The following is a 57,671-nucleotide window of genomic DNA, read 5'->3' as shown; positions in this document are numbered from 1 at the left end:
TAGACGATCGCAGTCGGGGGCGTGTCCTGGGTCAGGAGGCGCCGAGTGGCATCTGACCCGGCGCCCACGGAGAAATCGGTCTCGACGGTCTGCCCCTCCGGCAGGCCCGCCTCGCGCAGGGCGGCGGCGAAGGCCGCGCGCCGGCGGCTGCCGTGCAGCAGCGTCGAGCTGCCCGCGACGTGCGCGATGCGGCGGTGGCCGAGGGTGGCGAGGTGAGCGACGGATGCCATCACACCCGGTGTGTCGTCCACGGTCACCGCGGGGAAGGGGCTGGGCCCGTCGGGGCGTCCGAGCGTGACCGCCGGCAGACCCAGCTCGGCGAGGAGCGGGATGCGCGGGTCGCCGTGGCGGAGGTCGCTGAGGAAGACCCCGTCGACGCGCCCGTCGGCCACGAGTGAGCGGTAGGTCTTCAACTCGGTCTCCTCGTCGGGAACGACGCTGAGCACGAGGGCGCGACCTTCCGGGGCAAGGATGCTCTCGACGCCCGCGATGAAGGAGGGAAAGAACGGGTCGGAGGCAAGCACGTCCGGGTTGCGGGCGATCACGAGGCCGAGCGCGTAGGACCGCTGCGTGGAGAGCGACCGGGCGCGGAGGGACGGCTTCCAGCCCAGCTCCTTAGCGATCTGAAGGATGCGCACCCGGGTCTCGGGGGCGACTCCGGGCCGGTTGTTGAGGGCGAAGGAGACGAGGCCCTTGCTGACGCCGGCCCGCTTGGCGACCACCTCGATGGTGACCTTTGGGGGGTTCGCGACCGACTTCGCGGCGGACTTCGTGGTGGACTGAGCGGTGGGCTTCACGGTGGTGGTGGCAGGAATGTTCGCAGGCACGTTTCTGGGCCTCCTCATTGACAGCCGACCCAACCTGAACCGGTTTAGAAAGGCTATACCGGTTTAGTTTCCCCCGTCAAGGGGGCGGCTCCGATTACAGCCGGTCCGATTGAACCCAGGCCGGGGAAGGCCTAGATTGTGCGCAAATGGACTGGTTCGGGGCCGGAGAATACGAGATCGCGCGGCAGGTGCTGCAGCGCGGGGTGGCTGCCTGCTACCTGATCGCCTTCGTTTCGGCCGTCAACCAATTCCCCGCGCTGCTCGGCGACCATGGCCTGCTCCCGGTGGCCCGTTTTGTGGCCCGCGTGAGGTTCAGCGCGTCGCCGAGTATTTTCCACTGGCATTACTCCGACCGGATGCTGCGTTCCCTCGCCTGGTCCGGCGCCGCCGTGGCGGCCACGCTCGTGGCCGGCCTGCCGCAGCTCGGGCCGCCCTGGCTGCCGATGGTCGCTTTCCTCCTGCTCTTCGTGGGCTACCTGTCGATCGTCAACGTCGGCCAATCCTTCTACTCGTTCGGCTGGGAGAGTCTGCTGCTGGAGGCCGGTTTCGTGGTGGCCTTCCTCGGCTCCGAGCAGGTGGCCCCTCCGCTCTTCGTGATCCTGTTCTGCCGCTGGCTGCTCTTCCGGCTGGAATTCGGCGCCGGCCTGATTAAGATCCGCGGCGGCCGGGAGTGGCGAGACCTGACCGCCCTCTATTACCACCATGAAACGCAGCCGATGCCGAACCCGCTCAGTTGGTTCGCACACCATCTGCCCCCGTGGTTCCACCGCGGGGAGGTGATTGGCAACCACTTCGCGCAGCTGGTCGTGCCGTTCTTCCTCTTTGCGCCCCAGCCCGTCGCATCCGTCGCGGCCCTGATCGTGATCCTCAGCCAGTTCTGGCTGGTGCTCACCGGCAACTTCGCCTGGCTGAACTGGATCACCATCGTGCTGGCCTTCTCTGCCGTCGACGACGCCACGCTGCGCGCGGTGCTGCCGTGGCTGCCGGCCGGGGAGGCCGCACCGGATGGCCCGCTCTGGTTCGTGATCGTGGTCAGCCTGGCCACCTCCCTGCTCCTTGTGCTCAGCTACTGGCCGCTTCGCAACCTGGTCGCCCGCCGGCAACTGATGAATGCGAGCTTCAACCGGTACCACCTGGTGAACGCCTACGGTGCGTTCGGCACGGTCACCCGGCAGCGCCACGAGGTGGTCGTCGAGGGCAGCGACGCCGCCGACCCGACTGACGAGACGGGCTGGCGCGCCTACGAATTCCGCGGCAAGCCCGGCGACCCCGAGCACCGGCCCCGCCAGTTCGCGCCGTACCACCTGCGCCTGGACTGGCTGATGTGGTTCCTGGCGCTCGGCGACCCGGGCACCCGCTGGTTCGAGATGTTCCTGGCCCGCCTCCTCGAGGGCGACCGACCCACGCTGCGGATGGTGCGGGTCAACCCGTTCCCGCAGGCCCCGCCCCGCTACGTGCGCGCCCGGGTCTACCGCTACCGCTACTCCACTCCGGACGAACGCCGAGAGACCCGAGAGTGGTGGGTGCGCTCGGAGGTCGGCCTGCTCGTGGCCCCCATCACCCTGGCCTGGAGGTCCCGTGCCTGACGTCGACGTGGTTGGAGCCGGGCCCACGGGCCGGAGGCGGCGCTCGTCCTGGCCCGGACCGGGCTGAGCGTGCACGTCACCGAGCGGGAAAGCCGGCCCGCCGGCGCCCAGCGGACGGAGAAGCTGAGCATCGTCGACGGCATCTTGGAAGACGCCGGTTCCTTGGCTCTACCTGTGCTCGGCCTCCACCCCGCCGGGCCCGGCCGTGCGCGGCATGAACGGCAGGTAGGCCGCCACCCTGGTCGCGCCCGTCTGGCTGCGATTCCACCGTCGTTTCGGCGGAGAGCCAGAACGAGGGGTGAATGTCCGAACCGCACCGCCCGGCTGCACGGGCGGTGATCTGGCACATCCGGCGACACGCGAGCTCGGCCGGGCCTGACCCACGACTGAGCCGGGACGCCGCTACTCGTCGTCGGGGCCAGGCGGCAGCACCTCGGGCGCCCGAAGCTTGTCGATCTCGCGGCGTTCGCGCTTGGTGGGACGGCCGGCGCCGCGGTCCCGCATCGGGAGGAGCGCCACCTCCTCGCGCGGGGGCGGCGGGGGAGTCTGGTCGACGAAGCACTCCGCCGCGACTGGCGCGCTGACCCGTTTGACCATGATCTTCGACACGACCAGGATGCGGTCGAAACCGCTGATGCGCACCCGCACCTCGTCGCCGATCCGCACGGTCTGCGCGGACTTGGCCCGCTCGCCGTTCACCTTGACGTGACCGGCTCGGCAGGCGGCCGTGGCCTGGGAACGGGTCTTGAACATCCGCACGGCCCAGGTCCAGCTGTCGACACGGGCGGTGGTCAGAGGCTCCATCCCTCGACTCTACGGCGCGCAGGCCCGAACGGCCCGCACCCTAGAAAGGCCCGAGCTTCCCCCAGGCGATCAGCAGCATGGTCACCAGGAATCCGGTCAGGAAGTTGAGCCAGAGAAAACGCGTCCAGCCGGCGTTCGCGGTCTCGGACCGCTCGTCCGACACCGACCGGAACGGCCAGGCCGCCAGAATGTAGGGCACCGCGAGCACCGAGGCCAGCAGCCCGGGCCAGCCGGTCACAAGCATGAGCAGTCCGGCCAGGGCCCAGAATGCGATCGCGAGGCGCACGGTCCGCGCGGCGCCGAGCGCGGTCGCGATCGAGGCGATGCCGCCTTCCCGGTCGGGCACGACGTCCTGCACGGCGCCGAACGCGTGGCTGGCCATGCCCCAAAGGAAGAACGCGGCGAGCAGGGCAACCAGGCCGGGCGTCACGACGGCGCCGGCCACCACGAGACCGTAGACGGCGGGGCTGACGAAGTGGGTGCTCGAGGTGATCGAGTCCACCATCGGGCGCTCCTTGAACCGCAGTCCCGGAACGGAGTACGCGGCCACCGCGAACAGGCTCACGGCCAGAATGAACCATGACCACGGATGCTCCGCGCCGGCCAGGACGAGCATCGCCACCAGCATGGGCACAGCCGTCACGATTCCGGAGACGAGCACCGTGCGGTGAAGGACCGGGTCCAGCATGGCTCCCTCGACGCCGCCCTTGCGCGGGTTGCGCAGGTCGGACTCGTAGTCGAAGACGTCGTTGATTCCGTACATCAGCAGGTTGTACGGAATGAGGAAGAAGAGGGTGCCCACCAGCAGCAAGGCGTCCACCCGGCCGGTCGTCACCACATACGCGGCGGCAAACGGGAACGCCGTGTTGATCCAGCTCAGCGGCCGTGACGAGAGCAGCACCTGCCGGGTCTTCCAGAGCGGTGGGGTGCGAGTCTCAGTCATTCGGTTTTCTTTCCAGCAGAGCCCAGAGCGCGGGCAGCAGGAGCGCTGCCGCAACGGGATAGGCGAAGTCTTCGATCGGGGCCAGGCCGATCCGCAATCCAAAGATGCGGCTGGGATCGTAGTCGACCAGTCCGACCCCGATCATAATGCTGTCGAAAACGGCCGTGAGCACGAGCACGGCGGCCATGGCGATCCCGGCGGCACGGATGCTGTGCCGGGAGAGCCGGCCGCGGCGCACGGCCGTGAGGAACACAGCCGTGGCGAGCAGAAGGAAGACGGTGTTCAGGAGCAGGTAGGTCACCCGTCGCTCCCCTCGTCGACGCCGGCCCGTTCGGCCCGGGAGGCGAGCAGCAGGCGCGCCCCCTGCACGGCGTTCATGGTGAGGTAGCAGAGAAAGGTGAGGAAGAAGAACTCCTCCACGGGCAGCTCCGGGGCCAGCTGCAGACCGGTCATCAGGGTCGTCTCGCCCCGGTAGAAGATGCCCAGGCCGATTCCGAAGAGGTCCCAGACGAGGAAGTACACCAACCCGACGCCGAGCACGATGGCAGCTCGCACCGGGTTCCGCCAGAAGAACAGCCGGAAGCGACGGTCGAGCAGCACCATTGCCCCCAGGCTGAGAAGCAGGGTCAGCAGATACGCGAACGTCACAGCACTACCGGATTCACTGTGCTGCCGAAGTCACTGGGCTTCCGGCAGCGGCGCCCGCAGGGAGTCCGGCAGCGGTTCCGGAAGCGGTCCCGTGCTCGTGTCCGAGTTGATCCGCTTGAGGAGAATTTCAGCGCTGATCAAGCACATTGGAAGTCCGATGCCCGGGATGGTGGTTCCGCCGGCGTAGAACAGACCGTCGACCTTCGCGGAGGCGTTGGAGCCGCGCAGGAATGCGCTCTGCCGCAGGGTGTGCGCCGGGCCGAGGGCCCCACCGCGCCAGGAGTTGAGGTCGTCGGCGAAGTCGCCGGGTCCCACCGTGCGGCGCACCACGATCCGCTCCGCCAGGTCGGGAATGCCGGCCCAGTCGCTGAGCTGTTTGACGGTGTCATCCGCGATCTTCTCGATCGCGGCCGAGCCTTGGCCGTTGATCCCGCCGTGGCCGAGGCCCGGGTCGGCGGGGATCGGCACCAGCAGGAACATGTTCGTGTAGCCCTCAGGGGCGACTCCCGGGTCGGTGGCACTGGGCATACAGGCGTAGAAGGAGGCCGGCGAGGGCACGCTGGTCTTCTTGCCGAAGATACGGCCGAAGTTCTCGGCCCAGTCCCTGGTGAAGAACAGGCTGTGATGTTTCAGCTCGGGCAGGTCTCCCTTGATGCCGAGCATCACGAGCACGGCGCCCGGACCGGAGACGCGTTTCTGCCACCAGCGCTCGGGGTAGGTCTGCGCGGATGCCGGCAGCAGCTCGGTCTCCGTGTGGTGCAGGTCGGCGGCCGAGACGACCGTGTCGGCGTCGAGGGTGACACTGGTGCCGTCGCCCGTGCGATAGCTGACCCCGGCGACGGCGGTTGCGGCGCCCGGGGTGGTGTGGATCGCCGTCACAGTCGCCTCGGTGATCACGGTCACGCCCTGAGCTTTCGCGATGTCGGCGATGCTGTCGATCAGCCGAGTGAACCCACCCTGCGGGTAGAGCACGCCGTCGGCCATGTCGAGGTGGCTCATCAGGTGGTACATCGACGGGGTCTGGTCGGGCGAGGAGCCGAGAAACACGGCCGGGTAGCCGAGGATCTGGCGCAAACGGTGGTCCTTCACATAGCCGGCCACGAACTTGTCCAGCGGCTGCAGCAGCAGTCGGGCCAACCGACCGAGCCGCTTCAGGACATCCGGAACCAGCAGGGGTGTGAAGGAGGCGAAGCTTGTATACAGGAACCGTTTGACTGCCATGTCATACGTCTCTTTGGCCGAGACGAGGTAGCGGTCGAGGGCCGCGCCCGCACCGGGTTCGAGGCTTTCGAACAGACGGATGTTGTCGGCCCGCTCGGCCGCGATGTCCACCGGCTCCGTCGTGCCCTCGAAGAAGACCCGGTAGCCCGGGTCGAGGCGGGTCAGGTCGAGCTGTTCCGCGGAGGATGTGCCGAACAGCCGGTAGAAGTGGTCGAACACCTGCGGCATCAGGTACCAGGACGGCCCGGTCTCGAACCGGAAGCCGTCGACGTCCCAGAAGCCGGCCCGGCCGCCGAGGGTGGCCTGCGCCTCGAGCAGGGTGACCTGGTGGCCGTCCCGGGCCAGCAGCGCGGCGCTGGCCAGTCCGGCGATGCCGCCGCCGATGACAACGGTGTGCCTGGTCGGTGCGCTCATCGCTTCCACGCTCCCGGTCCGAACGATGCGGTGAGTGCAATCATGATTTTCTCCGGATCCGGCACCCGTACCCGGGCGCTCATCAGTTCTCGCGCGGGGGTGACTCGCAGCTTCGCCGACAAGCGGGCGAAGAGGTGGTGTGCAGCGGTGACCGCGCGGCGGCTCCCCACCGGGAGCATGGGCAACACGCGGGCCGCCGCGTCGAGGTCGGCGTCCATGTCGTCGAGGAGTTCGTTCTTCTGTGTTTCGGTCATGGTCAGCAGGTTCACACCGGGAAAGTAGTTGCGGCCGAGGGCGTCCCGGTCGGCGGCGAGGTCGCGCAGGAAGTTGACCTTCTGGAAGGCCGCGCCGAGGCTCCGGGCACCGGCCTCGAGAACCTGGAGCTCATCGGTCGTGCACCGCGTGTCCTGCACGAAGCAGCGCAGACACATCAGCCCGATCACCTCGGCCGAACCGTAGATGTACTCGGCCACTCCGGCCGCGTCGAACGGCGACGGGTCGAGGTCCCGGCGCATCGAGGCGAAGAAGGGTGTGGTCAGGCTGGTGTCGATTCCGGCTTCCCGGGCGGTCGCCGCGAAGGCGTGCACGACCAGATTGGTGCTGAAGCCCGACCCCATCGCCTGGCTGGTCTCCCGTTCGAGCGCGTCCAGCAGGTCGCGCTGGCCGTCCACGTTCACGCCGGCCTGGCTTGCGGCGCCGTCCACGATCTCATCGGCGACCCGGACCAGGGCGTAGATGGTGCGCACCTGGCTGCGCACGCGCGGCTCGAGGAGACGGGCCGCGAGGCCGAACGAGGTGGAATAGTGGCCGATGACCGTGGCGGAGCTGGCCCGGGCCGCGGCGTTGTACTTCGCGATGCCGGTGTGGTCTTCGGGGCTGTCACGTTTCATCGGCTGCGATTCACGGCGGTGCCTGCCAGGGTGGTGAGCAGCGCGCGCAGGGGCGCCGGTACGGCGGCCGTGTCGAGCGCGGCCACGGCGCGAGTGCAGTGGTCGGTGGCCAGCTCATCCGTTGCCTGCAGGGCACCGCAGTCACGAAGCAGGCCGCGCACGGTGTCCGCTTCCGCCTCGGTGAGGTCGGCCTTGCCGATGAAGGGGGCGATCTCTGGCCAGCCGCGGGTGGTGCCCGCGTGGGCGATCAGGGTCGTCTGCTTGCCTTCCCGCAGGTCGGTGAGCACGCTTTTGCCGGTCTTCTCCGGGTTGCCGAAGACCCCGAGAACGTCGTCGGTCAGCTGGAAGGCCACGCCGATCAGGCGGCCGTAGGCGCCGAGCACGTCGATCGCCTCGGCCGAGCCGCCGGCCAGGATGGCGCCGGCCTGCAGGGGAGCCTCGAACGAGTAGACCGCCGTCTTCTGCTCCAGGGTGGAGATGACCTGGGCCACCGTGAGCGGATGCTTCGACGCGGCGTTGGTGACGTCCGCCAGTTCCCCGGCAGCGGAGACGAACACCGCTCGATCGAGCAGGTCGAGCAGGCGGCCGCGCAGTTCGAGCTCGACCGGCAGCATCGCGAGGGCGCGGTGGGCCTCGCTCAGCGCCAGGTCGCCGGCCAGGATCGCGGCCGTCGCGGCCCACGCCCCGGCCTGGTCGCCGGCTCCGTGGGCGAGGGCGCGCTCGGTGAACTGCCCGGCGATGTTGGCCACGCCGCGGCGGGCGAGGTCGTGGTCGATCACGTCGTCGTGGATCACGAAGGCCGTGTGCAACAGTTCGAAGCTGACCGCGACCGGAGTGGCCAGTGTGAGGTCGGTGCCGCCGAGGCCGGTGAACGCAGCCAGCACCAGTGCGGGGCGCACACGCTTGCCGCCGCTGCTGGCCTGCTCGAGAGAGTCCCAGAGCGCGACATAATGTTCGCCGTAGTCGCTGGCACGCAGGCGGGCGGCGGCGAAAAAACGCTGCAACTCCGTCCCTACCCCGAGCGCCTGGATTTCATGCATCGAAACTGGTCAATTCCTGGAGCTGCAGCCCCAACCAGGGGCTGAACGCCCACGGGGCGTCCCGCACCGAGCGCTGCAGGGCGGCCGGCTCCACCCAGGCAAATTCCATGACCTCGTCCGGGTTGGGTACGGGTTCGCCGGTGGCGCGGGCCAGGTAGACGGGGCAGATCTCGTTCTCGACGATGCCGCTGCTGTCGACGGCGCGGTAGCGGAAGTCAGGCAGGGTGACCGTCAGGTGCGCAATCGAGAGTCCGAGCTCGAATAGCGCGCGCCGCTCGATGGCAGCGGGAAATTCCTCGCCCGGGAGCGGATGGCCGCAAAAGGAATTGGTCCAGACGCCCGGCCAGGTTCTCTTCGACAGGGCGCGTCGGGTGACGAGAACCTCGCCGGCCGGATTGAGCACGTGGCAGGAGAAAGCGAGGTGGAGCGCGGTGTCTGTGTCGTGCACACTGAGCTTCGGGGCCGTGCCGATTTCGCGGCCGGACTCGTCCAGCAGGACCACGAGTTCTTCGAGCACTTCGACCGGCCGCATTAGCCATCCCTTCGGGTGATTCAGTCAAGATACCGGAAAAATACCTAATCTGATTAGCCAAATGCGAGGCTAGCACGGGGCCCTGTCCGAACCGTCCATTGAGGGGCGTCGGGAGGCCCGCACGGCATCCGTCGGCCGCACGCTTAAACTCGTGGGGTGCCCACCCCCGCTGCAGACCATGTCAACGCCCTTCTCGCCTCGTACCAGGATTTTCCGCAAGTGGGCATCCTCTTCCGCGACCTCAACCCGGTGTTCGCCGACGCCGCCGCTTTTCGAGCGCTGATCGACGAGCTCGCCGGCCGGTTCCAGGGTGAATTCGACGCGGTGGCCGGCATTGAGGCCCGCGGCTTCCTGCTGGCCGCGGCGATCGGCTACGCGGCGGATGTCGCCGTGCTCGTCGTGCGCAAAGGTGGCAAGCTCCCCGGATCGGTGCTGAGCGAGGAGTACGACCTCGAGTACGGCTCGGCCTGCCTCGAGCTCGAGATCGGCCAGCTCGCGCCGGGTTCCCGCGTGCTGGTCGTCGACGACGTGCTGGCCACCGGCGGCACGATCGCCGCGACCGCCCGGCTCATCGAGCGCGCCGGCTACCGCCTGACCGGCGTCGGCGTCGTGCTGGAGCTGACCGAACTGGTCGGCCGAACGCGCCTCGGCGACGCTCCTGTGCACGCCATCGTCGCCCTCTAGCCCGCCCAGGTACCCACTCGGCGCGGCTCGCTCGTCGTGGCGCACCCTTCGAAAGCCGGCACACGTCCTACCGTGCGCCACCATCCAAAGCCTGCGCCGCGAGTCGAATGCAACTCAACACGGTGCGTATTCACGGGACCGTGGCGCATGCTTGAGCCATGAGCACAAACGGTGACGGGTGGGTGTACGGGCCCGACGGCCGCAAGTTTTGGGGTCTTTTCGGGGCGGCCGGCCTGCTCGTGCACCACGAGGAGCTGGGGGTGCTGCTGCAGCACCGCGCGCTTTGGAGCCACCAGGGTGACACCTGGGGGCTGCCCGGCGGGGCGCGCCACGAACACGAGAGTGCGCTCGAAGCGGCTCTGCGGGAGGCCCGCGAAGAGGCCGGCGTGCCCCCGGAGCTGGTCTCCGTGCAGTTCAGCTCCGTGCTCGACCTCGGTTTCTGGTCGTACACGACGGTCGTGGTGCGCGCCACGAAGCGCTTCGAACCCGTGATCAGCGACCAGGAGAGCATCGCGTTGCGCTGGGTACCGCGCCACGAGGTCGACGCGCTGCCGCTGCATCCGGGCTTCGCCACCAGCTGGCCGGCCCTACTCGCCCGCCTCTGAACCCGCACCGCCATTAAACCCGCACCACCTCGCCCGGTGACTTGTCCGGCCGCCAACCGCGCCAGACCGGGTGGCGCGCTCGCCCCGTGCTGGTCCATTCGGAGAATTCCACCTCGCCCACCAACACCGGGCGCACCCACCGCGCATCGCGGGCGCCGGCGGGCGGGATGCCGGTGAAGGGGTTGTCCACCGCAGCGATGGCATCCAGTCGCGCCCGCAGGTCCTCGAGGTCTGCGTCCCGGAACCCGGTGCCGACCCGGCCGATATAGGTCAGCGTGTCTCCGTTCGGAATCCCCAGGAGGAGGGAGCCCACGGTGTCGGCTCGGCGCCCGTTGCCCGGTCGCCACCCGCCGATCACCGCCTCCTGGGTGCGATGGTGCTTGATCTTGATCCACGATCGGGACCGCCGACCGGCCTCGTAGCGCCCGTCCCGGGTCTTGGCGACGATCCCCTCGAAGCCGAGCTCGCTGCTGGTCGCCACGGCCTGGGTGGAGTCGCCCGTGAAGACCGGCGGCACCTGCACCGCACCGGACCCGGTGACAATCTCCTCGAGCACGCGGCGCCGGGCCGTGTACGTCAGGTCGAGCAGCGGCTCCCCGTCACGTTCGAGCACGTCGAAAGCCAGAAACCGCACCGGGGTGGATGCCTCGGCCGCTTCGATCTGTCGGCGACCGGTCAGGCCCAGCCGCGTCTGCAGCAGCCCGAAGTTCGGCCGCCCGCCCGCGTCCATCGCGACGATCTCCCCGTCGAGCACCGCAAAGTCGGCCGAAACCGCTCCCGGCAACGCGCGCACCAGCTCGGGATACGCGTGCGTGATGTCGCTGCCGTTCCGGGTGAACAAGCGCACGTCCGGGCCTAGGCCGGCGGCTCCGAGATAGGCGAGCGCGCGGATGCCGTCCCACTTCATTTCGTAGGTCCACTCGTCGTCTTCGGACAGGTCGGCGATGGAACCGGGCGTGGCAAGCATGGGCCCGTATTGTGTGCGGCGTGCGGACCGGCCGCCCGTTTTGGCCGTCGCGCCCGCCTCGGTGCCCACGTCCCCGGCCCGCCGGGCCGGCCGTGTCTTCATCAGGTGGATCAGCCAGTTCCGGTCGGCCACGTCCGTGCCCTTCGTGCGGATCAGGGCAAAGCGCCGCGTGCCACCGAGCCTGCCGCCCGGTTCGCCGTGCAGCACGGCGATCACCTCGTCATCCCGCCACTTCTCCAGCTCGTAGCTGCCGTGGTCCCAGATGCTCATGGTGCCGGCCCCGTATTCGCCGGCCGGGATATCACCCTCGAACGTGGCGTATTCGAGCGGATGGTCCTCGGTGCGCACGGCGAGCCGATTCTTCGCCGGATCGGTCGGCACCCCGCGCGGCAACACCCACGACGTCAGCACCCCGTCGTGCTCGAGCCGAAAGTCGTAGTGCAGGTTGCGGGCGTGGTGCTCTTGAATGACGAATGACCGACCCCCGGATGCGTCCGGCGCACCGGTCGGCATCGGCTCCGAGGTGCGGGAAGCGTCTCGTTTGCCGAGGTAGACGGCCAGCGCACCGGCTCCCGCCCCGGCGCCTTTACCGGTCTCGTCACCGGCACCACCGGCATCCGTGGTGCCCCGGCCGGAATGTGCCTCGAGCAGCGCGGCCAGCGGGTCCCCGCTACGCTGCACCCGGTGCATCGCCTGCTTGTAGTCGATCTGTGCGAGCCCGGGGGAGGCCAGTTCCCGCCAGGTGCGCGGCATGGCCACCATCGGATGCAGCGTTCCGCGCAACGAATACGGGGTGATGGTCGTCTTGTGGGCGCTGTTCTGGCTCCAGTCCACGAACACCCGCCCCGGTCGATGAGCCTTCTTCATATCGCTGACGATGAGGTCCGGATGGTCGGCTTCGAGCGCGCGGGCCAGCTCGTGTGCGACCTGGGAGACCTGGTCCGAGGTGTGCGTGAGGTCCAGCGGTGCGTAGAGGTGGATGCCCTTCGACCCGCTGGTGACCGGCAGCGGGTCCAGGCCCATGTCCCGCAGGATGGCCCGGGCCAGACGGGCGACCTCCGCGCACTCGTCGAGGGTGACCCCGTCGCCGGGGTCCAGGTCGATCACCAGTCGGTCCGGGTTGCGCGGGCGTCCACCCCGGCCGAACTGCCACTGTGGAACGTGGATCTCCAGCGCCGAGATCTGGGCGAGCCAGGTCAGCGTCGCGAGGTCGTTGACCAGCGGGTACTCGCTCACGTGGTTCGAATGCTGGATCGGCCGGCGTTTCACCCAGCTCGGCGTCGCCTGGTCCAGGTTCTTCTGGAAGAACACGTGTCCGGGTGCGTCCCGGGTGCCCACACCGTGTACCCACCTCTTCCGGGTCGCCGGGCGGTTCGCGGTGTGCGGGATCATCACGTCGGCGATGAACGCGTAGTAGCCGAGAACGTCGGCCTTCGTGGTCCCCGACTCCGAGTAGAGCACCTTGTCGAGATGCGTGAGTGTGATCCGGTGTCCGCCGACGGTGACGACCTGGCGGGAGTCAGGGGAGGGCGGCCGCTCGTTCATAGCTCCAGCATGCTCTCGCGGCCACAGCGTGCCTAGCCCTCTCGGCGCACCGGGTGTGTACTGAAGTGATGAGATCGATCTGGAAGGGCGCGATCACCTTCGGGCTGGTCAATGTGCCCGTCAAGGTCTACAGCGCCACCGAAGACCACGACGTCGCCCTGCACCAGGTGCACGACGCCGATGGCGGGCGCATCCGTTACCAGCGCCGGTGCGAGCGCTGCGGACGGGTCGTCGACTATGCGCACATCGACAAGGCCTGGGACAGCGGCGACAAGACGGTTGTCATCACCGACGAGGATCTGCGCACGCTGCCGGCCGGGAGAAGCCGCGAGATCGAGGTCGTCGAGTTCGTGCCGAGCGACCAGCTCGACCCGATCATGTTCGAGCGCAGCTATTTTCTCGAACCCTCCGGCTCACCCAAGGCCTACGTTCTACTGCGGCGTGCGCTCGACGCCACCGACCGCACCGCGATCGTGCGGTTCGCGCTGCGGCAGAAGACCCGACTCGGTGCCCTCCGGGTGCGCGGGGACGTGCTGCTGCTGCAGTCGCTGCTGTGGGGCGACGAGGTGCGGGCCGTTGAATTCCCGATGCTCCAGGAGTCGGTGCGCATCTCCGCCCAGGAGCTCGAGCTTTCGGCCGCACTGGTCGACTCCTTCGCCGCCGAGTTCTCGCCGCAGGATTTTCGGGACGACTACCAGGACCAGCTCCGCGAACTGCTCGAGGCGAAGCTCGCCGCGGGCGAAGCCCTCGACACCGAGCTCACCTTCGGCCGCGAACCCCGGGAAGGCGAGGAAGGCGGGGGAGAGGTGCTCGACCTGATGGAGGCCCTCCGCCGCAGCGTGGAGCGCAGCCGCGGCCAGGCGAAGCCGGGCGCGTCGGATAAATCCGAGAAACGCGCCGACAAGGGGCATAAACGGGTGTCGGGAAACTGACGAGGCCGCATTCCGGTTCGGCCGCCGCGTCGGTAGACTCGATGATTGTGACAGGGGCAGAGGGAACCGGCGTCAGCTCAAAGGTGATCACCCTGCCCAATCTGCTCAGCATGCTGCGCCTTGCGCTGGTGCCGGTCTTTCTGGTCGTGTTGGTGCGGGGAGAGGATGCCTGGGCGCTCCTGGTGCTGATGGTCGCCAGCCTCACCGATTTCCTCGACGGCTACCTGGCCCGGAGGTTCGGCCAGATCACGCGGCTCGGCCAGCTGCTCGACCCGGCCGCCGACCGGCTGTACATCTTCGCCGCCCTCCTCGGACTGGCCTGGCGCGACCTAATGCCCTGGTGGATCGTCCTGGTCATCGTGGGACGGGACGTGTTCCTGCTCGGACTCGGCGTCATCCTCGCGAATTACGGATTCGGGCCTCTGCCCGTTCACCAGCTCGGCAAGGTCGCGACCTTCTGCCTCTTCTACGCCCTGCCGATGATCATGCTGGGAGAGGCCTTCCCCACGGTGTCCTGGTGGTCGCTCCCGGTGGGCTGGGCCTTTGGCATCTGGGGAGCGTTTCTTTACTGGTGGGCAGGCATAATCTACGCCGTCGAGACCGTCCGGGTGATTCGCATTCCGCGGGCAATTCAGCCCGTTCCATCCGATACGCTGGAGGACCAGGAGGTGTACGGTGAACGATTCCAAAAAGACGAATGAACCCCAGCGCAAGGCCGCGCCCGATAACTATTCCAATACCGACACGACGATGACGTTCGGGCAGGAATTCGCGGCCCAGCTGGCATCACTCGACGGTGACGTCACGGCCGAAGAACAGGAAGCCATCGCGGCTCTGCCCTCCGGCTCGGCGCTGCTCGTTGTCCGGCGCGGCCCGAACGCCGGCGCTCGTTTCCTGTTGGATGCGGACGTGACCACTGTGGGCCGTCACCCCAATGCGGACATCTTCCTCGACGACGTCACGGTATCTCGTCGGCACGCGGAGTTCCTGCGCCACGAATCCAAGTTCGAGGTGAAAGACCTGGTGTCCCTCAACGGCACGTATTTCGACGGGGTCCGCATCGACACCGCGCTGTTGCACGACGGCGCCGAAGTCCAGGTCGGTAAGTTCCGGCTGACGTTCTACGCCTCGCGGCACGACCTCAAGCTTCAGGCGAGCGAGTAGTGCCCGCGTCCGCAGCCCAGGCCAGAGCGCCGGGCGCGACGTCACTGCTCAGCATCGGACAGGTGCTTGCCCGGCTCACGCCGGAATTTCCGGAACTGACCCCGTCCAAACTTCGGTTTCTGGAGGAACAGAGACTGGTCGCGCCGGCGCGCACGGAGTCTGGCTACCGCAAATTCTGCGCCGGTGACCTGGACCGGCTGCGCCTGGTCCTCTCCATGCAGCGCGATCACTACCTCCCCCTCAAGGTCATCCGGGGCTACCTGGCCGACCTTGACGCGGGCCTCTCGCCGACCCTGCCCGGCGGGGTGACGCCGGGACCGTCGATGCTGTCGATCGCCCGCCGGCTGGACCGCGACGAACTGCTGCGCGAAGCAGGGGCCTCCGCGATGCTGCTGCACGACGCCGTTTCCGCATCGATCATCCTGCCGGCCGACTTCTACGGCGACGACGCGCTCAGCGTGCTGCGGGCCCTGGTCGAACTGCAGCGCAGCGGAATCGAGCCCCGCCACCTGCGCGGATTCCGTGGCGCGGCCGAACGCGAGCTCGGCCTGATCGAGAGTGCCCTCGTGCCGCTCTCCCGCCGTAAAGACGCATCGAGCCGGGCTAAGGCCGCCGAAATGGCGGTCGAGATCGCCGGCCAGCTCGAAGTGATCCGCGGCAGTCTAATCCGTTCTGCCCTGGGGCGCCTGACCAAGTAGTCGAGCCCGACACGCCAATTTACTCGACCGGATGTCGTTGATCAGGACGGTCCGCCTCGGTAGCGTGGATGCAGCGATCATCCGTATCGCAGACCCACCTCCGAGAGGCCATCGTATGAGCGAGCTGAATCAGCGTGACGATGCCTCGCGCTACGGACTCGGCCTTCTCTTCACCGACGGAATGCCCGAGCTCGACGACAACCTCGGCTACCGTGGCGCCGTGGCGGCCCGGGCCGCCGGAATCAGCTACCGTCAGCTCGACTACTGGGCCCGCACCGACCTGGTCCAGCCCACCGTGCGCGGTGCTGCCGGCTCGGGTTCCCAGCGTCTCTACGGCTTCCGGGACATCCTGGTTCTCAAACTGGTCAAGCGGCTCCTCGACACCGGCATCTCCCTGCAGCAGATCCGCACCGCGGTGAACCAACTGCGCGAGTCGGGGGTCAGCGACCTCGCCCAGACCACCTTGATGAGCGACGGCGCCAGCGTCTACCTGTGCACCTCCGACGATGAGGTCATCGACCTCGTCAGCCGCGGTCAGGGCGTGTTCGGCATCGCCGTGGGCAAGGTGCTACGCGAGGTCGAGACGAGCCTGGTCGAACTGGAGACCCTTCCGATCGACCCGTCGGACGAGCTGTCCCTTCGCCGGGGCAGCCGCAAGGTCTCTTAGCGGAGCGTTCACACGCAGTCGACACGATCGGCTAACGCTGTGCGGCTGACACTAACCGGTCAACCTATCCGGTCAACGTTGTCCGGCTGACGCTCCCTGGCTAGTGCTGTTCCGCGTACTCGCCGATGCGGGCCGTGCGCAGCACGCGTTCGAGCAACTGATCGAAGTAGCGCGCCATTTCCTGGGCGCTGTCGCCGGGCCAGGTGTGCAGCGGCTTCGCTGCGCCCTGCGCCTGCTGAAGCGAGGTGCGTTCCGGCAGTTGCGGGCTGAGTACGAGCGGGCCGAACATGTCGCGGAGTTCCTTGATCCGGAACTGGTGCTCGAGAGACGCCACGCGGGCACGGTTGACGATGATACCGAGCGGCTGCAGACGAGGGCTGAGTCCGCGGCGGATCTCTTCGATCGCGCGCAGCGCCCGGTCGGCCGCGGCCACGGAGAACAGGCCGGGTTCGGTGACCACGGCAACGCGGTCACTGGCCGCCCACGCGGTGCGGGTAAGGGCGTTCAGCGACGGAGCACAGTCGATCAGAACCAGGTCGTAGTCCTTTTCGACCGTGGAGAGTGCCTCTTCGAGCTTCCAGATGTCGCGGATGCTCGGGTGCGGCCCGTCGAAATTAATGGCCGACGGGCTGCCGATCATCACGTCGATGGTGCCGGGGCGGCCGCGCGTCCAGCCGCTGGGAACGATGGCGGCGCGAACGACCTTCTCCTTGGGAGAGGCGAGCACATCGGCGATGTTGAGGTGGCCGGTGACCTCGATGTCCATTCCGGTTGACACATCCGACTGCGGATCAATGTCCACCACCAGGGTTCGCACGCCGCGGGCGAAGGCAGCGGACGCCAGACCCAGGGTTACCGTGGTCTTGCCTACTCCTCCCTTGAGGGAGCTAACGCTTAGTACGTGCACAAGTAGATACGTTACCTTCACTAGTCTTGGAGAACCTAACCGTCAGCTGTGCGCGACGTCACGCTTGAAAGGTCTGCATGTTTACGAAAATTCTTGTTGCCAACCGCGGGGAAATCGCGATCCGGGCTTTTCGGGCGGCTTATGAGCTGGGTGCCAAAACCGTGGCGGTGTTCCCTTTCGAGGACCGCAATTCGCTGCACCGCCTGAAGGCCGACGAGGCGTACCAGATCGGCGAACCGGGACACCCGGTGCGCGCCTATCTCACGGTGAGCGAGATCATCCGGGTGGCCAGGGAGAGCGGAGCCGATGCCATCTACCCCGGTTACGGCTTCCTTTCGGAGAACCCCGAGCTGGCCCTCGCGGCCCGCCAGGCCGGCATCACCTTCATCGGCCCGGGCGAGCACGTGCTCGAGATGGCCGGCAACAAGGTCACCGCGAAGGAGCACGCCATCGCGGCGGGCGTTCCGGTGCTGGGGTCCAGCGCGCCCTCACGCGACGTCGACGAGCTGATCGCCGCGGCCGACGATATCGGGTTCCCGATCTTCGCCAAGGCCGTCGCCGGCGGCGGCGGCCGCGGCATGCGCCGGGTGGCTCAGCTGAGCGATCTCCGCGGCTCCCTTGAGGAAGCCATGCGCGAGGCCAACAGCGCGTTCGGCGACGCGACCATGTTCCTTGAGCAGGCCGTACTGCGGCCGCGTCACATCGAGGTCCAGATCCTGGCCGATGCTTCCGGCGAGACCGTGCACCTGTTCGAACGCGACTGCTCCGTGCAGCGCCGCCATCAGAAAGTCATCGAGATCGCTCCGGCGCCGAACCTCTCTGACGAGATCCGCCAGCGTCTGTACGCCGATGCGGTCGCCTTCGCCCGCTCGATCGGCTACGTGAACGCGGGCACGGTCGAGTTCCTGCTCGACACGGTCGGCGAACGCGCCGGCCAGCACGTGTTCATCGAGATGAATCCGCGCATCCAGGTCGAGCACACCGTGACCGAAGAGGTGACGGATGTCGACCTCGTGCAGTCCCAGATCCGCATCGCCGCGGGCCAGACGCTCCGTGAGCTCGAACTCACGCAGGACAAGATCGTGTTGCGCGGGGCGGCCCTGCAGTGCCGCATCACCACCGAGGACCCGACCATGGGATTCCGCCCGGACACGGGCAAGATCACCACCTATCGCTCGCCCGGCGGCGCCGGCATCCGGCTCGACGGCGGCACAATCAACCCCGGTGCCCAGATCAGCCCGCACTTCGACTCGATGCTCGCCAAGCTCACCTGCCGGGGCCGGGACTTCCCGTCCGCCGTGACCCGATCCAAGCGCGCCCTGGCCGAGTTCCGTATCCGTGGCGTGTCCACGAACATCTCGTTCCTGCAGGCCGTGCTCGACGACCCGGACTTCGCGTCCGGCAACCTGAGCACCTCCTTCATCGATGAGCGCCCGGAGCTGCTGCGCGGCCGCGCCTCCAAGGACCGCGGCACGAAGATCTTGAATTGGCTCGCCGACGTGACCGTCAACAAGCCCAACGGGGTGCCGCTGACCCTGCTGAACCCGGCCGAGAAGCTGCCGAAGCTCGATCTGTCCGAACCGGCTCCGGCCGGCTCCCGCCAACGGCTCCAGCTGCTCGGCCCGGCCGGCTTCGCCGCGGACCTGCGTGCCCAGACCGCCCTGGCCGTGACGGACACCACTTTCCGCGACGCCCACCAATCACTGTTGGCAACCCGGGTGCGCACCCGCGACCTCGTCGCCGTGGCCCCGTATGTGGCCCGGATGACCCCGGAGTTGCTGTCGATCGAGGCCTGGGGCGGCGCCACCTATGACGTGGCGCTGCGCTTCCTCGGCGAAGACCCCTGGGAACGACTGGCGTCGCTGCGAGAGGCCCTGCCGAACATCAACGTGCAGATGCTGCTTCGCGGCCGCAACACGGTCGGTTACACTCCGTACCCGACCGAGGTGACCGATGCGTTCGTGCGCGAGGCCGCCAAAACAGGCGTCGACATCTTCCGCATCTTCGACGCCCTCAACGACGTCTCGCAGATGCGCCCGGCCATCGACGCCGTGCTGGCGACGGGCTCCTCCATCGCCGAGGTCGCGCTCTGCTACACGGGCGATTTGCTCGACCCGGCCGAGAAGCTTTACACCCTGGACTACTACCTCCGGCTCGCGGAGCAGATCGTGGAGTCCGGCGCGCACATCCTCGCGATCAAGGACATGGCCGGCCTGCTGCGCCCCGCCGCGGCCGAGAAGCTCGTCACCGCCCTGCGGTCGCGCTTCGACCTCCCGGTGCACGTGCACACGCACGATACTCCGGGCGGCCAGCTCGCCACGCTGCTCGCGGCCAGCCGCGCCGGCGCCGACGCGGTCGACGTGGCCAGCGCCCCGATGGCCGGCACCACCAGCCAGCCGTCGGCGTCGTCCCTCGTCGCCGCGCTCGTCCACACCGAACGCGACACCGGCATATCCTTACAGGCCGTCTGCGACCTCGAGCCGTACTGGGAAGATGTACGCCGGGTCTACCATCCCTTCGAATCCGGTCTGCGCGCGCCCACCGGCCGCGTCTACAAGCACGAGATCCCCGGCGGCCAGCTGTCCAACCTGCGTACGCAAGCGGTCGCGCTCGGCCTCGCCGACGACTTCGAACTGATCGAGGACATGTACGCCGCGGCCAACGACATCCTCGGCCGGGTGCCGAAGGTGACGCCGTCCTCCAAGGTGGTCGGCGACCTCGCCCTCTACCTCGCCGCCGTGCGTGCCGACCCGGCCGACTTCGCTGAGAACCCGGGCAATTACGACGTGCCCGACTCCGTGATCGGCTTCATGGCGGGGGAGCTGGGCGACCTGCCCGGCGGCTGGCCCGAGCCCTTCCGCAGCAAGGTTCTCGCCGGGCGCAACGTCCGCGTCGGAATCACCGAGCTCACCCAGGAGGAACGCGCGGCCTTGGGCAGCGACGGCCTCACCTGCCGAATGATGCTGAACCAGCTGCTCTTCCCGGCGCCCACGCGCCAATTCGAGCAGATCCGGGAACTCTTCGGTGACCTGTCCGTGCTCGACACGGTGGACTACCTCAACGGTCTCCAGCAGGGCATTGAGCACGCGGTCGAGATCGACAAGGGCGTGCGCCTCTACGTCGGGCTTGAGGCCATCGGCGAGGCCGATGACAAGGGCATGCGCACCGTCATGACCACGCTGAACGGACAGCTCCGACCCGTGTTCGTGCGGGACCGCAACATCACGGTCAGCATCAAGGTCGCCGAAAAAGCGGATGCCAACCGGCCGGGCCAGATCGCCGCGCCGTTCTCCGGGGTGGTCACCCTCCAGGTCGAGGAGGGCGACACCGTCGAGGCCGGGCAGGCCGTCGCCTCGATCGAGGCCATGAAAATGGAGGCCGCGATCACCTCGCCCATCGCGGGAAACATCGAACGGGTGGCCGTGCCGCGAACCCAGCAGGTCGACGCGGGCGATCTGCTGGTGGTGGTGCGTCCACGCTAGGCTTGGTGCGATCTATCGACGAAGGGACTGATCTTTTTGTCAGATAAGCGCACAGGCGCCGAGGCGTCCGGTCCGGACGCCTCCATCGAGCCTCTCGCCGAGCCGGGAGACGAGTACCATAGCGAACTACCGCCGCACACGATCGTGAACCTGGCGGCGGCCCTGCCGGAGAACCTGAAACGCCCGGCTACGCACACGATCGAGATCAGCACCCCGGCCGTGGCGCGCGCCGATCGGTTGTCCGCAGCCGTCACGGGGGCGGTCCGCGCCCTCTCCGGTCCGGCCGTGAGCGACGCCGTTCCGCACACCCGCCGGGAGAGTCTGCGCCCCGCCGGCGGACCGGCCCCCGAGTCCGCCGCCATGCTCACGCCCGATCGGCTGCTGGCCGTCAACCGTCGCACCAAACCGCCGCCCCGCGGAGCCTGGAACAGTTTCGTCTACTCGGCGACCCTGCATCTGGTGAACCTCGGCGACTCGGCCACGGTGCGCGCCTCCAAACAACTCGACGCGCGCATCCGCAAGGATTTCGAGGGCGGCACCCGCTTCGTGCCGATCCTCACCCGCAAGGGCGGGGTCGGCAAGACGACCGTCACCGCACTGATCGGCATGGCCCTGGCCGATGCCCGCGAAGACCGCATCATCGCCGTCGACGCGAACCCCGACCGGGGCACCCTCTCCGAGCGGGTCACGAAACAGACCCGGTCCACCGTGCGCGACGTGGTCACGAAGGCCGCGTCCATCGGCGGCTATACCGATTTCTCGTCGCTGGTCTCCCGCGACGCGACCCGACTCGACATCCTCGCATCCGACACCGACCCGCTCCTCTCCGAGGCCTTCGACGAGAACGACTACAACGTCGTCGCCGACCTGGCGGCGCGGTACTACTCGATCATGCTCACGGACTGCGGCACCGGAATCGTGCACTCCGTCATGCGTGCCACGCTGCAGCGGGCCGATTCGATCGTCATCGTCTCCGGGGGCAGCATCGACGAGGCGCGGCTGGCGTCCGAAACGTTGACCTGGTTGGAAGCCAACGGCTACGGCGACCTGGTTCGCAACGCGGTCGTCGCGCTCAACACGGCGACACAGGGCACGAATCTGGTGAAGCTGGAAGAGATCGAATCGCATTTCCGCTCTCGGGTGCGGGAGATCGTGCGCATCCCCTGGGACCCGCAGCTCGCCGCGGGCAGCATCATCTCCTTCGACGATCTGAAGCCCATCACCCGGCTCGCGGCCCGCACCCTCGCGGCCGTCGTCGTGGAGGGTCTTCCGGCCGACCGCGGCGTCTAAACCGATCCGGTACCCCTGTACCCCCGCATCCATGACTTGGAGTCACCCTTGCCCGAGCGCCAGATCCGTCTCTTCGGAGACCCCGTCCTCAAAACCGTCTCCGACCCGATCGGCACGATCGACGCCCGGGTGCGGAGCCTGATCGAGGACTTGGTCGACAGTGTGCGACTGCCCGGCCGGGCCGGCGTCGCGGCCTCCCAGATCGGCGTGAATCTGCGCGCATTCAGTTTTAACGTCGATGGCGAGATCGGGTACATCCTCAACCCGGTCCTCGTGGAGGTCTCGGGGGAGCCCGAGCTCGTCGACGAGGGCTGCCTGTCGGTGCCGGGCCTCTGGTATCCCACGAAACGGTACCCGTTCGCCCGGGTGACCGGCATCGACCTCGACGGCACGGCGGTCGAACTCTCCGGGTCCGGGATCATGGCTCAGGCCCTGCAGCACGAGACCGACCACCTCGACGGTTTGCTCTACCTGGACCGCCTCGACAAGGAGAACCGGCGGGCCGCCATGAAAGAGGTCCGCGCGTCGAGCTGGTTCTGACCCCAGTCGTTCGGGTCCGAGGCCCTAAAGGGCCTCCGCCCCCCCCACGAATTCGACGGAGATTTTGCCGGAAACGTCCCCCAACGTGCAGAAACGGCAGTTCTACGGCAGAATCTCCGTCGAATTGGTTCGACGCTGGGCACGGCGCTGGGGCTCCCTTATCTACTGGTTCCGACCCAGGCGGCCGGACGACGCGAAACAGGTCCCGTCGCCACTGTGACGACGGGACCTGTTTTGGTCGTCGCGGGGAGTGCTAGCTGCTGACCGGGTTCGTCCCGGTCACCGGGGCGCCCAGGTACATCGCCTCGATCTGATCGGCGTAGTCCCGCAGGATGATGTCCCGTTTGATGCTCAGCTTCGGGGTCAGGTACCCGGCGGCTTCGGTCAGCTCGGTCGTCAGCACCGTGAACTTGCGGATCGACTCCGCCCGCGATACGTGGTCGTTGGCGTGGTCGATGGCGCGCTGCACCTCGGCGAGAACCTTCGCGTTGACGGATGCCTCGGCCAGCGTCATTCCCGCGTCCTCGCCGTTGTTGTTCAACCAGACCGCGAGCATGTCGGGGTCGAGCGTGACCAGGGCGGCGATGAACGGCTTGCGATCGCCGACGACGACCACCTGGCCGATCAGCGGGTTGGACCGGATCGGGTCTTCCAGCGCCGCCGGGGCGACGTTCTTGCCGCCGGCCGTGACGATGATCTCCTTCTTGCGCCCGGTGATGGTGAGGAAGCCGTCGCTGTCCATGGCGCCGATGTCACCGGTGCGGAGCCATCCGTCGTGGAAGGTGGCCGCGGTGGCCACGGGATTCTTCCAGTACTCCGTGAAGACGTTGACGCCTTTGACCTCGATTTCGCCGTCGTCCAGGACGCGCACCGAGACGCCGGGAAGCGGTGGGCCTACGGTGCCGATCTTGAACTTGGTGGCCAGACCCACGGTGGTCGGCGCGGTTGTCTCGGTAAGGCCGTAGCCCTCCAGGATCTTGATGCCGAGGCTGTGGTAGAAGTGACCCAGGTGCATGCCGAGTGGAGCCGAACCGGAGACGGCGTACTTCACGTTGCCACCCATGGCCGCGCGCAGCTTGCTGTAGACCAGACGGTCGAAGAGCGTGAACTTGAGCTTGAGCATCAGCGGAACGCTCTTGCCCTGATCGACCAGCATCGAGTGGTCGACGGCAACCTGGGCGGCCGTCTCGAAGATCTTGCCTCGGCCGGCGGCCAGCGCCTTCTGCTCGGCGGAGTTGTAGACCTTCTCGAACACCCGCGGCACTGCGAGCAGGAAAGTGGGTTTGAAGGTGCCGAGCGATTCGAGCAGCTTCCGGGTATCGGGCTGGTGACCGACGCGCACACCGGCGTGCACGCAGAGAACCGAGATGAATCGGGCGAAAACGTGCGCGGTGGTGATGAACAGCAGCGTGGAAGCGCCGTTCGCGTCGGTGAGCACCTCTTTCAGCGCCACCGCCGAGTTGCGCGACGTCTCGACGAAGTTGGAGTGGGTAAGCACGCAGCCCTTGGGACGGCCGGTGGAACCCGAGGTGTAGATCAGGGTGGCGATGTCCGAACCCACGGCCAGCGAGCGACGCCGCTCGATTTCGGCATCCGGCACGTCGACCCCGGAGGCCGCGAGCTTGTCGAGGTCACCGAGGTCGATCTGCCAGACCTTCTGCACGCTGCCGAGCTCGGGGTGCACCTCGTCGAAGCGGGAAAAGTGCTCGGCGGTCTCGACGATCACCGCCGCGGCGTCGGAGTCACCCAGGATCCACTGGATCTGGATGGGGGAGCTGGTCTCGTAAACGGGGACCAGCACGGCACCGGCGAACCAGGTGGCGAAGTCGATCAGCGTCCACTCATACCGGGTCTTGCACATCAAGCCGATTTTGTCTCCGGGCTGGATTCCTGCCGTGACGAGCCCCTTGGCCAGCGCGACGACCTGGGCATGAAACTCCGTGGTGGTGACGGGGGACCAAGCTCCGTTTCTCGGCAGTGAGAACAACACGGAGTCGGGCGTCGCCTTGAGGCGTTCGACCAGGAGATCGGTGACATTGGCTTGTGGGTCTGCGGGAACGATGGCGGGCAGATCGTACTGTTTCACGGTAGCTCCTCTGGTACCGGGCGGGCGATTTGCCTCACTCTATCCACGTCACTTCGTGGAAGCAGCCGTTTCGCCTGGCCGTGTCTTGGTTCACTACACTCTAGGGGGACGCACCGGCTTCGTTGTCTCGCCCCGCAGAGCGCCCCACTTTATCCATCGACGAAAGAAGTCCTCTGTGCACGCCATTGGTATCGACATCGGCGGCACCAAAATCGCCGCGGCCCTGGTCGACGAATCCGGAACGATCATCCGCTCGGATCGACGCCCGACCACCGCGAGCGATCCTCGCGGGATCGAAGACGCCGTCGTCGACATGATCACGGAGCTCTCGGGGGGCGAGGAGGTCGTCGCCGCCGGGATCGCCGCGGCCGGCTTCATCGACGCCGCCCAGTCCACCGTTTACTACGGGCCCAACGTCAACTGGCGCCACGAGCCGCTTCGGGCCACTCTCGAGGCGCGGCTCGACCTGCCCATCCTGATCGAGAACGACGCGAACGCCGCGGGCTGGGCGGAATTCACCTTCGGCGCCGGCCGGGGCTACACCGACATGGTCACCCTCACCATCGGCACCGGAGTGGGCGGAGCTATCGTCGCCGACAACCGTCTCTTCCGCGGTGGCTTCGGCTGTGCCGCCGAGCTCGGGCATCTGCGCGTGGTGCCCGGCGGTCGCCTCTGCGGCTGCGGCGCCCACGGCTGCATCGAACAGTACGGTTCGGGTCGCGCCCTGCTTCGAATTGCCACCGAGCTGGCGGATGCCGGCGGAATCGGCCTCGGCCTCGCGGCCGCCCGTGAGCGCAAAGGCAAGCTGACCGGCAAAGAGGTCGGCCGGCTGATCCAGGACGGTGACAACGGCGCCTTGGCCGCCCTGAGGCAGTTGGGCGGCTCGCTCGGGCAGGCCTGCGCAAGCCTGGCGGCCGTACTTGACCCGCAGATCTTCGTCTTCGGCGGGGGCGTCGCCGCTGCCGGTGAACTGCTGCTCGAGCCCATCCGCGCCGCATACCTCGAAAATCTGCCGGCCAGGGGCTTCCACCCGGAGGCCGAATTCGCCATCGCGCAGCTCGTCAACGACGCCGGTGTCGTCGGTGCGGCCGACCTGGCGCGGAAACACGTTTTCGCGCAGTAGGCTTTCCGGGTTACCGAGGGAGCAACGATGTTCTACTGGCTCATGAAAAACATTGTCATCGGCCCTCTGCTGCTGGCTATCTTTCGGCCCTGGGTGGTCGGGCTCGAGAACATCCCCAAAGAGGGCGGTGTGATCCTCGCGAGCAATCACCTGTCGTTCATCGACTCGGTGTTCCTGCCGTTGGTCGTTCCGCGTCGCGTCGTCTTCCTCGCAAAGAGTGAGTACTTCACGGGCAAGGGGCTCAAGGGCTGGGCGACACGCCAGTTCTTCAAGGCCACCGGCCAGCTGCCGATCGACCGGTCGGGTGGCAAGGCATCCGAGGATTCCCTCAACACCGGCCTGCGCGTCCTGGGTTCCGGCGGCGTGCTCGGCATCTACCCTGAGGGCACCCGCAGTCCCGACGCGAAGATGTACCGGGGCCGCACCGGCGTGGCGCGGATGGTGCTCGAGGCCGAGGTCCCGGTCATCCCTGTGGCCATGATCGACACTGAGAAGGCCATGCCGACGGGCACCCGCATCCCGAAGGTGCGCCGGATCGGCATCGTGATCGGCAAACCCCTCGACTTCAGCCGCTTCGACGGCATGGAGGGCGACCGGTTCGTGCTCCGGTCCGTGACCGACGAGCTGATGTACGAGCTGCAGGCCCTCAGCCGGCAGGAGTATGTGGACGTCTACGCGACCAGCGTGAAAGAAAAGCGGGCCAGCCTGACCCGATAGAATCAGACGGTTGCCCAGGGGCCGACAGACCCCGACCCGATAGCCCGGCCCGCAATATTTTTCTTGCCGGACCAGACAAAAAAGGAATAGTCCCGTGGTAGACCCCACCGAACCAGTCGTGCTCGCAGATCGATCTGTGGTTGCCGGCCTGGACTATTGGCGCACCCTCCCGATCAAGCAGCAGCCGACCTGGCCCGACGCGGATGCGGTTGCCGCGGCATCTGCCGAACTGTCCACGCAGCCGCCGCTCGTCTTCGCCGGCGAGGTCGACATCCTACGGAACCGGCTCGCCGAGGCCGCCGGCGGCCATGCCTTCCTGCTGCAGGGCGGGGACTGCGCCGAGACGTTCAGCGGCGCCACCGCGGAGCAGATCCGCGACCGGGTCAAGACCGTGCTGCAGATGGCCGTCGTGTTGACGTACGGCGCGTCGATGCCCGTGATCAAGATGGGCCGGATGGCCGGCCAGTTCGCCAAGCCACGCTCCAGCGATTTCGAGACCCGGGGTGGCGTCACCCTGCCGGCTTACCGCGGCGATATCGTCAACGGCTACGATTTCACACCCGAATCGCGCGAGGCCGACCCGGCCCGCCTGGTCAAGGGCTACCACACCGCCGCCTCCACCCTCAACCTGATCCGTGCCTTCACGCAGGGCGGTTTCGCCGACCTGCGCCAGGTGCACAGCTGGAACCAGGGCTTCGCCGCCAACCCGGCCAACCAGCGCTACGAGAAGGTGGCCAAGGAGATCGACCGCGCGATCAAGTTCATGATCGCGTGCGGCGCCGACTTTGAAGCCATGCGTCGGACGGAGTTCTACACCAGCCACGAGGGTCTGCTGATGGACTACGAGCGTCCGATGACCCGGATCGATTCCCGCACGGGCACGCCGTACAACACGTCCGCGCACTTCATCTGGATCGGGGAGCGCACCCGTGACCTTGACGGTGCGCACGTCGACTTCCTCTCCCGGGTGCGCAACCCGATCGGGGTCAAGCTCGGCCCGAGCACGTCAACCGACGACATGCTGCGCCTGGTCGACAAGCTCGACCCGAACCGCGAACCCGGTCGTCTCACGTTCATCACCCGGATGGGTGCGGGCAAGGTGCGCAGCGCCCTGCCGCCGCTGCTGGAGGCGATCAAGGCCAGTGAGGCCAAGCCGCTCTGGGTCACCGACCCGATGCACGGCAACGGTGTGACCACGCCCACCGGGTACAAGACCCGTCGTTTCGACGACGTCGTCGACGAGGTGCGCGGCTTCTTCGAGGCGCACCGCAGCGTCGGCACACACCCGGGCGGCGTTCACGTCGAACTTACCGGCGACGACGTCACGGAGTGCCTGGGTGGTTCCGAGCACATCGACGAGGCCGCGCTGGCGACCCGCTATGAGTCGCTCTGCGATCCGCGCCTGAATCACATGCAGTCGCTCGAGCTCGCCTTCCTGGTTGCCGAGGAGCTTGCCGCTCGCTAACCCGGCCCCGGGTGCCCGCTCCGGCATGGGAACCGCCGGGTACGGCCGGCCCGGCCGGGACGGCTGTCTAGCCGAACGGGTTCGTCGGCTTGAGGGTGATGGTGCTGTTCTTGGGCGCGGCGGTGCCGGCTTCGGGATTCGTCGATGCGACGCTCAGGAGCGGTGCGATGGCATCCGCGCCGAGATTGTAGCTCAGCTTGAATCCCAGGTCGGTGAGCACCTGCTTGCCTTCGTTCCACGGGAGGCCGACGACGTTGGGCACCGTGACGGGTGCCGGGCCGAGGGAGGTAGTGAGTGCATACGTGTCGCCGGTGCGCACGGGACCTTCGTTCACGGGGGCCGCGCTCACGACGTCTCCCTCGGCGATCGACTCACTGTAGACCTCGTCGCCGGGGGTGACGAGCAGCCCCTTCTCCGCCAGGATCGCGGTGGCGTCCTTGACGGATTCGCCGGACACGTCCGGTACGGGGCCGAGTGAGAGAACCAGATTGACTTTCATGCCCACGAAGTAGTCCCCACCCTGGGAGACGTCCCCGGCGTCGGATTCGCGGCTCGCGGAGATGACCAGGCCCGATTCCACGGTGTCGTCGAAGAGGGAATCGGTCGCCCCGATGCCTGCCTTCAGCTCCGTGACGGCGGAGGTCGCAGCATCGGCCGTCAATCCCGCCAGCACGGGCAGAACGATCGGCTGCGGGCCCTGGGATACACGCAGCGTCACCGTGCTGCCCTTCGCCACGCGGGTGCCCGAATCCGGGTTGGTGCTGGAGACGAGGCCGGCGGGGATGGTGCCGCTGAACTCGGTGCCGAGCGCCGCCTCCAGCCCGAGCCCGGTGAGCTGGGCGGTCGCGTCGTCGGGGGACACCGAGACGAGGGCGGGAATCGGGACCTCTGAGCCGGGGCCGTTGCCGAAGAACCAGCCGGTTCCGCCGGCAAGGGCTGCCAGCATGAGCACCAGCGCGAAGAGCCAGAAGCCGCGGAACTTGCGTGTGCGGGCCTTGTCGGCCAGGAGAATGGTGGTGGCGGGTGCCGAGGCAGAAGCCGCCGTGGCCACGCCGGCCACCGCCGGGGCGAGCGGGGCACCGCCGAGGATCTGGGTGTCCGCGTCGGCCACCGCTGCGGTCACGCCGCCGGGCAGCACCATGGTCGCGGATTGTCCGGTCGCCGGGGAGGTCGGGCGCACGAGCTTGTCGAGGTCGAGCAGTTGATCGAGCATGACACGTGCGTCCCGGGGGCGCTGCTCCGGGTCGCGGGCGGTGGCCCAGAGCACCAGTTCGTCGAGCTCGTGCGGAATCGCGGGTATCCGCGCGCTAGGCATGGGCACGTTGTCGTTCGCGTGCTGGTAGGCGATCTGCATGGGCGCTTCGCCGACATAGGGCTGCTCGCCGGTAAGCATCTCGTAGGTCATGATGCCGAGCGCGTAGATGTCGCTGCGGGCATCCGCGATGCCCCGCGTGACGAGTTCGGGGGAGAGGTAGGCGATCGTGCCGAGCAGGGCCTGCCCGGTGGCCGTGTTGTTGTTGACGGCCCGGGCGAGTCCGAAGTCGCCGATCTTGATGCGGCCGTCGTCGGCCAGGAGAACGTTCTCCGGCTTGAGATCGCGATGCACGATTCCTGCTTTGTGCGCGGCGGCGAGGCCCGAGAGCACCGCCTCGAGGATGTCCATCGTCTGCTCACTGGTGAGCCGGCCGTAGTCCTTGAGCAGGTCGCGCAGAGTGATGCCGGGCAGGTATTCCATGACCAGATAGGCCATATCGGCATCCTGGCCCTGGTCGTAGACGTTGACCACGTTCGGGTGCGCGAGCCGGGCGGCCGAGCGGGCCTCCTGCACGAACCGGGCCTTGAACGTGTTGTCGTCGGCGAGGTGCCCGTGCATGATCTTGATGGCGACCCGGCGTTCGAGGCGCAGGTCGGTCGCGAGGTACACGGTGGCCATGCCACCGCGGGCGATCCGTGAGCGCACCTGATAGCGGCCGTCTATCAGACGACCGACCATGGGATCGGCAGAGGTATCGCTCACTAGTCGAGTCTAGGGATTGCGAAGCCGTTCCCTGTGCCGGAACACTCGCAAGTCAGGGTTTTCAAGCCTGAGCGGATGCGAGCTGCAGGTCAGCCGAGATCGGCCAGCCAGGCCCGGGCCGATGTTTCCCACTTCGCGTAGTGGTTCGGGTGAGCCGAGATCTGCACGGTCTGCGCGGCCTCGGTCACGGTCATCGACTCCCAGCCGGGGATGTCGAGCAGTCCGCGCGTGATGCCGGGGTTGGGGTTCACGGGGCCGCCGAAGAAGGCGAGGCTGGCCCGCTCCGGGTCGAGCACCTGCTCGGGGGTTCCCCAGCCGAAACTGGGGCGTTGCTGGAAGAGGCCGAGGGAGTCGCGGTCGCCGTACTGCACGTTGCGCAGCCCGGATTCCTGGGCCGCGGCGGCCAGGGCGATCACGATTGCGGAGTCGCCGGCACCCGCGCGGCGACCGCTCGCGATAATGATTTCGGCGTACCGGCGCATGTCCTCGCTGAGCGGCGTGACCTCGCCGGGCGCTGCAGACGGCGCAGGGGCGGCCTCCTCGATGAGGATCGCCGATTCCATCGCCGGCGCCGCGGGAACGGAGCCGGACGGGATCGACAGGACCTGGCCGGGGTAGATGATGCTGGACCAGCCGAGGCCGTTGGCGTCGAGAACGGATTGCACCGAGACGCCCGCCGCGGCCGCGAGGGCTCCGATGGTCTCGCCGGCGGCGATCGTGTGCGTGCCGGAAGCATTCAGCGGGGCGAAGGCTGCGGCCGGCGCGGCCGAGACCAGCGCGGCACCGTCGCCCGGCGGCAGCACGACGGCCTGCCCGGGGAAGATGATGCTGCCCGCGTCGAGCCCGTTCACGCGGAGCAGGGCCTCGAGGGAGAGCCCGTGCGCGACGGCAACGCCGGAAAGCGTGTCCCCGCTCTGGATCAGGTACCGCGAGATCTCGGCGGCGACGGGCGCCGGAGCCGGAGCGGACGGCTGCGCCAGACCGGCCAGGGTCAGCATCTGGCCCGGGAAGATCACCGCGGACCAGCCAAGGCCGTTGAGGGCGAGCACGGATGCGGTGGAGAGACCGAATCGTCCGGCCACGCTGCTCACGGTGTCGCCTTCGACGACCTGGTACTGGGTCGGCGCCGCGACGGCGGCGATACTCTGCCGACCTGCGCCGGCGGGCACCGCGGTCGGCAGGATGCTCTTGCTCTTGAGCGGCTTCTTCGCGATGGTGGCGGCATCCGCCGGCGACGCCAGGTTCAGGCTGATCGCGATCGTGCTGATCACCACGAGCGGGACGGTGACCAGGATGCCCAGACCCCGTCGTTCGGTGGCGTGCCGGTGGTGGCCCGCACCGGGCGTCGAAGAATTCGCGTCGCTGGTGCTGCTGGCTGGACTGTTCCTGCTGGCTGGTGCCGACATTCCGCTCCCGTCGATTGCGTGCGACAGCGGTGCTGGCACAGCATTGCCCAGTCAATCAGGTTGGCCCCCATTCTGGGCATCAACACGCGCGTTTGCGCCATGAGAGTTTGTCCGCCCCGTCGAATCATGGGAGGCTTGAGGAGTGACCGAATCGTTCTCAGATCAAGAGTGGCTGTCCATCGCCGACCTCGTCCGGGTGCTCGGCGTCAGCCAGAGCCGCGTGCGTCAGCTGATCGACGACAAGCAGCTGCTCGCCATGCGCCGTGACAACGGCCCCTTGCAGATTCCCGCCGCGTTCATCAGGGACGGCGCCCCGCTGCCCGAGCTGCGCGGCACGCTGATCGTGCTCTCCGACGACGGCTTCAGTGACGAGCAGGCGATGCGCTGGCTCCTTGAGGTCGACGGCAGCCTCGGCGTTCCCCCGGTCCAGGCGCTGCTTGCCGGCCGTAAGGCCGAAGTGCGCCGGGTCGCCCAGGCGCTCGCCTGACTTTTCCGCGCTCCTAGAACGCCCGGCGGGTCACCGTCTCGGCCAGCTCCATCAGCCGCGTCGTGACCGCGCCGCTGATCGGTGATCCCTTGAGAGCTGCGAGGGCCTCGGCGACGTTCGAGTCGATGAGCGCCTCGATCCGATCGACGGCGCCGCTGTCGACGATGGCGCGCTGCAACATCCCGATCTGTGCTTCCGTCAGCAGCGGGTCGCCGAGGAGCGCGTCCAGGTTCTCGCGGGCCGTGTCCGTCAGGTTCTCGCGCGCCAGAGCGACCAGTACAGTGCGTTTGCCCTCGCGGAGGTCGTCACCGCTCGGTTTGCCGGTGACAGAGGCGTCGCCGAACACCCCGAGCAGGTCGTCCCGAAGTTGGAATGCGATGCCTAGCGGCAGTCCGAAGGCACGCAGGGCGTCGAGGTGGTCCGGGCCGGCGCCGGCCAGGGCTGCGCCGATCACAAGCGGCGCCTGCACGCTGTACTTGGCCGACTTGAAGACGATGACCCGCAGCGCCCGGTCGAAGAGTTCTGTTTCGGGCTGGGAGAACCAGGCGCGTTCTTCGAAGATGTCGAGGTACTGGCCCACAGTGACCTCGGTGCGCATCCGGTTGAATTCTATCCGTGCCCGGGCCGCGGCCGACGCGTCGGTGGCTGCCGCGAGCCCCTCGTCGAGCAGCTCATCGCTCCAGCCCAGCAAGAGGTCGCCGAGAAGGATTCCGGCGGCCCGGCCGAACGCGACCTGGCTGCCTGCCCATCCGCTTTGGCCGTGCATGCCCTCGAAGAGTTTGTGGGCGGAGGCCGCGCCGCGTCGGGTATCCGAATTATCGATGATGTCGTCGTGGACGAGTGCTGCCGCATGGAAGATTTCCAGGGCCGCCGCCGCGGAGATGACCGGCACCAGCGCGGTCAGGGCGTGGTCGGAATCCCCGTTCGCACCAGTGGATCCGCCTGTGCCGACGCTCTGCCAGCCCCAGTAGCAGAACAGCGCCCGGAAGCGTTTGCCACCGCTGAGAAACTGCCGTGAGAACTCCACCAGCGGCGTGAGATCGGAGCTGATGGTAGTCACAATTGGTAAACGGGTTTCGAGGAATTCGTCGATGCGAGAATGAACCAGATCGATCAGATGATTGCTTTGCGCCACTTGCCTAGCCTAGCCATCACGGCGGGGTTAGAATCGGTGAAGCACAGCGCGATCCCAAACAGGAGGAATGAGATGCCGCTTTCGGAACAAGAGCAGCGACTCCTCGAAGAAATGGAGCGCGGCCTCTACCACAATGACGCCGATTTCGTGGCGACCGTCGGAGGCAGCAGCCTCCGGCCCGACTACCGCTCGATTTCCATCGGGGTTCTGGCCGCGGTTGCCGGCATCGGTGCTCTCATCGCCGGCGTGGCCATCCAGCAGCTCTGGCTCGGTGTCCTCGGCTTCATCATCATGTTCGCCGGGGTGTTGTTCGCGACCACGCCCAGCAAGTCCGCCCGGCGGATGTCCGCATCCGCTCCGCGCTCCCGTCCGAACCAGCAGCAGCGGTCGTCTCAGCGCGGTTTCATGGATCGCATGAACGAACGCTGGGATCGTCGCCAGGACGGCCAGCAGTAACCTTCTCACCACCGCTCGACTGCACTTCCGCTCCACCGCACCTCGCAGACAGGGCCGATCATCCGATCGGCCCTTTTTTTGTGCCCACAAACGGTGCGAAATGAAACCCGGCCTTGAATTTCCCTCCACTCCGCTTTCCCCCGTTTTCATGCGGATCAGTAGGGTGAATTTCTCCAATATTTGCGCGTTTATTCTGTTTGGTGGATCAAAGTGGAGTAAAGTGGAGCAAGATCTGGACCGTGACCGGATGAGAGGGGGGATGAATGTTCTTTGGCACGTACGCCCCCAAGCTCGACGAAAAAGGCCGCATCATCCTTCCCGCAAAATTCCGGGACGAGCTGTCTCCCGGGATCGTCATGACCCGAGGCCAGGAGAACTGCCTCTACGTGTTCACGACCCGGGAGTTCGAGGCGTACTACGCGAAGATCTCCCAGGCGCCGCTCACGGACCAGAGCGGGCGCTCCTTCAGTCGCATGATGTTCTCCGGCGCGAGCGCAGAGCAGCCCGACAAGCAGAACCGGGTGACCATCCCCGCGAACCTGCGCGCCTGGGCCGGGCTCGACCGGGACCTCACCGTGATCGGCGCCGGCAACCGGGTAGAGATCTGGGACACCGCCGCCTGGGACGCGTACCTCTCCGAACAGGAAGAACCATTCGCGAACATCACGGAGGAGGTGATTCCGGGACTCATCTAGCTCCTGACGCCTGACTCCCAGCCGTTCTGCCTGACACACTTCCCCGGTGGCAGAGACGAATGGATGGGGATCAGGAATCAGGAACCACCCGGGACTATGGCCATCAACGATATCCACACCCCAGTTCTGCTCGACCGCTGCGTCGAGCTGCTCGCACCGGCACTGGAACGACCCGGCGCCGTGCTCGTCGACGCCACTCTCGGCATGGGCGGGCACGCCGAGGCGTTCCTGCAGCGGTTCCCCGGGCTCGTCCTGGTCGGACTCGACCGGGATCTCGACGCCCTCGCGATCGCCGAGGAGCGGCTGAAGCCGTTCCGCGACCGGGTTCACCTCGTGCACACCGTCTACGACGGTATTCAGGACGCGCTGGCCGGCCTCGGCATCCGCGAGGTGTCCGGCGTGCTCTTCGACCTCGGCGTGTCCTCGCTCCAGCTCGACCGGGTCGAGCGTGGTTTCTCCTACTCCAAGGACGCGCCGCTGGACATGCGCATGGACAACACCAGCGACCTGACGGCCGAGCGCATCGTGGCCACGTACAGCGAGCAGGAGCTGCGCCGGATCTTCCACGAGTACGGCGAGGAGAAGCTGGCGGCACGCTACGCCAAGGCCATCGTCGAGGCCAGGGAGACCACCCCGTTCGTGCGGTCGGCCCAGCTGGTCTCCGTGATCACCGCCGTCACACCGGTTGTTGTTCAGCGCGCCGGACACCCCGCGAAGCGGGTCTTCCAGGCGCTGCGCATCGAGGTCAACCAGGAACTCGCCGTGCTCGAGCGCGCCATTCCCTCAGCGCTCGATTCGGTCGCGGTCGGTGGGCGCATCGTCGTCATGGCCTACCAGTCCCTCGAGGACCGGATCGTGAAGAAGTCCCTGGCAAAGGCATCCGGCTCCACCGCCCCTGCCGGATTGCCGATCGAACTTCCCGAACACAAACCACTGTTCAAGCTTGTGATCCGAGGGGCCGAATTGGCCTCGGACGAAGAAAAGGCGAGAAACCCGCGCGCAACGCCGGTTCGCCTTCGCGCCGCCGAGCGACTGAGGAGAGCCGCATGAGTGACAACCTCGCACGCGCACCACGACCCAACTGGGAGAGCACCCCCGACACCGCTTCGGTGCCGGAGCCTCGCCACATCGAGATCGTCTCGCCGCGCAGCCAGCGTCACGCGCGTCCGAAGATCGTCTACGCACTCTCGGCCGTCACCGGCGTGGCTGCCATCGTGCTCGCTCAGCTGCTGCTGAGCGTCGGGATCTCCCAGTCCGCCTACGAGGTGTCCCGGCTGCAGGCCAGCCAGGTCGAACTCGGGCGCACGGCGGAGAGCGTCACCGAGGACCTCGTGCGGGTCTCGTCCCCGCAGAGCCTGGCCGCGAACGCGGAAGCACTCGGCATGGTCAGCAACTCCAACCCGGTGTACCTTCGCCTGTCCGACGCCGCCGTTCTCGGAGCGCCCGCCTCCGCCAGCGGAAGCTCGGCCGGTACGGCGAGCCTGGTGCCCAACTCGCTCCTCGTCGGCGTACCTTTGGTCACGGAACTGCCGCAGACCACCGGTCAGGGGGCCAGCCTCGGCGGTTCACCGGCCGAGGTCCCCGCGGCGGTCGCCCCGGTTGCCCCGGCAGCCGAACCCAACGCTCTGCCGACGCCCACGACCCGCTAGCCCGCCCCGATTCGCCCGTCTCGCGAGGGACGTCCCGCCCGCCTCCCGTTAGTTTCGTTCCCAGAACGCGCCCAACCCGCGGCCCCGGCCGCAGTAAGGAATCGCAGGTGGCGAGCAGCTCCCGGTCCAGCAGGCGGCGCAGTGCCGCGACGATCCTGATCCTGCTCGTGTTCGTGGCCGTGTTCGTGGTCAGGCTCGTCGACATCCAGGTCGTGCGCGCCGAGACGCTCAGCGCCGACTCGCTGGGCAACCGGTCGGTCGAGCAGCCCGTCTACGGAGCCCGCGGAGACATCGTCGACACGAACGGGGTCGTCCTGGCCGGCACGGTCATGCGGTACGACATCACCCTGTCTCCGCGGAACGCCGCGGAATTCGACCGCACCACCGACGATGGGGACGTGACCGTGACGGTCGCGCAGGCGGCCGCGGAGGTGGGCGCCCTCACCGGGCAGACCGGCGACGAGATCCTCCAGATCATCTCCGGCTCCCTGGCCGCCGACAAGGACTCCGACTACGCCGTCGTCGTGCGGGCCGTGGACGTCTCGGTGTTCCGGGCCATCGACAAGCTCGACATCCCGTGGATGTACGCCGAGAAGAACCCGGGCCGGGTCTACCCGGATGGCGCCGTGGCCGGCAACCTGGTCGGATTCGTCTCCTCCGGGGGAGAGGCTCAGGCCGGCATCGAGCTCGGGCAGGACGCCTGCCTCGCGAGCACCAACGGCACGGAGACCTATGAGAAGGGAGCGGATGGCGTGCGCCTGCCCCAGAGCACCGTCACCACGGTCCGGGCCAAGGACGGCGGCGACGTCGTCACGACCATCGACTCCGACCTGCAGTGGTTCGTGCAGCAGGTGCTGGCCGAACAGGCCGTCGCCACAGGCGCGGCCTGGGGCAACGTGGTGGTGCAGGAGGTGAAGACCGGGAAGCTCGTCGCGGTCGCCGACTACCCGTCGGTCGACCCCAACAACGTCAACGGCACCCCCGACGCTGAGGACCGCGGCTCCCGGGCCTTCACCGCCCCCTTCGAGCCCGGTTCTACGTACAAGGCGCTGACCACGGCATCCGTTCTCGACGCGGGGGCCGCCACCTCGCTGAGCCGGGTCGTCGCGCCCTACCGGTACCTGCCGCCCAACGGTGCCAACGTGAACGATAGCTCAAACCACGCCGACCTGAACCTCACCCTCACGGGCGTGATGATCGAGTCTTCGAACACGGGCATGTCGAAGTTCGGCGAGTTGATCAGTGACCAGCAGCGCTACGACTATATGAGTAAGTTCGGTGTGGGCTCGGCCTCGGAGTCCGGTTTCCTCGCCGAGGAATCCGGCACCCTGCGCCCCTTCGAAGATTGGGACAACCAGACCAAGTACGCGACCATGTTCGGTCAGGGGCTCACCACCACGGCCATCCAGGTCTCCAGTATCTACCAGACCCTGGCCAACAACGGCGTGCGGATGCCCGTGCAACTGGTCGCAGGCTGCCGCCACGCTGACGGCAGCATGACCGACGTGCCCGAAGCGGTCGGTACCCCGGTCGTGTCGGCCGCCGCCGCCCGGGAGACCGCAGACATCCTCGAGATGGTCTACCAGAAGGCCTGGCTGGCCAAGACGTGGGAGATTCCGGGCTACCGGGTGGGCGCGAAGACCGGGACGGCGCAGATGCCCGATGGTCGGGGTGGGTACACCAAGGGGTACCTGGTGTCGGTCTCCGGCTTCGCTCCGGGCGACGATCCGCAGTATGTCGTTTCGGTCAGCCTCGCCGACCCTGTTAAACTGAACTCTTCCGCGGCATCTGCTCCGATCTTTCAAGAGGTCATGAGTCAGGTGCTGAAGAAGTACCGGGCAGTCCCCTCGGGCGCCACCGCGCCTGCCCTTCCCGGTACCTGGTAAGAAAGCGAGCCCCGTGACCGAATTGGCACCCTCGGCTCTCCGTCCTCAGCATCCGGTCCCCAGATCGTTGTCGGGACTGGTCGATGAATTCGAACTGTATGTGCACGGCGATGTCGATGGCCTCGAGGTCACCGGCGTGAGCCTGAGCTCCCGAACCGTTCAGCCCGGAGACCTCTATGTCGGCGTTCCCGGGCGCGCGAGTCATGGCGCGTCCTACGCCGCCGGCGCCCGCGAGTCCGGTGCGGTCGCGATTTTGACCGATGAGGCCGGGGCGGTGCTGGCCGCCGACAGCGGCCTGCCGATCCTGGTGACCCCGGACGCGCGCGCCGCGCTCGGTGCCGTCGCCGCCTGGATCTACCGCACCGACGCCAATCCGGCCACGCTCTTCTCCGTCACCGGCACCAACGGCAAGACCAGCGTGGTCTATCTCCTCTTCGCCCTGCTCAACCAACTGGGCGTTGTGGCCGGCCTCACTTCGACCGCCGAGCGCCGCATCGGCGACCTCGCCGTGGTGAGCTCGCTGACGACCCCGGAGGCAACCGAGCTGCACGCCCTCCTCTCCCGCATGCGAGAGGCCGAGGTGCGCGCCGTTGCGATCGAGGTGTCCGCCCAGGCGCTGACCCGCCACCGCGTGGACGGGCTCGTCTTCGACGTCGCCGGGTTCACGAATCTGAGTCACGACCACCTCGACGACTACGCGGGCCTCGACGAGTACTTCCAGGCCAAACTCGAGCTGTTCCAGCCCGACCGCTCCCGGCGGGGCGTCATCACGGTCGACTCCGACTGGGGCCGCCGGATCGTCGACGAGTGCCGCATCCCCGTCACCACCCTGAGCAGCAACCCGGACGTCGCCGCCGACTGGCACATGTCCATCGTCTCCGAGAGCGCGCTGTACACCGAGTTCCTGCTCGAGGGCCCCGAAGGGCGCCGCCTGCAGACCCGGGTTCCCCTGGTCGGCTGGTTCATGGCCGCCAACGCCGCCCTGGCCATCCTGATGCTGGTCGAATCCGGCTACGACCTCGAGGCGATCGCCCATTCCCTCGATCGTGACGGCGGAATCGACGTCTACATCCCCGGGCGCGCTGAGCGCATCTCCGGGGACACGGGACCGCTCGTCTACATCGACTACGGGCACAGCCCGGACGCGTTCCTGAACACCCTCGCCGCCATCCGTAAGTTCACTCCCGGCCGACTGATCATGGTCTTCGGCGCCGACGGCGACCGCGACACCACGAAACGGGCGGACATGGGGGCGATCGCTGCCCGCGGGGCGGATGTCGTCGTGATCACCGACTTCCACCCTCGGTTCGAGGACCCCGCGGCCATTCGTGCCACTCTGCTCGCTGCCGCACGGGAGGCCGTGCCCGGCGGAGAGTTCCATGAGGTGCCCGACCCCCGGACGGCGTTCCGGACGGCGCTGTCCCTAGCGAAAGAAGGCGACGCGATCTTGTATGCGGGACCCGGCCATGAAAATTACCACGAGGTTGCCGGCGTGAAGATTCCGTACTCCGCCCGGGACGATTCCCGCCAGGCGCTGCGCGATGCGGGGTGGCTGTAGATGATCGCCCTGACCCTGGGCCAGATCGCCTTGGCCGTCGACGGCACGCTCCACCTGGACGGAACCTCTCGGAGCATCGACTCCGTGACCGACGGAATGGTGCACACCGACTCGCGCGACATCGTTCCCGGCTCCATCTTCGTGGCCAAGCCCGGTGCGGTGACTGACGGCCACCTCTTCGCCCCGGCCGCCGTCGAACGCGGCGCCACCCTGCTGATCGTCGAACGACACCTTGATCTCCCCGTGGCGCAGATCGTCGTGCCGGACGCCGTGCTCGCCCTCGGCGCCCTCGCCACCGACGTCGTGGCCCGCGTGCGGGAAGCCGGCAACCTCAAGATCGTCGCCGTCACCGGATCCAACGGCAAGACCACGACGAAGAACCTGCTCCGCGCCGTGCTCGAGCGCGTCGGCCCGACCGTCGCGGCCCGCGCATCTTTCAACAACGAGGTCGGCGCGCCGCTGACCATGCTCGAACTGACCCGCGACACCCGTTTCCTGGTGGCGGAGATGGGTGCGAGCGGCGTCGGAGAGATCGCCCGGCTCATCCGGATGGCCCGTCCCGACATCGGGATCGTGCTCAAGGTCGGCCTCGCCCATGCCGGCGAATTCGGAGGCATCGAAGCCACGGTCCGCGCGAAGACCGAAATGGTCACCGAGCTGCTGGCGACGGATGTCGCCGTGCTGAATACCGACGACCCGCGCGTCGCCGGTATGGCCGCCTCCACCCGGGCCCGGATCGTCTGGTTCGGCCAGTACGGCGAGGAGGGAGTGCGCGCGACCGCGGTGCACGCCTCCGCGTCCGGAACGACGTTCACGCTGCACCTGGCCTCGGGCCAGTCCCGCCCGGTGGCGTTTCAGGTGCTCGGCGAACACCATGTCATGAACGCTCTGGCCGCCGCCGCCGCCGCCGAGATCCTGGGAGTCGCGATCGACGACATCGTCTCCGCCCTCGAATCCGTGCAGACCGCCGAACGTTGGCGCATGCAGGTCATGGGCGGCCGGGACGGGGTGACCGTCATCAACGACGCCTACAACGCCAGCCCGGACTCCATGACGGCGGCGCTCAAGACCCTCGCTCAGATCGGTGTTCCCGGCCGGCGCACCATCGCGGTTCTCGGCGAGATGAGCGAGCTGGGCGAACTGGCTGGTGAGGAGCACGACCGCGTCGGGCTGCTCGCCGTGCGCCTCAACATCTCCCAGCTCATCGTGGTCGGGCGCGGCGCGCGGCGCATGCACATCAGCACCATCAACGAGGGATCCTGGGACGGGGAGTCTGCCTTCGTCGAGAATGCCGACGAGGCCTTCAACCTGCTCTGCGCCACAGTGCAACCGGGGGACACCGTGCTGGTGAAATCCTCCAATTCCGCCGGCCTGAGATTTTTGGGCGACCGTCTGGGAGAGTGGTTCTCGTGAGAGCACTTTTGATGGCCGGAGCCTTCTCCCTCGTCTTCACCCTGTCGCTGACGCCGCTGTTCATCCGGCTGTTCAAGAAGCTGGGCTGGGGACAGTTCATCCGCGACGACGGCCCGCAGAGCCACCACGCCAAGCGCGGCACGGCCACCATGGGTGGCATCATCATCATCCTCGGCGCCCTGGTCAGCTATTTCTCGGCGATGTGGCTGACCGGGTCCCCGGTCACGGCGTCGCCGCTGCTGGTGCTGTTCATGATGGTGGGCCTCGGCATGGTCGGCTTCGTCGACGACTTCCTGAAAACGCGGAACCAGCGCAGCCTCGGGCTCGGCGGCTGGGCCAAGATCACCGGCCAGGTTCTCGTGGCCGGCACGTTCGCCATCCTGGCCATCCAGTTTCCGAACGCCAACGGCGTCACGCCGGCGTCGACTAAAATCTCGTTCCTGCGAGATCTGCCGCTGGACTTCATGCAATTGGGCAGCATCATCGGCATCTCCCTGTTCGTGCTGTGGATCTGTCTGATCGTGACGGCCACGTCCAACGGCGTCAACGTCACCGACGGCCTCGACGGGCTCGCCACCGGGTCGTCGATCCTGTCGATCGGCGCGTTCATCGTGATCGGCTTCTGGCAGTCCAACCAGGCCCGCTTCGGGGGAGCGGACATCGCCGACCTCTACCGCGCCTACGACGTTCGGGACCCGCTCGACCTGGCCATCGTCTCCGCGGCCATCGTCGGCGGCCTGATCGGCTTCCTCTGGTGGAACACCTCGCCGGCCAAGATCTTCCTGGGCGACACCGGTTCGCTCGGCATCGGCGGCGCCCTCGCCGCCCTGGCCATCCTGAGCCGCACCGAACTGCTGCTCGTGCTGATCGGCGGCCTGTTCGTGATCGAGGCCGGATCGGTGATCGTGCAGCGCGCCTACTTCAAGGTGACCCGCGGCCAGCGCATCTTCCTGATGAGCCCCATCCATCACCACTTCGAGCTCAAGGGCTGGGCCGAGGTCACCGTGGTGGTGCGTTTCTGGATCATCGGCGGGCTGTTCGTGGCCGCCGGCGTCGGCACCTTCTACCTCGAATGGCTGGCCAGCTAGTGGCTGGTCGCCACGCCGATGAGGTCGGGCCCGCTGGGGCTGACGCCGCGCGCCTCGACGGGTTGACCAGCTGGCACTCCGACTGGTCCGGCCTCCGTGTCGCCGTGCTCGGTCTGGGCGTCACCGGCTTCGCAGCCGCCGACACCCTCGTCGAACTGGGCGCGGATGTGCTCGTCGTGGCGGGGGACGCTCCTGCCGACACCATCCGCCTGCTCGACGTGATCGGGGCGAGACTGGTGCAGGCCGCGCCGGGCGTCGTTCCGCATGAACTGACCCGGCACCGGCCGGAGGTTCTGATCGCCTCGCCCGGCTACCACCCCGACCACGCTCTGCTGCTCTGGGCCGCTCGGGCCGGGGTACCGGTCTGGGGAGACATCGAGCTGGCCTGGCGCCTGCGGGACAAGGTCGGGCCCGCGGCCGAGTGGATCCTCGTCACCGGCACCAACGGCAAGACCACCACCGTGCAGCTGACGGCCACCATGCTCGCCGCCGCCGGCCTGCGCGTCGCACCCTGCGGCAACATCGGTGTGCCCGTCCTCGACGCCGTGCGCGACCCGCAGGGCTGGGACGTGCTCGTGGTCGAACTCTCCAGCTACCAGCTTCACCACCTGCCCCGCACCGGTCCCGGCGCCCTCGTGCCGTTCTCCAGCGTCTGCCTCAACATCGCCGACGACCACCTCGACTGGCACGGTTCGGCCGAGGCGTACCGCGATGCGAAAGCCACCGTCTACGCCAATACCCAGGTGGCCTGCGTCTACAACAAGGCGGATGCCGCGACCATCCGTATGGTCGAGGACGCCGACGTGCAGGAGGGTGCCCGGGCCATCGGCTTCGGCCTCGGCGCCCCCGGGCCCAGCGACTTCGGCATCGTCGAGGGCATCCTCTGCGACCGCGCGTTCCACGAGGACCGGTTCGAGACCGCCATCGAGATCACCACCGCGCCGGAACTCCGGGCCCACGGGCTCAGCGCGCCGCACCTGCTCGCTGACATCCTCGCTGCCAGCGCTCTGGCCCGGTCCTTCGGCGTCGCGCCCGGCGTCATCCACGACGCCCTGGAGGGTTTCCGCCTCGACGCGCACCGGATCGAGATCGTTGCCGAGTTTGCCGGCATCCGCTGGATCGACGACTCGAAGGCCACCAACCCGCATGCGGCGGATGCTTCGCTCACCGCTTTCGAGACCGTCGTCTGGCTGGTCGGCGGCCTGCTCAAGGACGTCGATGTCGATGACCTGGTAGCCCGGCACGTCGGCCACCTGCGCGGGGCCGTGATCATCGGAGCCGACCGCTCCGTGTTACGGGACGCATTCGCGCGACACGCGCCGGAGCTGCCGGTGTTCGAGATCGACGCCGACGACACTGGTCGGGTGATGCCCGGGGCGGTCCGCCTCGCGGCCGGTCTCGCAGAAACCGGCGACGTCGTGCTGCTGGCCCCGGCCGCGGCGTCTATGGACCAGTTCACCGACTACGCCCAGCGGGGCCGGTTGTTCGCAGAAGCCGTACGGGACCACCTGGGAGGTGAGGCGGATGAAGACTCCGCCTCGAACCCCGGCGCCTAGGCAGGCCGCGCCCGTCGCCTCCACCCGAATTCATTTCGGCCGGGTGTTCAAGGCCGAGTCCGCGAGCTATTTCCTGCTGCTCGGCACGACCCTGTTCCTCGTCGTGTTCGGCCTGGTCATGGTGCTGTCGTCTTCCTCGGTCGACTCCTACCTGGAGAACACCGGCTTCTTCGGCACCGTCCTGCGCCAGGGGGGATTTGCGCTGATCGGCGTTCCGGTGATGCTGATGATCAGCCACCTGCCGCTGAAGTTCTGGCGGCGTGTGGCGTGGCCGTTGCTCATCGTCGCCTGTCTCCTGCAATGCCTGGTCGTGTTCACGCCGCTGGGCGTCGAGGTGGCCGGCAACACCAACTGGCTGTCGGTCGGCGGAGTCCAGTTCCAGCCCTCCGAGGCGATCAAACTCGCCCTCGTCGTCTGGCTGGGCATGATCCTGTCGCAGAAGGAGAAACGGCTCGACGACTGGCGCCACGTGTACATTCCGGTTTTCGGCGTGGGCGGCGGCGCCGTGCTGCTCGTGCTCATCGGCGGTGACCTCGGAACCGTCCTGATCATGGCCGGTATCCTCTTCGGAGCCCTGTTCTTCGCCGGCGTTCGACTGCGCCTCCTGGCAGTGCCTCTCGGCGCCGGGGTCGTGCTCGCGGTTCTGATGGCATTGACGAGCACGAACCGGATGACGCGCATCCTGAGCTTCATGGGAGCCGGCTGCGAAGAGCTCGACGGCCCCATCTCGGCACCCTGCTGGCAGCCGCTGCACGGCACCTGGGCACTCGCTAACGGCGGGATCTTCGGCGTCGGGCTCGGCAACTCCAAAGCCAAGTGGTCCTGGCTGCCCGCGGCCGACAACGACTACATCTTCGCCATCGTCGGCGAGGAACTCGGACTGATCGGGGCCATCGTCGTCCTATTCATGTTCATCCTGCTGGCCTTCGCGTTCCTGCGCATCATGCGCACCAGTACGAGCCTGCAGGCCCGCGTGTCGACGGCCGCCGTGCTCGTCTGGCTGATCGGCCAGGCCTTCGTCAACATCGGCGTGGTCCTGGGCGTGTTCCCGGTGCTGGGTGTTCCGCTCCCGTTGGTGTCCGCCGGCGGCACCGCCCTGCTCACGACCCTCGGTGCGATCGGCATCGTGCTCTCATTCACCCGGGGCGACCACGCGGAGCCGCCACGACGCACCGCCATGTCGACCGACACGTCAGGAGCCCGATAGTGACCACCTATCTGCTGGCCGGGGGCGGAACCGCCGGCCACGTGAACCCGTTGCTGGCCGTCGCCGACACCATCATGAGCCGGGAACCGGATGCGACAGTCATCGTTCTCGGCACCAGGGAGGGCCTCGAGGCCCGCCTGGTGCCGGCCCGCGGCTACGAGCTCGTCTTCGTTCCCCGACTGCCTTTCCCACGCCGGCCGAACCGACAGGCCCTCTCCTTTTTGCCACGGCTGAACCGTGCCATTGGCGACGTGGCCGATCTGATCCGGTTCCGCACGGTCGACGTCGTCGTCGGGTTCGGCGGCTACGTCTCGACCCCGGCCTACTTCGCGGCACGCCGGGCGGGGGTGCCGATCGTCATCCACGAGGCCAATTTCCGGGCCGGGCTGGCCAACCGGCTCGGCGCCTGGTTCACCCGCCATGTCGCGGTGGCCTTTCCCGGCACCCGGATCCGCCACCCGACCGTCGTCGGGATGCCGCTGCGATTCGAGATCGCCGAGCTTGACCGGGCTCAGGCGCGCCCGGAGGCCTTGGCGTTCTTCGGCCTCGACGCCGACCGCCCCACCCTGCTGGTCACCGGCGGATCCCTGGGCGCTCGGCGCCTGAACAACACCATCGCTTCCTCGGCTCCCGGTCTGATCAGGGCCGGCTGGCAGGTGCTGCACATCACCGGTGAGAAGTCGGAGGTGACAGACCCAGGTCTGCACCACTACCGCCTGATCTCCTACTGCGACCGGATGGACCTGGCGCTGTCCGCGGCGGACTTCGCGGTGTCCCGGGCCGGCGCCGGAACCGTGTGCGAACTCAGCGCCCTCGGCATCCCGGCCGTCTACGTGCCGTACCCCGTCGGCAACGGCGAGCAGCGCTTCAACGCGGCGGACGTCGTGGGCGCCGGCGGCGGGATCCTCGTCGACGATGCGGACTTCGTGCCGAACTGGGTGCAGCGCGAGCTCGTTCCCGTGCTCACCGACCGGGAGCGCGTGCGCCGGATGGGCGTCGCGGCGGCATCCGTCGGGGGACTCGACGGCTCGGTGCGAATGACCGACTTCATCCACGCCGCCCTCGCCTGATCACAGCGGCTAACGTTGTTCCAGCACCAGAACACCAGCACCGAACGCACACCAGCACCGAACGCACACCAGCATTCGTCTCCGACTGAGAAGAGCCAGCAACCGTGATCAAGCCCGACCTGAACCTCACCATTCCCCGTGACCTCGGCACGGTGCATTTCGTGGGCATCGGCGGCTCCGGGATGAGTGGGATCGCACGGTTGTTCCTCGCCGCCGGGCATACCGTGACCGGCTCGGATGTGCGCGAGTCCGACAACGTGCTCGCCCTGCGCGAGCTGGGAGCCCACATCGCGATCGGCCACGCCGCTGAGAATGTCGGCGAAGCCGACAGCCTCGTCGTCACGGGGGCACTCTGGCAGGACAACCCGGAATACGTGCTGGCGAACGAACGCGGCCTCCCCGTGCTGCACCGCTCCCAGGCGCTTGCCTGGCTGATCGAGAAGCACCGCCTCGTGGCCGTCGCGGGCGCCCACGGCAAGACCACCTCGACCGGCATGATCGTGACCGGCCTGCTCGGCCTGGGAACGCATCCCAGCTTCGTCAATGGCGGTGTGATCGAATCGCTCGGCGTGTCGGCCGGCGCGGGCACCGACGACCTCTTCGTGGTCGAAGCCGACGAGTCGGACGGCTCGTTCCTGCTCTACAACACGGCCGTCGCCCTGGTCACCAACGTCGACCCTGACCACCTCGACCACTACGGTTCGCTCGAGGCCTTCGAGGCCGCGTTCGTCGAATTCGCACAGAACGCGACCGAGTTCGTGGTCATCTCCTCCGACGACGCCGGCGCGGTCAGCGTGACGGGCAAGCTCGCCGGCAAACGGGTCATCACCTTCGGCGAGGACGCCGCGGCCGACGTGCGCGTGCACTCGGTCGTCACCGACGGACCGGTACGTTTCGGCGTGGCCTGGGCCGGAAGCGATTACTTCGCCACCCTCCGAATCCCAGGTCGGCACAACGCCATCAACGCCGCCGGCGCCTTCGCGGTGCTCGTCGGCCTCGGTTTCGCCCCGGAGGCGTCCCTGGCCGCCATCTCGGGTTTTGGCGGCACCGAGCGCCGCTTCGAATTGCACGGCACCGTGGGTGGGGTCAGCGTCTACGACGACTACGCCCACCACCCCACCGAGGTGGCCGCGGCGTTGTCCGCCGCCCGCACGGTGGTCGGCCGCGGCCGGATCATCGCCGTGCATCAGCCGCACCTCTACAGCCGCACTCGGCTGTTCGCCCAGGAATTCGCCCAGACGCTTGAGGAGAAGGCGGACCAGACCGTCGTCCTCGGCGTGTACGGCGCCCGAGAAGACCCGGAGCCCGGCGTGACCGGCGCCCTCGTTTCCGAACGGTTCACGGATGCCGGCAAGGTCGTCTACGTGCCCGACTGGCAGGAGGCCGCCGACTACGTCGCCTCGATCGCCCGGGACGGCGACTTCGTCGTCACCCTCGGCTGCGGCGACGTCTACCGGATCGTTCCCCAGCTGCTCGCCTCGCTCACGCAGGCGCGCGGATGACCCGCCGACGATCATGAAGCGGCCCGAGGGCTACGACCGCCCGCCGGCAGGCGCTGAGCGGACCGGCGGGCCGAAGACGACCGCCGCGAAGAGCGCCGGGGCGAAGCCAGCCGCAGCGAAGACAGCCCGTCCCAAGCCGGGAGGACGCCAGTCGAGCGGTCACAGCGACCACACGAATACCGAGCCGATCACGCTTCCCGCCGCCGACACGATCGCACCCGTGTCCCGGCTGCGGGCGCCGGACTCTTCCCCTTCGTCCGCGTTCGCACCCACGGAGCCCCGCGACTCTGCGCTGACTCCGGCCGGGGCCAGACGCAAGCTCCGGGCCGCCCGTCGTGCCCGCAAACTCTATGAACGGGAGGAGGTGCGCCGCTTCACCTGGCGCTCCCGTCGGCGGCGCAACGTCTGGCTGGCGGCGCTCGGCACCCTGGCCGCGCTCGTCGCCTTCGTGCTCGTCGGCACCTTCTCGCCCCTGATGGCGCTTCGCACCATTGAGGTCGTCGGGGCGAACCGGGTACCCTCCGAGAAGATCCGATCGGCCCTCGACGACCAGCTGGGCACGCCGTTGCCGCTCGTGGACTTCGACGCGGTGCAAAAGGAGCTGTCCGCCTTCACCCTGATCCAGAGCTACGTCACCGAGAGCCGTCCGCCGAACACCCTCGTCGTGCGCGTCGTCGAGAGGGAGCCCGTCGGCGCCCTCGTGACCGAGTCCGGGTTCGACCTGGTCGACGCGGCCGGGGTAGTGATCCAGAGCAGCGCGGAGCGCCCCGCCGGGTACGCCACGATCGATGCGCGGGCCGGGGTCGGCAGTGCCGGCTTCCGGGCGGCGGCTGCCGTGATCGCGGCCCTGCCGGCAGACATCCGTTCCACCCTCGACACCGTCACCGCCGCCACCACGGACGACGTCACCCTCACGCTCGTGGGCGGCGCGCGCGTTGTGTGGGGGAGTGCGGAGAAGTCGGACTTCAAGGCGGTCGTGCTCGCGGCCCTGATCGTGAGCCACCCGGTCGGCAGCGTCGGCGAGTACGACGTGTCCTCCCCGGATAGCGCCGTTCTCCGCTGAGATCTTGGTTGGATCTTCGCGACACGCGGGCGCGCCTCCCCGAGCCTGTTCGGCTGGCGCATAACTTTCTAAGCAGGAATTGCATACTCAGCATAACTTTAAACTTCGACAAGAGGTTTAGGGTTCCACCGGAGGCCGGACGTGTCAACAACAAATCAGAACTACCTCGCAGTCATCAAGGTTGTTGGAATCGGTGGCGGCGGTGTCAACGCCGTCAACCGCATGATCGAGCTCGGCCTCCGCGGAGTCGAGTTCATCGCCATCAACACGGATGCCCAGGCGCTGTTGATGAGCGACGCCGACGTCAAACTCGACGTGGGCCGCGATCTCACCCGCGGCCTGGGCGCCGGCGCCGACCCTGAGGTCGGCCGCCGCGCCGCCGAGGATCACGCCGAAGAAATCGAAGAGGCTCTGGCCGGCGCGGACATGGTCTTCGTCACGGCCGGCGAGGGTGGTGGAACGGGCACCGGCGGTGCGCCGGTCGTCGCCCGCATCGCCAAGTCCATCGGCGCGCTCACCATCGGTGTCGTCACCAAACCCTTCGGCTTCGAGGGCAAGCGCCGCCAAGCTCAGGCCGAGGCCGGCGTCGCCTCCCTCAAGAACGAGGTCGACACCCTCATCGTCGTGCCGAACGACCGCCTGCTGGAGATCAGCGACCGCGGAATCAGCATGCTCGAGGCCTTCGCCACGGCTGACCAGGTGCTCCTGGCCGGCGTGCAGGGCATCACCGACCTGATCACCACCCCCGGTCTGATCAACCTCGACTTCGCCGACGTCAAGTCGGTCATGCAGGGTGCCGGCTCCGCGCTGATGGGTATCGGCTCGTCCCGCGGCGCGGACCGAGCCATCAAGGCGGCCGAACTCGCCGTTGCGTCCCCGCTGCTCGAGGCCTCGATCGACGGCGCCCATGGCGTGCTGCTCTCGATCCAGGGTGGCTCCAACCTCGGAATTTTCGAGATCAACGACGCCGCTCGCCTCGTGCAGGAAGCCGTGCACCCGGAAGCCAACATCATCTTCGGTGCCGTCATCGACGACACCCTGGGTGACGAGGTGCGGGTTACCGTCATCGCTGCCGGATTCGACGGCGGTGAGCCCGGTGCCAAGGCGGTCGAGGTGCGCCGCGCAGACCTGGTCGCCGCCGGTGTCGCGGTCGGCGCGGGCGTGGGCACGGCGGGTGCTGCGGCGGTCGGCGCGACCGACTCGGCTCCCTACACGGATGCCGCGGCCTCGTCGGTCTGGTCCGGCGTCGAGCCCGGTGCGGCAGTGGCCGACCCGGCCTTCGAGGAAGACCCGGACGACCTGGACATCCCGGACTTCCTCAAGTAGTGCCGCAGGCAGCGAGAATGCCGATGGCAACCAGATGAGTGAGTCGGTCAGGCCCGGGGCCGGTGGCCTCGCGGAACGGTTGACCGCCGTTCAGGGTGGGATCGTCGCCGCGGCTGCCGCCGCCGGGCGCGACCCGGCGGAGCTCACCACGATCGTCGTGACCAAGTTCCAGCCCGTCTCGCTCCTCCAGGAACTTGCCGCCCTCGGCGTGCGCAACTTCGGGGAAAGCCGCCACCAGGAAGCCCAGGCCAAGGCCGCCGAGCTCCTCCAGCTCGACCTCACCTGGCATTTCGTGGGCCAGGTGCAGGGGAAGAAGGCCCGGCAGGTGCGGGCCTACGCCGACGTCATCCACTCCGTGGATCGAGCATCACTGGTCGATGCATTGGCGTCGGAGGATTCGGTCGTCGACTGCTTCGTGCAGGTGAACCTCACGGATGACCCGTCTCGCGGCGGAGTCGCTCCGGGGGAGCTGCCCAAGCTCGTCGAGCACGTGCTCTCCACGGCCGGACTGCGGCTGATCGGGCTGATGGCGGTGGCCCCGCTCGGTGCCGAACCGCGCCCATCCTTCGCCCGGGTTCGCGAACTGGGCGAGCAGATTCAGCAGTTCGCGCCGAACGCGAAATCCTTGTCCATGGGCATGTCCCAGGACTACGCGGAGGCGATCATCGAAGGGGCGACACACCTTCGAATTGGCACAGCAATCACCGGGAATCGCCCGGTATCCGGTTAATCTGGACAAGAAGAATCACCAACACGGAGGTCGAGATGTCCAACCCGCTCAAGAAAACCATGGTTTACCTGGGTCTGGCAGACGAGGAACTCGAGTACGAGGCGCCCACTGCTGCGCCCGCATCGACGGCCACTCACTCGACGGCGACCGGCGCTGCGGCATCGAAGTCCGCTGCTCCCCACTCCGCCCCGAATTCCTCGCACGCCGCGTCGTCCGCGTCGTCGTCACACACCGCCGGCGCACCCGCCTCGGCCGGTCGCGCATCGGTGACACCGCTGCGCAAGACCTCCGCTCCGAAGAATGTGGCTGCCTCAGACATGAATGAAATCCTCACCGTCCACCCGCGTCAGTATAAGGACGCTCAGGTGATCGCGGAGTCCTTCCGCGATGGAATCCCGGTCATCATCAACCTGTCTCAGATGAGCGACGCCGATGCGCGCCGCCTGATCGACTTCGCCAGCGGTCTGTCCCAGGGTCTGTACGGGAAGATCGAGCGCGTCACGGCGAAGGTCTTCCTGCTTTCCCCGTCCCACGTTGTCGTGTCCGGCGACAATGCCGCGGAGGACTCCGATGCCGAGGCGTCCTTCTTCGCGCAGTCGTAGTTACCGCCGTGTTTGCCGTCAGCCTGATCGGTGCGATCGCCTACTACGCCCTCCTGCTCTACTTCTTCGTGATGTGGGGTCGGTTCATCATCGACCTCGTACGCAGTGTCAACCGGTCTTGGCGGCCGCAGGGCCCCCTGCTCGTCGTGATCGAGTTGGCCTATTCCCTGACCGACCCGCCGATCAAGTTCTTCCGCCGGCTCCTGCCGCCGCTTCGAGTCGGCCCGATCGCCTTCGACTTCGGCTGGAGCATCACCATGCTCTGCGTCATCGTCGGCATGTCGATCACCGGGCTCATGCGCTGACCGATACCTCGCGCCCCGGACTGGGCATGTATTCTTGTCCGACGGCGTGCCGGGCTGACGCGGTCCGACTACGCGTCGGACCTTGATAGCGTTAGTTGAACGCAAACACAATGTTCGCAACTCGAGTTTTAAGGGTGGAAAGCCATGGCGCTAACTCCGGAAGATGTAGTCAACAAGCGGTTCCAGTCGACTAAGTTCCGCGAAGGATACGATCAGGACGAGGTCGATGACTTCCTCGACGAGGTCGTCGTTGAACTTCGCCGACTGACTGCGGAAAACGAGGAGCTCAAGGCTCGCGTCAGCTCTGGCGGCGCAGCGGAGGTCGCACCGGCGCCCGAGGCCGTCGCGGAGCCCGTCGTGGCTCCCGCCGTCGTGGCCGCACCGGTTGTTGCCGGGCCCATCGACGAGACCGCCGGCACGACTAACCTTCTCCAGCTGGCTCGTCGCCTGCACGAGGAGCATGTCAAGGAGGGTGCCGAGAAGCGCGATGCACTTATCGCCGAAGGCCACGCCACCGCAGCCCGTCTCGTCGCCGAGGCCGAAGCCAAGCAGCGCGCGCAACTCAGCATTCTCGACCAGGAGCGCTCCGTCCTCGAGACCAAGATCGACGATCTGCGCACCTTCGAGCGCGAGTACCGCCAGAAGCTGAAGAGCTACATCGAGACCCAGCTGCGCGACCTCGACGCCACTTCGCCGGTCGAGTCGAGCAACGCTTCGAAGTCGAGCTTCCAGAGCTTTGGCGCCTAAGGTTCGAACGAAGAAGCGCCCCGGTGCGTTGATCCTCCTGGCCGTCGTGGCCCTGGGGATTTACGCTCTGGATCAAATCAGTAAGTACCTCATCGTCAGCAGACTGACCGAGGGTGACATCGTCCGGGTTCTGGGAGACGTGCTGCAAATGCACTTCGTCCGGAATCCGGGCGCTGCCTTTTCCCTGGCAGCCGGCATGACGTGGATCTTCTCGATCATCGCCGTGGCCGTGGTGGTGCTCATCGTCTGGTTCGCCGGGCGCATCCGCTCTTTGGCCTGGTCTGTCGTCTTCGGGCTCCTGCTCGGCGGCGTGCTCGGCAACCTGACCGACCGGCTGCTGAGGGAGCCGTCCTTCGGCCTCGGTCACGTGATCGACTTCATTTCCACGCCCTGGCTGATCCCCGCCATCTACAACGTGGCGGACATGGCGATCGTGTCGAGCATGATCATCTTCATGTATCTGACCATTCGCGGAATCGGCCTCGACGGTCGCCGCACCGACGCCTCGGACCCGTCCGAATCCACCCCCACCCAGATAGCATCCTGATTCTCGCCATGGAAACACGCTCCCTTCCTCTTCCGGACGGACTCGCCGGAGTCCGCGTCGACGCCGGCATCGCCAAGCTCTTCGGCTTCTCGCGCAGCTTCGCGGCCGAAGTCTGCGAGGCCGGCGGAGTCACGTTAGACGGGGTCGTGGCCGGTAAATCCGACCGGTTGCACGGCGGTGCGTGGCTGGAGGTGTCCTGGCAGCCCAAGGAGGCCCTGGCGATCGTGCCCATCCCAGTGCCGGATCTCACGATCGTGCACGACGACGAGAGCATCGTGGTCATCAACAAGCCGTCCGGGGTGGCCGCGCATCCGAGTGTGGGCTGGACCGGTCCCACCGTGGTCGGCGCGCTCTCCGCGGCCGGCTACCGCATCGCCACCTCCGGGGCCAGCGAGCGGGCCGGGATCGTGCACCGCCTCGACGTGGGTACCAGCGGTCTGATGGTCGTCGCCAAGTCGGAGACCGCGTACACGGCGCTCAAGCGCGCCTTCCACGACCGCGAGGTCGAGAAGATCTACCACTCCGTCGTTCAGGGTCACCCCGATCCGAGCACGGGCACGATCGACGCGCCGATCGGGCGCCACCCGCGGTCGGACTGGAAGTTCGCGGTCATCGCCGGCGGCAAGGATTCCGTCACGCACTACGAGACGCTCGAGGCCTTCCCCTCGGCGTCACTGGTGGAGGTGCACCTGGAGACGGGGCGCACACATCAGATCCGGGTGCACATGGCCGCCCAGCGACATCCGTGCGTGGGTGACGCCATGTACGGCGCGGATCCCTCGATCACGGCGCGCCTCGGCCTGACCCGCCAGTGGCTGCACGCCAAGCAGCTGGCGTTCCACCACCCGGACACTCGGGAGTGGGTCACCTTCACCATCGACTACCCGGCCGACCTCGCGCACGCCCTCGACGTGCTGCGCGACGCCTGACGCGTAGCGCCCAATTACAACACCTCGGAGCCGTTTTGTCCTCTCAGAATAAGTCGGGTGGATCGACAGATTCCTTCGTGCACCTGCACGTGCATAGCGAGTACTCGATGCTCGACGGCGCGGCGCGGGTCAAACCGCTGATCAACGCGGCCATCGAGCAGGGGATGCCGGCGGTCGCCATCACCGACCACGGCAACGTGTTCGGTGCGTTCGATTTCTGGCGAACCGCGACGGAGGCCGGCATCAAGCCGATCATCGGCACCGAGGCGTACATCACCCCCGGAACCAACCGACGAGACAAGACCCGGGTGCGCTGGGGAACCAGCGGTCAGAACCGTGACGACGTCGGTGGCGCCGGTTCGTACACGCACATGACGCTGCTCTCGGAGACTACGGCCGGTATGCACAACCTGTTCCGGCTGTCGTCCAAGGCCAGCCTGGAGGGGTACTACTTCAAGCCCCGGATGGACCGGGAACTGCTCGCCGAGTTCTCGGACGGGTTGATCGGCACGACCGGGTGCGTGGGCGGCGAAGTGCAGACCCGCCTGCGCCTCGGCCAGTACGACGAGGCGAAGAAGGCGGCCGGGGAATTCCAGGACATCTTCGGCAAGGAGAACTTCTTCTGCGAGATCATGGACCACGGCATCGACATCGAGCGCCGCACCATGACCGACCTGCTCAAACTCGCCGGCGAACTCAACCTGCCGCTCGTGGCCAGCAACGACCTGCACTACACCCACGCCCACGACGCGACCGCCCATGCGGCCCTGCTCTGCGTGCAGTCGGCCTCGACCCTCGACGACCCGAACCGCTTCAAGTTCGACTCGAACGAGTTCTACCTGAAGACCGCCGCGCAGATGCGGCATCTCTTCCGCGAGCACCCGGAATCCTGCGACAACACGCTGCTGATCGCGGAACGCTGCCAGGTGGAGTTCAACACCAAGGCCAACTACATGCCCCGGTTCCCCTGCCCGGAGGGGGAGAACGAGGAGAGCTGGTTCGTCAAGGAGAACGAGATCGGGCTGGCCAAGCGCTACCCGAACGGCATCCCGGACGATGTGCGCAAACGAGCCGACTATGAGATCGGCATCATCATCCAGATGGGCTTCCCCGGCTACTTCCTCGTCGTGGCCGACTTCATTATGTGGGCCAGACAGCAGGGCATCCGGGTAGGTCCCGGCCGTGGGTCGGGCGCCGGTTCGATGGTCGCCTACGCCATGGGCATCACCGATCTGGACCCGCTCGTGCACGGGCTGATCTTCGAGCGGTTCCTGAACCCTGACCGCGTCTCCATGCCCGACTTCGACGTGGACTTCGACGAGCGACGCCGCGGCGAGGTCATCCACTACGTGACCGAGAAGTACGGCGAGGAGCGCGTCGCCCAGATCGTCACCTACGGCACGATCAAGGCCAAGCAGGCCCTCAAGGATGCGTCCCGGGTGCTCGGCTTCCCCTTCGGTATGGGGGACAAGCTCACCAAGGCCATGCCGCCGGCGATCATGGGCAAGGACGTGCCCCTGACCGGCATGTTCGACAAGGACCACGCGCGCTACCGCGAGGCCGCCGATTTCCGCGCCGTGATCGAGTCCGACCCCGAGGCCCGCACCGTCTTCGACACCGCCCTCGGCCTGGAGAACCTCAAGCGTCAGTGGGGCGTGCACGCCGCCGGGGTGATCATGAGCTCCGACCCGCTGATCGACATCATCCCGATCATGAAGCGTGAAGCGGATGGCCAGGTCGTCACCCAATTCGACTACCCGGCCTCTGAGGCCCTCGGCCTGATCAAGATGGACTTCCTGGGATTGCGCAACCTCACCATCATCGACGACACCCTCGACAACATCGCCGTGAACCGCGGGCACCGGCCCGTACTCGAAGAGTTGGGGCTCGAAGACCCGGCCGCCTACGAACTGCTCGCCCGTGGCGATACCCTCGGGGTGTTCCAACTCGACGGCGGGCCCATGCGATCGCTGCTTCGCCTGATGAAACCCGACAATTTCGAAGACATCTCGGCCGTCATCGCGCTGTACCGGCCCGGCCCCATGGGTGCCAACTCACACACCAACTACGCGCTGCGGAAGACCGGCCAGCAGGAGATCATCCCGATCCACCCGGAGCTCGAGGAGGCGCTGGCCGACGTCATCGGCACCACCTACGGCCTGATCGTGTACCAGGAGCAGGTCATGTCGATCGCGCAGAAGCTGGCCGGGTTCTCTCTCGGCCAGGCCGATCTGCTGCGCCGCGCGATGGGCAAGAAGAAGAAGTCGGAGCTGGACAAGCAGTTCGAGGGCTTCTCCGGCGGCATGGTCGCCAACGGCTACTCCATGGAGGCGGTGAAAACCGTCTGGGACATTTTGCTGCCGTTCTCCGATTACGCCTTCAACAAGGCGCACTCGGCCGCCTACGGGGTGCTCTCGTACTGGACCGCGTACCTCAAGGCGAAGTACCCGGCCGAGTACATGGCCGCGCTGCTGACCAGCGTCGGCGACTCCCGCGACAAGCTCGCGCTGTACCTGAACGAGTGCCGCCGGATGGGCATCCAGGTTCTGCCGCCCGACGTGAATGAATCGATCGGGTACTTCGCGGCCGTGGGCACGGACATCCGTTTCGGGCTCGGCGCGGTGCGCAACGTGGGATTCAACGTGGTCGACGCGATCCGCGCCGCCCGCACCGAGAAGAGCGCGTTCGAGTCGTTCCACGACTTCCTGCGCAAGGTGCCGATCCCAGTGGCGAACAAGCGCACGGTCGAGTCCTTGATCAAGGCCGGCGCATTCGACTCGCTCGGCGCGACCCGCCGGGCCATGTTCGAGATCCACGAAGCCGCGGTCGAATCCGCCGTCAAGATCAAGCGCGACGAGCAGCACGGCATGGTCGGCTTCGACTTCGACAGCCTCTTCGACGACCCGCAAGAGAGCGAGCAGGTTCCCGACCGTCCCGAATGGAGCAAGAAGGAGAAGCTCGCGCTCGAACGCGACATGCTCGGGCTCTACGTCTCCGACCATCCGCTGGCCGGGCTAGAGCTCCCGCTGGCCAAGCACGCCAGCACGACCATCGTGGACCTGGTGGGATCGGAGCAGACGCAGGATGCCGACACCGTCACCATCGCCGGGCTGATCACCAGCGTGCAGCACCGGATCGCGAAGAAGTCGGGCAACCAATACGGCATCATCCAGGTCGAGGATTTCGGTGGGGAGATCGCCGTGATGTTCATGGGCAAGGCCTATCAGGAGTTCTCGTCCGACCTGGTCAGCGACGCGGTCGTGGTCGTGCGGGGCCGGGTGAGCCTGCGCGACGATGGCATGAACCTGCACGCGTACAGCATTTTCGCGCCCGAACTCGGCTTGGCCTCGGACACCGGCACGCTGACCGTCACGCTGGCAGAATCCCGGGCCACGACCGACACTGTGACGGCGCTGGGCGAAGTCATCACCCGCCACATCGGCAGCTCCGAGGTGCGGATCAAGCTGGTGAAGGGCCATACGGCGCGAGTGTTCGAGCTGCCCCATCATGTGAAGATCAGCGCCGACCTGTTCGGGGAGCTCAAGAGCCTGCTCGGGCCGAACTGCCTGACCTAAAGGAGCGAGTCCTGGCCGACCGCTGGTGTCGCCCTCGGCAAGTCAGAGCTGACGGCACGCCGTGGACGCTGTTCCTCACCCGTGACGCGAAGTGCCCGGTGTCGAACCAATTCGACGGAGATTCTGGCTCCCCTGCTGTATCCGTGGGTGTTTCGGAGCGCCTTAACGGCCGCACGCCGCTTCCTGTCTAGGTTTCTGACTGTCAAAGGAAAGAAACTTTATAGGCGGGAAAACGGCGTGCGGTCTCTAACTTTATGGCGGACTTTGCTCGGTGTCGACAAGACAGTGGTCGAGGACGTTGATCTCGACCTCGTAGCGGGCGTTTTTGTTGCGTCGGTGCGACTGACCAGGTCGATGCGGAACCGGTGCGGGAGCTGCCAGAAACGCTGCCCGCGCTACGACGAGGGGGCGGGGCGCCGCCGGTGGCGGGGATTGGATTTCGGCTCGACCCGGGTCTTTCTGGAGGCGGATGCCCCGCGGGTGTCGTGCCGGGAGCACGGGGTGATCGTGGCCGCAGTCCCGTGGGCCAGGCACCAGGCCGGCCACACCCGCCACTTCGATTCATATGTCGCGTGGCTGGCCACTCAAACCTCGAAAACCGCGGCAACTCAGTTGATGCGGATCGCATGGCGGACGGTCGGGGCGATCATCACCCGGGTGTGGGCTGACACGGAAGAGCTCCATGATCCCTTCGCCGGGCTCACCCGGATCGGGATCGATGAGGTCTCCTTCAAGCGCGGCCGGAAGTTCTTGACTGTGGTCGTCGACCACGATTCGGGGCGCCTGGTCTGGGCCGCACCCGGCCAGGACAGGGCCACCCTGGGCGCGTTCTTCGATGCGCTCGGCGCGGAACGATCAGCCCTGATCACGCATGTTTCCGCGGATGGGGCCGCGTGGATCGCGTCGGTCGTCGCAGCACGCTGCCCGAACGCGGTCCGCTGCGCG

At 67.5% G+C, this 57,671-nt stretch carries 52 protein-coding genes (1 of these 52 running past the window's edge); 37 read left to right on the top strand and 15 right to left on the bottom strand.

Annotation, left to right across the window (positions count from 1 at the left end; genetic code table 11):
• Window positions 1-827 carry the 5' portion of a LacI family DNA-binding transcriptional regulator gene (locus tag E3N94_RS01265; protein ID WP_241987030.1) on the bottom strand. 274 nt of this gene lie to the left of the window's left edge, so the window shows 827 of its 1,101 coding nt (coding positions 1-827); the start codon lies at window positions 825-827; the stop codon falls past the left edge of the window.
• Window positions 828-973: 146 nt separating this feature from the next.
• Here E3N94_RS01265 and E3N94_RS01260 point away from each other — a divergent pair, with 146 nt between their 5' ends.
• On the top strand, window positions 974-2,413 hold the full coding sequence (locus tag E3N94_RS01260; protein ID WP_104099320.1) for a lipase maturation factor family protein: 1,440 nt from the start codon (window positions 974-976) through the stop codon (window positions 2,411-2,413).
• Window positions 2,414-2,815: 402 nt separating this feature from the next.
• Here the strand turns inward: E3N94_RS01260 and E3N94_RS01255 are convergent, their stop codons facing one another.
• The 8 genes from E3N94_RS01255 to idi are packed head-to-tail and all read right to left on the bottom strand — an operon-like array spanning window position 2,816 to window position 8,905.
• Window positions 2,816-3,217, bottom strand: coding sequence for an RNA-binding S4 domain-containing protein (locus E3N94_RS01255; protein WP_104099321.1), 402 nt, complete (start codon window positions 3,215-3,217; stop codon window positions 2,816-2,818).
• Window positions 3,218-3,257: 40 nt separating this feature from the next.
• A complete protein-coding gene (locus E3N94_RS01250) occupies window positions 3,258-4,160 on the bottom strand; it encodes a prenyltransferase (protein ID WP_134400872.1) in 903 nt (300 codons plus the stop codon).
• On the bottom strand, window positions 4,153-4,461 hold the full coding sequence (locus E3N94_RS01245) for a lycopene cyclase domain-containing protein (RefSeq protein WP_104099323.1): 309 nt from the start codon (window positions 4,459-4,461) through the stop codon (window positions 4,153-4,155). Before E3N94_RS01245 ends, E3N94_RS01250 begins: the two co-directional genes overlap by 8 nt.
• Window positions 4,458-4,808, bottom strand: a complete 351-nt coding sequence (locus E3N94_RS01240) for a lycopene cyclase domain-containing protein (RefSeq protein ID WP_134400873.1) — start codon at window positions 4,806-4,808, stop codon at window positions 4,458-4,460. The genes E3N94_RS01245 and E3N94_RS01240 overlap by 4 nt, the downstream gene beginning before the upstream one ends.
• 30 nt (window positions 4,809-4,838) lie before the next feature.
• A complete protein-coding gene (crtI, locus tag E3N94_RS01235; RefSeq protein ID WP_134415187.1) occupies window positions 4,839-6,443 on the bottom strand; it encodes a phytoene desaturase family protein in 1,605 nt (534 codons plus the stop codon).
• A complete protein-coding gene (locus E3N94_RS01230) occupies window positions 6,440-7,333 on the bottom strand; it encodes a squalene/phytoene synthase family protein (protein WP_134419392.1) in 894 nt (297 codons plus the stop codon). The genes crtI and E3N94_RS01230 overlap by 4 nt, the downstream gene beginning before the upstream one ends.
• Window positions 7,330-8,373, bottom strand: coding sequence for a polyprenyl synthetase family protein (locus E3N94_RS01225; RefSeq protein ID WP_104099327.1), 1,044 nt, complete (start codon window positions 8,371-8,373; stop codon window positions 7,330-7,332). The genes E3N94_RS01230 and E3N94_RS01225 overlap by 4 nt, the downstream gene beginning before the upstream one ends.
• The gene (idi, locus tag E3N94_RS01220) at window positions 8,366-8,905 is read right to left on the bottom strand and encodes an isopentenyl-diphosphate Delta-isomerase (protein ID WP_134419391.1); all 540 of its coding nucleotides are present in this window, start codon (window positions 8,903-8,905) and stop codon (window positions 8,366-8,368) included. The genes E3N94_RS01225 and idi overlap by 8 nt, the downstream gene beginning before the upstream one ends.
• 156 nt (window positions 8,906-9,061) lie before the next feature.
• Here idi and E3N94_RS01215 point away from each other — a divergent pair, with 156 nt between their 5' ends.
• Together E3N94_RS01215 and E3N94_RS01210 are read left to right on the top strand one after the other, a co-directional pair.
• Window positions 9,062-9,589, top strand: a complete 528-nt coding sequence (locus tag E3N94_RS01215; protein WP_104099329.1) for an adenine phosphoribosyltransferase — start codon at window positions 9,062-9,064, stop codon at window positions 9,587-9,589.
• 158 nt (window positions 9,590-9,747) lie between these two features.
• Entirely contained in the window at window positions 9,748-10,194 is a 447-nt protein-coding gene (locus E3N94_RS01210) for an NUDIX hydrolase (RefSeq protein WP_104099545.1), read from the top strand.
• 13 nt (window positions 10,195-10,207) lie between these two features.
• Here the strand turns inward: E3N94_RS01210 and E3N94_RS01205 are convergent, their stop codons facing one another.
• The gene (locus E3N94_RS01205; RefSeq protein ID WP_104099544.1) at window positions 10,208-12,706 is read right to left on the bottom strand and encodes an ATP-dependent DNA ligase; all 2,499 of its coding nucleotides are present in this window, start codon (window positions 12,704-12,706) and stop codon (window positions 10,208-10,210) included.
• A 68-nt stretch (window positions 12,707-12,774) separates the two neighbouring features.
• On the opposite strand from E3N94_RS01205, the gene E3N94_RS01200 reads away from it, so the two are divergent.
• The 5 genes from E3N94_RS01200 to E3N94_RS01180 all read left to right on the top strand — a co-directional run bounded on the left by E3N94_RS01200 (window position 12,775) and on the right by E3N94_RS01180 (window position 16,167).
• On the top strand, window positions 12,775-13,638 hold the full coding sequence (locus tag E3N94_RS01200) for a Ku protein (RefSeq protein ID WP_134372895.1): 864 nt from the start codon (window positions 12,775-12,777) through the stop codon (window positions 13,636-13,638).
• A 47-nt stretch (window positions 13,639-13,685) separates the two neighbouring features.
• Window positions 13,686-14,339 (top strand): CDP-alcohol phosphatidyltransferase family protein, encoded by a 654-nt coding sequence (locus E3N94_RS01195; protein WP_255409007.1) that lies wholly within the window; start codon window positions 13,686-13,688, stop codon window positions 14,337-14,339.
• Between the two features lie 49 nt (window positions 14,340-14,388).
• Window positions 14,389-14,802, top strand: a complete 414-nt coding sequence (locus tag E3N94_RS01190; RefSeq protein WP_104099541.1) for an FHA domain-containing protein — start codon at window positions 14,389-14,391, stop codon at window positions 14,800-14,802.
• Window positions 14,802-15,500: a MerR family transcriptional regulator gene (locus E3N94_RS01185; protein ID WP_104099540.1), complete on the top strand. Its 699-nt coding sequence runs from the start codon at window positions 14,802-14,804 to the stop codon at window positions 15,498-15,500. Before E3N94_RS01190 ends, E3N94_RS01185 begins: the two co-directional genes overlap by 1 nt.
• A 115-nt stretch (window positions 15,501-15,615) precedes the next feature.
• The gene (locus E3N94_RS01180; RefSeq protein ID WP_104099539.1) at window positions 15,616-16,167 is read left to right on the top strand and encodes a MerR family transcriptional regulator; all 552 of its coding nucleotides are present in this window, start codon (window positions 15,616-15,618) and stop codon (window positions 16,165-16,167) included.
• Window positions 16,168-16,267: 100 nt separating this feature from the next.
• Here the strand turns inward: E3N94_RS01180 and E3N94_RS01175 are convergent, their stop codons facing one another.
• Complete coding sequence (locus E3N94_RS01175) at window positions 16,268-17,074, bottom strand: ParA family protein (RefSeq protein ID WP_134372980.1); 807 nt, start codon at window positions 17,072-17,074, stop codon at window positions 16,268-16,270.
• Between the two features lie 77 nt (window positions 17,075-17,151).
• Between E3N94_RS01175 and E3N94_RS01170 the strand changes: the two genes are divergently transcribed.
• The 3 genes from E3N94_RS01170 to def are packed head-to-tail and all read left to right on the top strand — an operon-like array spanning window position 17,152 to window position 22,386.
• Window positions 17,152-20,556: a pyruvate carboxylase gene (locus tag E3N94_RS01170; protein WP_104099537.1), complete on the top strand. Its 3,405-nt coding sequence runs from the start codon at window positions 17,152-17,154 to the stop codon at window positions 20,554-20,556.
• A 36-nt stretch (window positions 20,557-20,592) separates the two neighbouring features.
• Window positions 20,593-21,846 carry a MinD/ParA family protein gene (locus E3N94_RS01165; protein ID WP_241976796.1) on the top strand — a complete coding sequence of 418 codons (1,254 nt, stop codon included), beginning with the start codon at window positions 20,593-20,595 and terminating at the stop codon, window positions 21,844-21,846.
• Between the two features lie 48 nt (window positions 21,847-21,894).
• A complete protein-coding gene (def, locus tag E3N94_RS01160) occupies window positions 21,895-22,386 on the top strand; it encodes a peptide deformylase (protein ID WP_104099536.1) in 492 nt (163 codons plus the stop codon).
• A gap of 253 nt (window positions 22,387-22,639) precedes the next feature.
• On the opposite strand, the gene E3N94_RS01155 is transcribed toward def, so the two are convergent.
• Complete coding sequence (locus tag E3N94_RS01155) at window positions 22,640-24,472, bottom strand: AMP-dependent synthetase/ligase (protein WP_104099535.1); 1,833 nt, start codon at window positions 24,470-24,472, stop codon at window positions 22,640-22,642.
• A 175-nt stretch (window positions 24,473-24,647) separates the two neighbouring features.
• On the opposite strand from E3N94_RS01155, the gene E3N94_RS01150 reads away from it, so the two are divergent.
• From E3N94_RS01150 to E3N94_RS01140, 3 genes are all read left to right on the top strand, one after another.
• Entirely contained in the window at window positions 24,648-25,595 is a 948-nt protein-coding gene (locus E3N94_RS01150; protein WP_134419386.1) for an ROK family glucokinase, read from the top strand.
• 27 nt (window positions 25,596-25,622) lie between these two features.
• Complete coding sequence (locus E3N94_RS01145; protein ID WP_134419385.1) at window positions 25,623-26,312, top strand: lysophospholipid acyltransferase family protein; 690 nt, start codon at window positions 25,623-25,625, stop codon at window positions 26,310-26,312.
• Between the two features lie 136 nt (window positions 26,313-26,448).
• On the top strand, window positions 26,449-27,777 hold the full coding sequence (locus E3N94_RS01140; RefSeq protein ID WP_134569684.1) for a 3-deoxy-7-phosphoheptulonate synthase class II: 1,329 nt from the start codon (window positions 26,449-26,451) through the stop codon (window positions 27,775-27,777).
• Between the two features lie 67 nt (window positions 27,778-27,844).
• Here E3N94_RS01140 and pknB read toward each other — a convergent pair whose 3' ends face one another.
• Both pknB and E3N94_RS01130 read right to left on the bottom strand, forming a co-directional pair.
• On the bottom strand, window positions 27,845-29,794 hold the full coding sequence (gene pknB / locus E3N94_RS01135; protein WP_134569641.1) for a Stk1 family PASTA domain-containing Ser/Thr kinase: 1,950 nt from the start codon (window positions 29,792-29,794) through the stop codon (window positions 27,845-27,847).
• 89 nt (window positions 29,795-29,883) lie between these two features.
• The gene (locus E3N94_RS01130) at window positions 29,884-31,200 is read right to left on the bottom strand and encodes a LysM peptidoglycan-binding domain-containing protein (protein ID WP_104099548.1); all 1,317 of its coding nucleotides are present in this window, start codon (window positions 31,198-31,200) and stop codon (window positions 29,884-29,886) included.
• Between the two features lie 142 nt (window positions 31,201-31,342).
• On the opposite strand from E3N94_RS01130, the gene E3N94_RS01125 reads away from it, so the two are divergent.
• On the top strand, window positions 31,343-31,687 hold the full coding sequence (locus tag E3N94_RS01125; RefSeq protein ID WP_104099531.1) for an Rv2175c family DNA-binding protein: 345 nt from the start codon (window positions 31,343-31,345) through the stop codon (window positions 31,685-31,687).
• Between the two features lie 13 nt (window positions 31,688-31,700).
• On the opposite strand, the gene E3N94_RS01120 is transcribed toward E3N94_RS01125, so the two are convergent.
• Entirely contained in the window at window positions 31,701-32,747 is a 1,047-nt protein-coding gene (locus E3N94_RS01120; RefSeq protein WP_241987029.1) for a polyprenyl synthetase family protein, read from the bottom strand.
• A 39-nt stretch (window positions 32,748-32,786) separates the two neighbouring features.
• Here E3N94_RS01120 and E3N94_RS01115 point away from each other — a divergent pair, with 39 nt between their 5' ends.
• The 22 genes from E3N94_RS01115 to E3N94_RS01010 form a co-directional block, all read left to right on the top strand.
• Window positions 32,787-33,278: a DUF3040 domain-containing protein gene (locus tag E3N94_RS01115; protein WP_338145468.1), complete on the top strand. Its 492-nt coding sequence runs from the start codon at window positions 32,787-32,789 to the stop codon at window positions 33,276-33,278.
• A 263-nt stretch (window positions 33,279-33,541) separates the two neighbouring features.
• The gene (mraZ, locus tag E3N94_RS01110) at window positions 33,542-33,973 is read left to right on the top strand and encodes a division/cell wall cluster transcriptional repressor MraZ (RefSeq protein WP_104099528.1); all 432 of its coding nucleotides are present in this window, start codon (window positions 33,542-33,544) and stop codon (window positions 33,971-33,973) included.
• 96 nt (window positions 33,974-34,069) lie between these two features.
• Window positions 34,070-35,023, top strand: coding sequence for a 16S rRNA (cytosine(1402)-N(4))-methyltransferase RsmH (gene rsmH / locus E3N94_RS01105; protein WP_104099527.1), 954 nt, complete (start codon window positions 34,070-34,072; stop codon window positions 35,021-35,023).
• Window positions 35,020-35,622: a hypothetical protein gene (locus tag E3N94_RS01100; RefSeq protein ID WP_134401327.1), complete on the top strand. Its 603-nt coding sequence runs from the start codon at window positions 35,020-35,022 to the stop codon at window positions 35,620-35,622. The genes rsmH and E3N94_RS01100 overlap by 4 nt, the downstream gene beginning before the upstream one ends.
• 107 nt (window positions 35,623-35,729) lie before the next feature.
• A complete protein-coding gene (locus E3N94_RS01095; protein ID WP_241987028.1) occupies window positions 35,730-37,508 on the top strand; it encodes a penicillin-binding protein 2 in 1,779 nt (592 codons plus the stop codon).
• 13 nt (window positions 37,509-37,521) lie between these two features.
• On the top strand, window positions 37,522-39,066 hold the full coding sequence (locus E3N94_RS01090) for a UDP-N-acetylmuramoyl-L-alanyl-D-glutamate--2,6-diaminopimelate ligase (protein ID WP_104099525.1): 1,545 nt from the start codon (window positions 37,522-37,524) through the stop codon (window positions 39,064-39,066).
• A complete protein-coding gene (gene murF, locus E3N94_RS01085; protein WP_134569639.1) occupies window positions 39,067-40,479 on the top strand; it encodes a UDP-N-acetylmuramoyl-tripeptide--D-alanyl-D-alanine ligase in 1,413 nt (470 codons plus the stop codon).
• The gene (mraY, locus tag E3N94_RS01080) at window positions 40,476-41,567 is read left to right on the top strand and encodes a phospho-N-acetylmuramoyl-pentapeptide-transferase (RefSeq protein ID WP_134343348.1); all 1,092 of its coding nucleotides are present in this window, start codon (window positions 40,476-40,478) and stop codon (window positions 41,565-41,567) included. Before murF ends, mraY begins: the two co-directional genes overlap by 4 nt.
• Entirely contained in the window at window positions 41,567-43,123 is a 1,557-nt protein-coding gene (murD, locus tag E3N94_RS01075; RefSeq protein WP_241987027.1) for a UDP-N-acetylmuramoyl-L-alanine--D-glutamate ligase, read from the top strand. Before mraY ends, murD begins: the two co-directional genes overlap by 1 nt.
• Complete coding sequence (ftsW, locus tag E3N94_RS01070; protein ID WP_134415198.1) at window positions 43,092-44,330, top strand: putative lipid II flippase FtsW; 1,239 nt, start codon at window positions 43,092-43,094, stop codon at window positions 44,328-44,330. The genes murD and ftsW overlap by 32 nt, the downstream gene beginning before the upstream one ends.
• On the top strand, window positions 44,330-45,400 hold the full coding sequence (locus tag E3N94_RS01065) for a UDP-N-acetylglucosamine--N-acetylmuramyl-(pentapeptide) pyrophosphoryl-undecaprenol N-acetylglucosamine transferase (RefSeq protein WP_134415199.1): 1,071 nt from the start codon (window positions 44,330-44,332) through the stop codon (window positions 45,398-45,400). Before ftsW ends, E3N94_RS01065 begins: the two co-directional genes overlap by 1 nt.
• A 104-nt stretch (window positions 45,401-45,504) precedes the next feature.
• Window positions 45,505-46,902, top strand: a complete 1,398-nt coding sequence (murC, locus tag E3N94_RS01060) for a UDP-N-acetylmuramate--L-alanine ligase (protein WP_104099519.1) — start codon at window positions 45,505-45,507, stop codon at window positions 46,900-46,902.
• A gap of 13 nt (window positions 46,903-46,915) precedes the next feature.
• Window positions 46,916-47,965 (top strand): FtsQ-type POTRA domain-containing protein, encoded by a 1,050-nt coding sequence (locus tag E3N94_RS01055; protein ID WP_104099518.1) that lies wholly within the window; start codon window positions 46,916-46,918, stop codon window positions 47,963-47,965.
• A gap of 141 nt (window positions 47,966-48,106) precedes the next feature.
• Entirely contained in the window at window positions 48,107-49,291 is a 1,185-nt protein-coding gene (ftsZ, locus tag E3N94_RS01050; protein ID WP_104099517.1) for a cell division protein FtsZ, read from the top strand.
• Window positions 49,292-49,325: 34 nt separating this feature from the next.
• Complete coding sequence (locus tag E3N94_RS01045; RefSeq protein WP_104194790.1) at window positions 49,326-50,021, top strand: YggS family pyridoxal phosphate-dependent enzyme; 696 nt, start codon at window positions 49,326-49,328, stop codon at window positions 50,019-50,021.
• A 35-nt stretch (window positions 50,022-50,056) separates the two neighbouring features.
• Entirely contained in the window at window positions 50,057-50,623 is a 567-nt protein-coding gene (gene sepF / locus E3N94_RS01040) for a cell division protein SepF (protein ID WP_104099515.1), read from the top strand.
• Between the two features lie 8 nt (window positions 50,624-50,631).
• On the top strand, window positions 50,632-50,928 hold the full coding sequence (locus E3N94_RS01035; protein WP_104099514.1) for a YggT family protein: 297 nt from the start codon (window positions 50,632-50,634) through the stop codon (window positions 50,926-50,928).
• A gap of 144 nt (window positions 50,929-51,072) precedes the next feature.
• On the top strand, window positions 51,073-51,675 hold the full coding sequence (locus tag E3N94_RS01030) for a DivIVA domain-containing protein (RefSeq protein WP_104099513.1): 603 nt from the start codon (window positions 51,073-51,075) through the stop codon (window positions 51,673-51,675).
• Window positions 51,665-52,222 carry a signal peptidase II gene (gene lspA / locus E3N94_RS01025; RefSeq protein WP_233191149.1) on the top strand — a complete coding sequence of 186 codons (558 nt, stop codon included), beginning with the start codon at window positions 51,665-51,667 and terminating at the stop codon, window positions 52,220-52,222. The genes E3N94_RS01030 and lspA overlap by 11 nt, the downstream gene beginning before the upstream one ends.
• 8 nt (window positions 52,223-52,230) lie before the next feature.
• Window positions 52,231-53,151, top strand: a complete 921-nt coding sequence (locus E3N94_RS01020; protein ID WP_134569637.1) for an RluA family pseudouridine synthase — start codon at window positions 52,231-52,233, stop codon at window positions 53,149-53,151.
• Window positions 53,152-53,186: 35 nt separating this feature from the next.
• Window positions 53,187-56,726, top strand: a complete 3,540-nt coding sequence (gene dnaE / locus E3N94_RS01015; RefSeq protein ID WP_166790028.1) for a DNA polymerase III subunit alpha — start codon at window positions 53,187-53,189, stop codon at window positions 56,724-56,726.
• Between the two features lie 237 nt (window positions 56,727-56,963).
• Window positions 56,964-57,671 (top strand): transposase (locus E3N94_RS01010; RefSeq protein ID WP_134569636.1); only part of this gene is annotated, 708 nt, incomplete at its 3' end.

Source organism: Cryobacterium sp. Sr3, assembly GCF_004402835.1.
Classification (GTDB): Bacteria; Actinomycetota; Actinomycetes; order Actinomycetales; family Microbacteriaceae; genus Cryobacterium; species Cryobacterium sandaracinum.
This window is presented reverse-complemented; position numbering and strand designations above follow the sequence as displayed.

Coding starts and splice junctions, on each gene's coding strand:
- E3N94_RS01200 (WP_134372895.1), top strand. CDS start 12,775: ATGAGATCGATCTGGAAGGGCGCGATCACCTTCGGGCTGGTCAATGTG.
- E3N94_RS01205 (WP_104099544.1), bottom strand. CDS start 12,706: ATGAACGAGCGGCCGCCCTCCCCTGACTCCCGCCAGGTCGTCACCGTC.
- E3N94_RS01130 (WP_104099548.1), bottom strand. CDS start 31,200: ATGTCGGCACCAGCCAGCAGGAACAGTCCAGCCAGCAGCACCAGCGAC.
- E3N94_RS01225 (WP_104099327.1), bottom strand. CDS start 8,373: ATGCATGAAATCCAGGCGCTCGGGGTAGGGACGGAGTTGCAGCGTTTT.
- E3N94_RS01170 (WP_104099537.1), top strand. CDS start 17,152: ATGTTTACGAAAATTCTTGTTGCCAACCGCGGGGAAATCGCGATCCGG.
- E3N94_RS01180 (WP_104099539.1), top strand. CDS start 15,616: ATGAGCGAGCTGAATCAGCGTGACGATGCCTCGCGCTACGGACTCGGC.
- mraZ (WP_104099528.1), top strand. CDS start 33,542: ATGTTCTTTGGCACGTACGCCCCCAAGCTCGACGAAAAAGGCCGCATC.
- E3N94_RS01020 (WP_134569637.1), top strand. CDS start 52,231: ATGGAAACACGCTCCCTTCCTCTTCCGGACGGACTCGCCGGAGTCCGC.
- E3N94_RS01100 (WP_134401327.1), top strand. CDS start 35,020: ATGAGTGACAACCTCGCACGCGCACCACGACCCAACTGGGAGAGCACC.
- E3N94_RS01145 (WP_134419385.1), top strand. CDS start 25,623: ATGTTCTACTGGCTCATGAAAAACATTGTCATCGGCCCTCTGCTGCTG.
- E3N94_RS01190 (WP_104099541.1), top strand. CDS start 14,389: ATGACGTTCGGGCAGGAATTCGCGGCCCAGCTGGCATCACTCGACGGT.
- rsmH (WP_104099527.1), top strand. CDS start 34,070: ATGGCCATCAACGATATCCACACCCCAGTTCTGCTCGACCGCTGCGTC.
- crtI (WP_134415187.1), bottom strand. CDS start 6,443: ATGAGCGCACCGACCAGGCACACCGTTGTCATCGGCGGCGGCATCGCC.
- E3N94_RS01030 (WP_104099513.1), top strand. CDS start 51,073: ATGGCGCTAACTCCGGAAGATGTAGTCAACAAGCGGTTCCAGTCGACT.
- ftsW (WP_134415198.1), top strand. CDS start 43,092: ATGAAGACTCCGCCTCGAACCCCGGCGCCTAGGCAGGCCGCGCCCGTC.
- E3N94_RS01055 (WP_104099518.1), top strand. CDS start 46,916: ATGAAGCGGCCCGAGGGCTACGACCGCCCGCCGGCAGGCGCTGAGCGG.
- E3N94_RS01045 (WP_104194790.1), top strand. CDS start 49,326: ATGAGTGAGTCGGTCAGGCCCGGGGCCGGTGGCCTCGCGGAACGGTTG.
- sepF (WP_104099515.1), top strand. CDS start 50,057: ATGTCCAACCCGCTCAAGAAAACCATGGTTTACCTGGGTCTGGCAGAC.
- E3N94_RS01260 (WP_104099320.1), top strand. CDS start 974: ATGGACTGGTTCGGGGCCGGAGAATACGAGATCGCGCGGCAGGTGCTG.
- E3N94_RS01230 (WP_134419392.1), bottom strand. CDS start 7,333: ATGAAACGTGACAGCCCCGAAGACCACACCGGCATCGCGAAGTACAAC.
- E3N94_RS01255 (WP_104099321.1), bottom strand. CDS start 3,217: ATGGAGCCTCTGACCACCGCCCGTGTCGACAGCTGGACCTGGGCCGTG.
- E3N94_RS01115 (WP_338145468.1), top strand. CDS start 32,787: ATGAACCAGATCGATCAGATGATTGCTTTGCGCCACTTGCCTAGCCTA.
- E3N94_RS01210 (WP_104099545.1), top strand. CDS start 9,748: ATGAGCACAAACGGTGACGGGTGGGTGTACGGGCCCGACGGCCGCAAG.
- E3N94_RS01250 (WP_134400872.1), bottom strand. CDS start 4,160: ATGACTGAGACTCGCACCCCACCGCTCTGGAAGACCCGGCAGGTGCTG.
- idi (WP_134419391.1), bottom strand. CDS start 8,905: ATGCGGCCGGTCGAAGTGCTCGAAGAACTCGTGGTCCTGCTGGACGAG.
- murF (WP_134569639.1), top strand. CDS start 39,067: ATGATCGCCCTGACCCTGGGCCAGATCGCCTTGGCCGTCGACGGCACG.